A 56481-nucleotide genomic window follows, 5' to 3' on the forward strand; every position below is an offset into this window, starting at 1 on the left:
ACCAACATATTATTTATTTACACTCCCCTCGGATAGATAATCTCTGACGCATCTTTTTGACTAAAACAAAGAGCGTCTGGAGTGAGTAATATGAACACGAAAATTTCAACGGGAGAATTCACTGAGGTTACACCTGCACATGCATTTAAGCCCGTTGATGATATCAATAAAATTATTGAACAAATCGCTCCCTTTGCCACGCGTTTTAATGCGAATAAAGGCGAAGTCCTGCGCTATCATTCCGGTAAAAAAAGAACCTGTTACATACTTCATCAAGGTGGTGTCACGCTGAACCGACGAGGGGATGGTATGGTGCTTAACTCTGAACAAGCAACTTTCATTATGGGTATCAGTAATCAGTTCTCACAGACCGAAAACCTGTACGTTAGAGTGAATGAAAATGCTGTGATGAGCCGCCTTTCTCTGGAACGTTTCAATCTGCTGATCGAGAGTTTTGGACTGTGGGAGAGTTTGTGCAAGTTAGTGATTTACACCGCTTCTCGCGTTTATGAGCACTGCACATTGATATCACAGATGTCCTCATATGAGATAATCCGGTTCCAGTTGCTTGAACTGATGAACGAATCGGAGCGTATTCGCAGCAATATTACCGCAGCAAATTACATCCAAAGCAGAACGTATCTTTCTCGTAGCGGCATAATGCGGATCCTTGCAGAACTTCGGGATACCGGATGCGTTGAACTTAAACGTGGTATCTTGATTTCTATCAATCATTTACCTTTGAAATACTGAACAAAACGGGCGCTTAGGGAGACTCGGCAGGATCCACGCTATACTGAATCCCATGACTACTTGAAGGTTTGACGGACAGGCGCGCGTATGCTCGATGAGTTCTCCACAAAATGGGTATGTGATCCTTCATCAGCGACAACATTGCTGATCGATTATCTTCAACACGGTTCAGATTTGAAAAAAGTGCTTCCACGCCGTCGATTAAATTTTGTGGTTGGCAATGATCGTCTCTGTTATGTATTGCTCAAAGGATGTGTCATGATACACCGTAGCAACCACGATTTAGCGATGGCTACGGTTCACGGGCCCGCGGTGATCGGCCTCAGCAATTTGCATCAGGCCCAGATGCGCGGCTATATCAAGACATTTAATAACTGTGACATCGTCATCCTTAAAATGGATTTTGTTAATGAGACGGTTAAGCGTCATAACCTTTGGGAGCCTTTGGCATATCATCTGATGAGCCTGGCAGGTAAGCTCTTTCACAGTTATGAAGATTTAACGGGCCCTTCCGCTTATGATATTGTCATCGCCCAACTTTATGCGCTCTCAAAGGAAGAACCCTCGTTCAGGCTCAGTGTTACTGCTGAAAGTTATATCAGAGATAAAACCCACCTGTCCCGGAGTGGCGTGATGCGTATACTCTCGGCATTAAAAGAAGGGGGCTATATCGACATGCAAAGAGGTGTGTTACTTAATATTAATAAGTTGCCTGAAAAATTTTGATTGAGCATTGCCAGGTTATACATAATCGTTTTCCAGGAAGTCGCGAAGCTGGTTGGGTTGGCTCTTTTTCTCCATCAACCTTCTCAGCAATACGATCAGCTCGTAATCGCTGCGCAGATTAAATTTTTGCATCATCATATATTTATGGGTAAAGACCGTTTTCTCGCTCATCTCCAGCGCGTGCGCGATCTGCACAACCGACAGCCCTCTGTAAAAATTCACCATAATGCGAATTTGTTGCCGGGATAAACCTTTATGCTGGCAGTCGAAACAGCTCCTTTTAGTCCACTTGTAACCCGGTAGTTGTGTCCTGAACCACGCGAGAAACAGTTCACCACTGATACGATCAAGCGATGCACGGCGAGAGAGAAAAATAATGTCCTGAAAGCAGGAGGGCGACGCTGAAAATCGCAACTCATCGTCGACGAAGCCTATCACAATCCCTTTTTTCCGGGCCAGTAACTCGGGAAAACAGGTCAGTGTTTCACCCTGACACAATGACAGAACAATAATATCGGCCTGACTGACGTTTTCATGGGTCAGGTCAAGATTAAAGGTGATGGCGCGATTAAAGTTTTGCTTAAAAAAATTCTCTAAAAAGTTCTGTAGCCCAGCCTGAAAAAACAGATCCGTTTCCTGAATCAGGATATTTAACATAGTTCCTACCAACGTCTTTAATAGATACGTATCACTGTCATTTAGTTGTACTGCATGGTCATCACAACAACGGCACTGATGCTTCCGGGCGTAACACCGCCTGAAGCGGATTTGACCCAGGCCTGCATGGGCATCGTGGCAGTGCTGTCTGCCGCAATAGCCTTTGTGATACTGGAGCCCGTTCCTTTGAGCGAGCCGGTCGCGGCGTCACTCATCGCGACGGCAACGCCAGTGGCCGTTCCGCTGTTCATGTAGTAGTCCGCGCCTGCTGCGGGATCCGGGTTACCTGCGAACGTCACCGTGACGCTGCGGGTTCCCAGCGGACAGCTTGTAAAGAGCAGATTGAACGCAACCGGATCGGACGTGGATCCTGGCGTCGCCATATTGGAAGCCTGAATATTGCCGAGGTTAATATCCAGATTCGTATTCCCGCCATTAAATATGCAGGGCGATGCCACGATATTCCCCGTTACGCCGATATTGACCGCATCGGCGGAAAACACCTTCCAGCTCAACAGGGCAAGCAGGAGCGTTTCTTTGTGCGCTATTTTCATCTTCTCACCTGCTACTGGTAGGTTATATTAAGCGTGGCCGAGGCGTTGGCCGTTCCCGACTGAACGGTCCCCAGCGTTTGATAATAACGGGCCGTTAACGGGAGCGTTTCGACTCCACCCGCGGACTGTTTTAATAGCAGGCGACTGTTCATGGCCAGCGGCGTACCGTTATAGATGAGTTGAACGCCCACCCCTTTTGCCGTTCCTGGATTACCCTGCCCCGTCAGGGCCATCACGCTCGTATTGCCGCTATCCGGATTTTGAATGCCGCTCAACGTGACGTTTATATTGGTCCCGGCGCTGCAGTTTAATCCGAGGTTCTGCGTATTTTGCGCGCCTGCCGGCGACGTTCCCACACCGCCAGTAAAGGAAGAGGCGGGTATATTTCCAATGGCGAAGGTTAATTGTGGCGTATTAATCGTACACGCCAGGGCATTGATCGTGCCGCTGGTCAACTGCGTTGTCAGGCCATCGCGATAAATAGCGTCGCTGCCCTGAAGGGTTACCACGCCGATGACGCCGGGCGTGAGCGCCCCGGATGAAACCGGCCCGGTCACCACCAGTTCAATTTTTCCGCCATACCAGTCGACGTAGGAGGTTTGCGCGTTGTATGAGAAGGTATTGCTCGGGTTATCAAAATAGTTGTTCGATGAAAATCGAATCCCAATCCCGCTGACGTTGGTATTGTAAACATGATTCCCAAAGGTGCTGAGCGTGGCGCCGTTATACCGCATGCTAAAACCCAGCATTAATGGATTGCTGCAGCCGGTCAGATAGGACCCCGTATTTGACGCCGCACCGGAGAATATCACCGTTCCCACAGGCGCATCGCGCTGCACGTTGAGGGTGCCCACCGACAGCGAAGACGTTTGCGGCACGATCGTCGTGCACGTCCCGGCCCAGGCACCATTCCAGCCCGCCAATAAACAGAGCAACAGCAAAAATTTCATCGTTTTCATCTTAATGTTCCCGACGACAAAGGGCGTTAACGAGGGTGACGCCACCATAGGTGGCCTGTTTCGGCAGCGTGAAATCCGCGCGACACTGCTGGCCGGACTGATTTCCCCACGCCACGATCAGCGTCCCCTGCTCGCTCATGCCGGTTAAATAGACTTGTCCGCGATCGCCGACGATAAAACTACTGTGACCGTCTCCGGCGAGCGTCACCATCGCCCCAAATGGAACGAATCTACCGTCGTCCATCAGGGTCATCAGCACCTTGCGCCCCAGTTTAGAGAGATAATCTGCCCTGACCACCGCGCCTCGCGTTGGCGTGACCGTGCGCGTATTGATCTCCAGTTCCACGTCGTCAGGCATATTTTCTGGATCGAGCGTGAGGTCGTTTTTGCGGTACACGGAGAGGTTGCTCACCACCGTATAGCCCCGGTAGTCCGTTCGCATACCCGACTGGTTTCGAATATCCACCCCGTGGGCGCCAGGTGCCTTAATCAGGGCATTGGTTTCCCCCAGTGGCTGGGAAAAGGTGATGCCGTCCGCGTGGACCAGGATGCCCCCCTGCAGGCCGTAGTTCAGACGCTCGCTGTTCCTGTCGTAGCCATAGCCCGCCGTCACTTCGCCGTAGGTCCCTTTGTAATCCCCGTTCATGTTGCCGGTATATCCCACGCCGTCCGTGCCGTAGCCCTGCTGCACGTTCCAGTTAAGGGCGTTGTTTTCCAGGGCCACGCCGTTCATGCCCAGGCTGTGCGTAGTGCCGTTATTCTTGCTGGCGTTCATGCCATAGTTCGCCCACGTCTGCGGGAGGAATTTCTCCAGCGGCACGCTGACGTTAAATGCCAGAAGCTGGTCGTGGTCGTACGTTTTACTGCTCCCGGTGCCATACGAGGCTGCGCTGGCGTTTTTGCTGTATGTCCAGGTCACGCCATAGCTGATGTTATGCCAGTAGTTGTTATACCCGACGCTCCAGGACGCCATTGATTTGCCCGAATTCCAGTAGTCTTCCCGCGCGGCGCTGAGGGTCAGGGCCCCCAAATCCCCGCCCAGCGTCTGGCTCATGGTCAATTCGGCGCGGTTACGCCGCCTGTCCTGCAGCGCGGTACTGTCTCCCCAGGAGTCCAGCACTTCCTGCATTCCGTAGTAGCCGCTGGTCGAATAGCGATACCCCGCAATCGAAAAGTTTGTTCCGGTATCAATAAAGTTCTTGCTGTACCGCGCGCGCCAGGACTGGCCGCTGGTTTTGGCCGTGTTATCCGGCGTAGACCAGGCCTGGGTTACGTCGGTGGAGATCGCACCAAAATCCCCCATGTTTTTACCCACCCCAACGGCGAGCGACCGGTACTTGCCCGATCCCTGCACGCCGCCGTACAGCGTCAGGCCCTGCGGGAGACCATAAATACCGGTCAGTTGCCCGAAAGGCGTCTTTTCCACGCTGCTGTTATAGGCGCGATACTGGCCACCCGTGATGGCATACTTCAGACGCCCTTCGCGCTGCAGTACCGGCAGAGAGGCGTAAGGCAAGGTGAAATGCTGTTCGCTTCCATCCGCTTCTTTGATTGTCACATCCAGATCCCCGGCCCCGCCCGTCGGGTACATGTCGGTTATCTCGAACGCCCCCGGGGCGACGTAGCTCTGGTAGATCTGATAGCCATTCTGGCGCACCACAACTTGCGCATTCGTGCGCGCAATACCGCGAACCACGGGCGCGTAGCCTTTCAGGGAATCCGGCAGCATGTCATCGTCGGACGCCAGCTGGCCGCCGCGAAAAGGGATACTGTCAAACACGTCAGCCGGGGAGGAGCTGTCGCCGAGCGTCAGCTGCGATTTCAGGGGAATAACGGCCCGCTGCGCATAGGTGTAAACGGTGTCCCATTTATCCTGACCCGACGCATCCCGGGACCAGGTGGTGTAGTTGCGCAGGCGCCAGGGCCCAATATTGATCCCCGGACGCAGGTTGGCATACTGGCTGTCCGTTCTGTTAGCCCCTCCGGTCTTCGCCCAGGAGTTGGCCCCGCTCAGGCTGTAATTGAGCATGGCGGCATTGATGCCCTCGTCCCACATTTCTGGTGGCACATAGCCACGCGCCGGTATATCAATAGCCGCCTGCGGAATACTGATAACCAGACGCTGCGCGTTGAACAGGAAATCCGTCGAGGCCAGTGGAATGGCCTTAAGATCGGCACAGTCGCTTTTCGCTGAGACCAGCAGTGGAAAGAGCGCTGTCTTAACGCCCCACTGTTTTAATTGTTCAATGCTCAGGCATGGCTGTAATACGTCATTTCCATCAGGCGTTTTTGCTGCGGCAAAGGTAATATCCCGGGTCTCCATGAGCTGATCGTCAAGAATAATATCAACATGGTACGTCCCCGGTGCCTGAGAGCCTGATTCAAATGCGGATAAATCGGCTTTCCCCATCCCTGGGTTGTCCAGCTCGACCAGTTCGGTATTAAACGTTTCGCTGGCATAAAGCGTGGGAGAAGACCCCGTCATTGCCAGGGCGATAAGTGTCGCCAGGCGTCGAGGACGTACTTTATATTGCTGTATTTTCATTGCTGATAACCTGAGTAATGCGGGTATTACCGTTTGTCAAAATCACAAACTGGCTTGATGCAACGCGCCGGGGCTTCCATAATCGTTGATAACTTTAAACGTCAACGTATTTCCGCTGGTTCCATGAGATAACGGGAATCGGGCCGACGCGCCAGGTAATACATACGAAACATCATCCAGTCTTTTTCCGCCCACAGATATTTCATTAAAATTGATGATATAAGGTGTCGGATTCGTAACCTGAATTTCATTCCCGTTGCGTTGCCACGTTAATTTTCCGGCCTGTTCTTCAGGCGTTGACGCGTGAAGATTAGCCGGGCGATAAATCAACTTGATACGCGTTTTCACCGCAATTTGCAGTGCGTTAGCCTGTTTCGTTGCAGAAGGAATGGCTTTTATATTGAGCCAGAATAAACTTTCTTGTTCCTGAGAGAGTGAACCTGTCATAACAATGCGTTCGATATTTTTCTGGCCGCCATCCAGTCGATAAAGCGGAGGCGTAATGATAAAAGGCGCTTTATCTGTTTTTCCCTCCGGCGCATCAATCCACGACTGAATTAAAAAGGGCGCACTATCGGCATTGTCCACGCTAATGGTTGCTTCTTTTTTTGCACCGTCGAAAATAACGCGGGTGCCGCCAATAATGACCCCGGCATTGGCGATCGAAAATGTCAGCGGTAACGCTGCTGCGGCCAGACCGATTGTTGTGATAAAACGCATTGAATACCTCATAAAACAAAGGGGCCGGGTGGCCCCATACTGATTACTGCAAAAGACTTAGTTATAAATCACAGAGAAGTTAGCAACCGAGTTAGCCGGGCCCGCGGTCACTGATGCCGCAGTCGAAATATACTGGGCATAGAAGTTGAGCGTATTATCAGCGGTGCTGCTCAGCGCATAGGTATAGCTGTTGCTACCATGCAGCGGCAGATCGGCCTTATCCGCCGTCATCAGGTTGATGGCCACGCCCGTTGCTGCTCCCACAACGGAGGAATCAATCGCCAGCAGGCTTGCGTTGGTTAAATCTGGCGTGCCGTCAAAACGCACCTTCGCGGAGGTAACGGTCACCGGGCAGTTTTTCAGTACGATATTGAACTGCGTCGCTGCGGTTCGGGAACCCGTTGTCGGGAATTCCGTTTTGTAATAATCGCCGAGGACGACAACCTGATTCTGGGATGCCACATCCACATCGCAGGCATTATCCAAAATATTACCGTTAAAATTAACCGTACCTGCCGCCGCGAAAGCCTGAGTCATTGTCAATGCAGAGCCTGCCGCAAACATGGCAACAATAATTTTCTTTTTCATAAAGCCATTTCCTGTATTACTTTATTTATTACTGATATTCAGGCAAAACAGACGTTCCTCATTCTGCCATTCTTTTTTTAGAGGCCATCAGAAACAAAATATCACTCTCATCGTGTCGAGCGTTTCAGATGGGTGTTTCTGTCGACGAGTCAAAATTTATACAACTCTTTTGTGCGAGACAATCTATTTTCAGGTCTAGCTGTAGACTGGAGCTTAACAAAAAATAAACATTTGGATCGTTCATTTTATCGCCAGTCTACTTTTAGACTTTCGCCCTTTAACGATAAAATTCATAACGTTAAGATACTCAACCCTTCCGGTCTATTATTAGACTTCCGAGTATTATTCCCTGCTTCGCTGCTTTTTAAGATAATTCTCCACGCTGATTGAAAAACGATCGCATCTGTTGAAGTGAGGTATATTATGAACACGCGAATTGCAGCCATATTAGACAATGAGAAATCGTCAGTGCTGGGATTAAAACCCTTAAGGCACATAGAGCGTATAATTGATAATATCCTTCCTGGTGCAGAGAAAATCATTCTTTCGAAAAGTGAAGTCGTACAATATTACCGAAATGACGAACGCCAATGTTTTATGCTGTTACACGGCAGCGTGGCGCTGCACCGCCGCGGCGACGGCATTGTGTTAAATTCAGAATCAGCGCCTTTTATACTGGGTGTCAGCAGTCAGTTTTCATCGGAACATCTTTACGTTAGGGCGCTGGAGACATCCGAATTAGCATGCGTACCGCTGGAAACGTTTAACAACGTGGTTGCACAGCACGATCTCTGGGAACACTTTTCTAAATTGCTGATCTACACGGCATCGCGGGTGTACGAGCACTGCGCGCAAATATCACAGATGTCCGCCTACGATATCATCCGCTTTCAGCTGGTTGAATTAATGCAGGAGCCTGAGGCAATTCGACAAAACATCACCGCAGCGGCTTACATTAAAAGCCGTACCTACCTTTCCCGCAGCGGAATTATGCGGATTCTGGCAGAACTGCGTACGGGGAAATACATCACCATGGACCGTGGCGTGCTGATAGAAGTTAACCATTTACCCCGGAAGTACTGAAAGCACAATAATATCTGGAGATAGCGCGAGAGAAGAGCGAAACTATAAGCATAAGATTATCTTCCAGGTTTACGGCTATGTCCTCTACAGATAAATCGTCTCGCGGCTCCCCTTACGCCCAGGAACTGATCGCGCATCTGGAGCCTTATTGCACCGTGCGTCGAACGGGCCGCGGTGAACGACTTAACCTTGAGGTTAACGGTCAGGGGCTCTGTTATTTAATCCTGGAGGGGACGATTGCCATCTACCGCAGCAGCGATAGCATGATGCTTTCTACCGCCCGCAGCCCTGCCCTGTTTGGTCTTGCTAACCTGACGGACATCTATTTCAATGATTACCTCGTCACGGTAAGCCCTTGCCTGATTGGCAGTATCCCTACTGAACAGGTGGCTGACATTATCAAAGAAAAAGGGCTATGGGGGCTGCTCTCGAAACAACTGATGTTTGTCTATAGCCGGCTTTATAACAACGTGATGCCGCAGGGCGCACCGACGGCGTATGAGATGATTCGCCAGCAGCTCATAAAGCTGATGGAGGAAGATGAAAGTTATCGCAGCAGCGTAACGGCGGAAAGGTATATTCGGGAGAAAACCCAGCTCTCCCGCAGCGGCGTAATGCGCATTCTGGCGGATTTAAAAACCGGCGGATTTATCGAAATGGAAGAAGGCAGGCTTATTAAAATCAACAAGCTCCCCGCTAAATACTGAATGTCAGACACAAAAAAGGCCGCACTCGCGGCCTGTTCAACAACACTCACTCAATGGACGTGAACGCCCAACCGCCAGGCAAAGTAGATCTCTTCTTTCAGTTCATTCGAAGAGAGCGCCAGCAGATCCGTGAACTCCAGCTCAAGCTGTTTCAGCTTTTTCAGGTACTGCGCCGGAGACAGGTTGCTCTTATCGCGACGTAAATATTCAATTGCCAGCTGTGTTGGGGTTATTTCAGTATCCATGATGTCCTCGCTTATGTACAAATCCTGACCAGTATATCACAACATGCTGGCTAGTTTTTGACCAAAGGCAATTCATCTGAAAACTTTACACGACCGCCGTCGTCAGACGCGACGAGCAGCACAGGCGATCCTGCTCGTCGAGAATATCAATCTGCCACACCTGGTGGCGGCTACCAGCGTGCAGCGCGCGGCAGATACCGCGCACGCGCCCACTGCGCACCGAGCGAATGTGGTTGGCATTCACCTCAAGCCCGACCACCTTCTGTTCGCCTTCGGTGCAGAGATATCCCGCGACGGAGCCCAGGGTTTCCGCCAGCACGACGGAAGCACCGCCGTGCAACAGGCCAAACGGCTGATGGGTGCGACTATCGACAGGCATCGTCGCCTCCAGATCGTCTTCCCCAATGCGGGTGAACTGGATATCCAGCAGCCCCACCATATTCCCCTCGCCCATGGCGTTTAGCGCCTGCAGCGTGACGGCACGTTTCCAGATCATCCAATTATCTCCAGTAAAGCCTGTAATGGGTGGCGTACGCCGTTACCCTCAACCCGTTTCACCTGGCTGCGGCAGGAGTAGCCCGTCGCCAGGCAGCGGTTTCTTGGCAATCGCTGCATCGCCTGATGCCACGACAGCTCATAGATGCCGAGCGAGTTGGCGTGGTTTTTCACCTCGTGGCCGTAGGTGCCCGCCATGCCGCAGCAGCCCACGCTAACGTTCTCCAGCTTCGCGCCGAAACGCGCAAAAATAGACGCCCATTGCGCCGGGGCGCCGGGCAGCGCCGTCACTTCCGTACAGTGTCCGAACAGATACCACGGTTCACCGCCCGCCTCCTGAATGGCCTTCTCTTCCAGGGCTGCCGGCAGCCACTCGTGCACCAGCATGACGTGGAAATCGCCGCGCTTATCACCCAGCGTCTGCTTGTATTCATCGCGATAGCAAAGCACCAGCGCCGGATCGACGCCGACCATCGGCATCCCAAGTTCGGCGATCCGGTTGAGAAAATCAGCGGTTTTTTGCGCCGTTTTCGCAAAGCGGTTCAGGAAGCCTTTAATGTGCTGCGCCTTGCCGTTTGGCGAGAACGGCAGCACTACCGGCTGATAGCCCAGTTTTTCAACCAGGCGGATGAAGTCAGCGACCACCTGCGCGTCGTAGTAGCTGGTGAACGGATCCTGGACCACCAGCACCACCTTCGCTTTTTGCTCAGGAGTAAGCGCTTCAAGCTGTTCCAGGGTCATGTTCGCCGAGCGGTGGCCGACGAGCTGGCGCTGCAGCGACGGCACCGACAACAACGGCAGATCGACCATGCCGATATGCTTTTCGGAAAGCTTGCGCACCAGCGGCTGATTGATAAAGAAGTTAAAGGTCTTCGGCGCGCGCGCCATCAGCGGCGCGTAGCTTTCCACCGTCGCCACCAGATGATCGCGCACCGGGCGCAGATAGCGGGTGTGGTAGAGCTGCAGGAAGCGCGAGCGGAATTCCGGCACGTCGATTTTAATCGGGCACTGGGTAGAGCAGGCTTTACAGGCCAGACAGCCGGACATCGCCTCTTTCACCTCATGGGAGAAATCATACTCGCCCTTATTGGCATGCCAGCTGTTGCGGGTGCGCTCAATCAGCGAGCGCAGGCTGGCCCGTTTTTCCGGCAGCTCCTGCTCCAGCTTCAGGGGATCGACGCCGCGGTCCGCCAGCAGACGCAGCCACTCGCGCACCAGCGTCGCACGCCCTTTCGGCGAGTGAATGCGGTTGCTGGTGATTTTCATTGACGGGCACATCGGGCTTTTCACGTCAAAGTTAAAGCACAGGCCGTTGCCGTTACACTCCATCGCGCCGCGCCAGGACGAGCGCACCGCAATCGGGATCTGTCTGTCATACGTACCGCGCTTAACGGCATCCACCCGGAGCATCGGCGCGTCCACCCCTTCAGGCGGGCAGATTTTCCCCGGATTGAGGCGGTTATCCGGGTCGAACGCCGCTTTGACCTTGCGCAGCTCCGCGTAAAGCTGCTCCCCGAAGAACGCCGGGCTGTATTCCGCGCGGAATCCTTTCCCGTGCTCCCCCCACAGCAGACCGCCGTATTTGGCGGTCAAGGCCACGACGTCGTCGGAGATCTGCTTCATCAGGATCTCCTGCTGCGGGTCGCACATGTCCAGCGCCGGACGCACGTGAAGCACCCCGGCATCCACGTGGCCGAACATGCCGTAGCTCAGGCCGTGGCCGTCCAGCAGGGCGCGAAACTCGACGATATAATCCGCCAGATGCTCGGGCGGCACGCAGGTGTCTTCGGCAAACGGAATCGGCTTCGCCGCCCCTTTCGCATTGCCAAGCAGGCCCACGGCTTTTTTACGCATGGCGTAAATACGCTCGATACCGGCCAGATCGTGACAAAGCTGCCAGCCAATCACGCCGCCTTCGCCATGAGCAATCAGCTCATCCAGGCGCTGGCAGAGCGTCGTCACCTGGCTTTCAATCAGCTCCGCGTCATCACCGGCAAATTCCACAATGTTGAGGCCAAGCATCTCTTTGTCCGGCACGTCGGTAATCAGCTCGCGCACGGAGTGCCAGACGATATCTTCCCGCGCCAGATTCAGCACCTTAGAGTCGACGGTTTCCACCGACAGCGCCTGCGCTTCCACCATAAACGGCGCATTGCGCAGCGCGGAGTCGAAGGAGTCATATTTGACGTTCACGAGGCGACGCACCTTCGGCAGGCGGGTGATATCCAGCCGCGCCTCGGTAATAAACGCCAGCGTTCCTTCGGAGCCGGTCAGCACGCGGGTTAAATCAAACTGCGTCAGGTCGTCGTTAAACACGTGGCGCAGGTCGTAGCCCGTTAAGAAGCGGTTCAGTTTGGGGAATTTGTCGAGAATAAGCTGGCGGTTGTCGCGGCAGCGCTCCAGCACGGTGCGGTAGATGCGCCCGCTGGCGGTGTTATCTTTACCCAGCGTTTCCGCCAGTTCGACCGGCATCGGCTGGGTATCAAGGATATCGCCGCCTAACAATATTGCCCGCACGCCCAGCACGTGATCGGAGGTTTTACCGTAGACCAGCGACCCCTGCCCGGAGGCATCGGTGTTGATCATCCCCCCAATGGTTGCTCGGTTGCTGGTGGAGAGTTCAGGGGCAAAAAAGTAGCCGTAAGGCTTGAGGTACTGATTAAGCTGATCTTTGATAACGCCCGCCTCAACCCGCACCCATCCCTCTTCGGGGTTGATCTCAATGATGCGGTTCATATAGCGCGACATATCAATAATGATGCCCTGGTTCAGCGCCTGACCGTTGGTTCCGGTGCCACCGCCGCGCGGCGTGAAGACCAGAGAGGCAAACCGCTCCTGCGTTGCCAGCCGGGCGATAAGCGCCACGTCGGCCGTGGAACGAGGGAAAACGACCGCATCGGGAAGAAGCTGGTAGATACTGTTATCGGTTGCCATCGTCAGCCTGTCGGCATAGTTCGTGGCGGTATCACCTGTAAAACCCTGTTGCTCCAGTGCCTGCAAAAAATTAAGCACCAGCTGAACGACGCCAGGTGCCTGAGAAATCTGTGGGATCATTACTGTCGACCCTAATTAGAGTTGTGGGAATCGTTTGCGTGTATCTTAAAAGTTTTATCACATTTTTTTCTTATAATCTCTGCTGAATTACAGGCAGAATTCGCCTGTCAAAAACCGCTGCGATCGCTAATGATAAGAGAGACGCGGTTTTCCATTCCCGCCAGTGGTACTGGCGTTCTTTTAAGGAAAGTTTCATTTATGGTCAATCTTCGCCAGCCCAGGGATGTTGCGCAAATTCTGCTGTCGGTGCTGTTCCTGGCCCTCATGATTATTGCGTGTCTGTGGATTGTTCAACCCTTTATTCTCGGCTTCGCCTGGGCTGCGACCGTTGTCGTCGCCACGTGGCCTTTGCTGCTGCGCTTGCAGAAACTGCTGTTTGGCCGCCGCGGGCTGGCCGTGCTGGTGATGACGCTGCTGCTGTTCCTGCTGTTTATTATTCCAGTTGCGCTGCTGGTAAACAGCCTTGTCGACTCCAGCGGCCCGGTGATCCGCGCCGTGACAAGCGGCGACCTGACTCTGCCGGACCTCGGCTGGCTGAACAGCATTCCGGTCGTGGGCGCTAAGCTTTACAGCGGCTGGCATAGCCTGCTGGAGATGGGCGGCAGCGCGCTGATGGCGAAAGTGCGTCCGTATATTGGCACCACCACCACCTGGTTTGTCGGTCAGGCCGCACATATCGGCCGCTTTATGATGCACTGTACCCTCATGCTGGTTTTCAGCGCCCTGCTTTACTGGCGCGGTGAGCAGGTGGCTTTAGGCGTTCGTCACTTTGCCACCCGCCTGGCGGGAAAACGCGGTGACGCCGCGGTGCTGCTGGCCGCGCAGGCCGTGCGCGCGGTCGCCCTGGGCGTCGTGGTGACGGCGCTGGTGCAGGCGGTGCTGGGCGGTATCGGCCTGGCGATTTCCGGCGTACCGTACGCCACCGTCTTTACCGTAGTCATGCTGATGACCTGCCTTGCGCAACTGGGGCCGCTGCTGGTGCTGGTTCCGAGCATTATCTGGCTTTACTGGACGGGTGATACCACGTGGGGAACGGTGCTACTGGTCTGGAGCTGCGTGGTTGGCACCATGGATAACGTGATTCGCCCCATCCTCATCCGCATGGGCGCAGACCTGCCGCTGATCCTGATCCTCTCCGGGGTTATCGGCGGGTTGATTGCTTTCGGGATGATCGGTCTGTTCATTGGCCCGGTGCTGCTCGCCGTTACCTGGCGTCTGTTCTCCGCCTGGGTTCATGAAGTGCCGCCGCCTGGAACCGACCCGGACGTGATTCTGAGCGAGCTGGAAGAGCTGGAAGAAAAGAATACCCATTAAGCCTTGTTGCCGGGTGGCGCTTGCGCTTACCCGGCCTACATTATCCCGCACAATACTTTAACACTGCTAAAGTATTTATTCGTTGCACACTGGTCAGACCCGCCATTTCAGCATTAAGTCCGCTATTATTCTCAAGAAATCTTTACGTCTCTTTAACTATTGAGACGAATCCGATCGACGCTGAAAGATGACATGCCTACTATTAGCTCAAGGTTATAAATCAACACCTTGATTTATAAGCATGGAAATCCCCTGAGTGAAACAACGAATTGCTGTGTGTAGTCTTTGCCCATCTCCCACGATGGGCTTTTTTTTATCCTGACTACGCGCGCTTAACCTCACAGGCACTGAGCATCCGCCACTCTGCTGGCAGCACCCGCGTTTCCCCCGTCACATTGACCGTCACCGCCTGGTGGATATCCGCCGACGATGCGCCAATCTGCAGTTCAAACTCGCCCGGCTCAACGACGCGCTTGCCGTCACGGCGGGTGAAGTTGAACATCTCAACCGGCAGCGTGAAGGTTAGCGTGGCGGTTTCGCCCGGCGAGAGCGTGACGCGCTGGAAGGCCTTAAGCTCCTGAAGCGGGCGCACCTGGGTGGCGACCTTGTCCCGCACGTAGACCTGCACCACCTCGCTGCCGCTGCGCTCGCCGGTATTGGTGATATCCACGCTCAGCGTCACCTCCCCGTCGACCGGCACGCTGCTTTCAGCGACGCGGGCAGTGCCCCAGCTAAACTGCGTCCAGCCGAGGCCGAAACCAAACGGGTAACGCGCACCGAAATGGAACGCGAACGGCGTGCCGCCGCTTTTCAGCTTGTGGTTATAGTAGAACGGCATCGCCCCGGCGCTTTTCGGCACGCTGACCACCAGCCGGCCCTGCGGCTCCGCGCGACCAGTTAACACATCGGCAATCGCCCAGCCCCCTTCCTGTCCCGGCGCCCAGGCCATCATCAGCGCGGCAATCTTCTCCTCCAGCCCCTGAAGGTTGTACGGACGCCCGCCGGTCATCACGACGATCACCGGTTTGCCCGTCGCCACCAGCGCCTCCAGCAGCTGTTGCTGCACGCCCGGCAAATTCAGGGAGTCAGTATCGGAGCCTTCCCCTACCGTGCCGCTCTGGAACAGCCCGGCGAGATCGCCCACGCAGGCCACCACCACGTCACTCTCCTGTGCGGCGCTGACCGCCTCGGGGATAAGTGCGGTACTTTGCGACACCGGAGACTGCTGCATTGGCTTGCCGCCGCTGTCGCCCGGGAAGACCGGCGCACCCGCCATCCGTTTTTCGATAATGTGGCACCCTTTCGCGTAGCGCACGTTCGATGCACCCAGGTACTGCTCCAGCGCCGCGCGCGGGGTCGTCACCTGCGAGGTCTCCTCAACCATATCGCTGATGATCAGATGCACCGGGAAACTATACCCGCTGAGTAACGCCAGCGGATCGTCTGCCGTCGGCCCCACCACCGCCACGCGGGGTTTACCGTTCAGCGGCAGAATGCCGTTGTTTTCCAGCAGCGTGACCGATTTTGTCGCCACCTCCCGCGCCACCTGGCGGGTCATCTCATTTTGCAGATCGATGCCGTTTTCATCGGCATACGGGTTCTCAAACAGGCCGAGACGGAATTTTTCGGTCAGCGTACGCGCCACGATCTCATCGACTTTCGCCATAGAGATCAGCCCGCGCTCTACCGCTTCCGCCAGATGGCGTGCGCAGTCATCTTTCGGCAGCTCAACGTCCAGCCCGGCGTTAAACGCCAGCGCGGCGGACTCCGCTGCGTCGTGGGAAATCCCGTGGTGCTGGTGCAGCAGGCTGACGCCGCCGTAGTCCGCCACAATAATGCCGTCGAAGCCCCACTGTTCGCGCAGAACGGTGGTCAACAGGAAGCTGTCGCTGTGCCCCGGCTGGTTATCGATGTCGTGGTAGGCGGGCATGACCGAACCGGCATTTGCCAGCTTGACCGCCATTTCAAACGGCAGCAGGAAGGTGTCGTTCAGCTCGCTAAAGCCAAGATGCACCGGGGCGTGGTTGCGCGCCCCTTCGCTGAACGAGTGGCCCACGTAATGCTTGAGCGTCGCCAGCAGATCGCGCTTGTCGCCCTGTAACCCTTTCACCCAGGCGGTTGCCATCACGCCTACCAGCCAGGGATCTTCCCCGAAGGTCTCTTCGGTTCGCCCCCAGCGGACGTCGCGGGAAACGTCCAGCACCGGGGCCAGCCCCTGCTGGCAACCGACGGAACGCGCCTCTTTACCGATCTGCTCTGCCGCGCGCTGCACCAGCTCCGGGTCCCAGGTCGAGCCGTAGTTGAGCGAGGACGGGAACAGGGTGGCGTCTTTGCACAGCAGCCCCACCAGGCACTCCTCGTGGAACAACGCCGGAATGCCAAGCCGCGTCTCTTCCATCATCATGCGCTGCAGGCGGTTAGCCGCGCGCACCCCGGTTTTCGCGTCAACGATGTGGGTGCCAAGCGGACGGGTGATCTGCCCGACGCCCAGTTTTAGCCGTTCGCTCAGCGCCGCCTGCTCGCTGACGCCAGCAAATTCGTCGCTCAAATCGCTGCGCTCCCGGTGGTTGCCGTTTTCATCAAGGATCAGCCAGTAGGCGTGCATCTGGGCGAACTTCTCCTCGGGGCTCATGCGCGCCAGTAAATCAGCGACACGCTCGTGCACGGGACATCCCGCGTCCTTATAGATAGCAGTCATATTTTACTCCTGTAGTGCGGAAGGGGTTGCCGGGCTGAGCTGCCCCGCGTCGGGTCTTACCTCACGCTTGCTGGCCAGCTCCCGGGCGATGGAATCCACCAGCCGGCTGTTGAGCTTGTAGATGGAAAGCAGCGCCACCATGCAGAGGAACAGCGCGCACGGAATAAGGGTGAACAGGGCGTTGATGGTGGAGAGCACGTGCGGCGCCTGGGCTGCCTGGCCCGGGGCGTAATCCACCATGCCGAGCACCCAGCCGACCACTGCCCCACCCAGCGCAAGGCCAAACTTGATGGCGAACAGTGCGGTAGAGAAGACCAGCCCGTCCAGACGGCGGCCGCTGCGATGCTCTTCGTAGTCGACTACATCAGAGAACATGGTCCACTGGAGCGGCGTGGTGAGGTTTTGAATAAAGCTAAAGACGATGTTAAGGCCAAAGATTAGCCACACCTGCGAAGGCGGCAGGAAGAAAATCAGCGCGCCGAAAATGACGAAGGACATTATCGTCCACTGATAGGCGCGTACGCGGTCAAATTTCCCCAGCAGGCGTTCAGATAATAACGCGCCGCTTAGCGAGGCCACCATGCCAGAAACAATAAAGGCAAAAACCAGCTCCGGGCGCAACAGTACATAGTTGACGTAATACATGGTGGCAGAGCCGCGCGTCACCACCGCCGTTAACAGCAAAATATTAAACACAAACACAATGCGCCACTGGCTGTTACCGGCCAGCAGTTTTAAATCGGTGAGCATGGAGCCGGAGGTATCATTGCGCGGGGAATAACGCTCGCGGGTCATCAGGAAACAGCAAAAGAACAGCACAATTCCCAGCAGCCCCATCAGGCTCATGGCATAGAAATAGCCTTTCTGCAGGTTGCCCTGGCCCAACAATGAGACCAGCGGCAGAGCGATAACCGTTACGATCAACCCGCCAATAAATGACAGGCCAAAACGCCAGGACTGCAGGGAGTGACGCTCGCGCGGATCCAGCGTCAGCGCGCCCGGCATGGCGCAGTAAGGCACGTTAATGGCGGAGTAAATCAGACTTAAAATCGCGTAGGTCACGCAGGCATAAATAATTTTTGCCGTCGGCCCGACGTCCGGTACGTAGAAGGTAATAAGGCAGCTTACGCCAAAGGGAATAGCAAACCACAGCAGCCAGGGACGGAAACGGCCGTGACGCGTCTGCGTGCGGTCAACCAGCGCGCCAATACACGGGTCGACAAACGCATCGACCACGCGTACCACTAAAAACATCGTGCCCATGATCGCGGCAGGCAAACCAAAAACGTCGGTATAGAAATAAGCAAGAAATAATGTGGCCGTTTGCCAGACCAGCGCGCTGGCCATATCACCTAAGCCATAACCTATTTTATCTTTGGTACGCAATACAGAGGAAAGTGTCATTGTTATTTGCCTTTTTATCAGGTTAAAACGTATTTCAACCAGTTGCGCATCATCTGAAGGGAAATGCGCAGTAAGGCTCAAGTATTAGCAACGCGTTGCGCACTAACAATTGTCTTAATTAACAGACAAATTATGATATTTGGTTTTTTAGATTATTTGTGATGGGGAGCAAATTAGAGGTGAAATAAAAAAGGCGAGGAATAAAATCCTCGCCTTTTTGCGATCGTGTTGCCGTTACTTGTTCAGTTCCGCCAGGCTCAGCCAGGTTTGCACTACCGTGTCCGGGTTCAGGGAGAGGCTGTCAATCCCCTCTTCCATCAGCCAGGCGGCAAAGTCTTCATGGTCGGATGGTCCCTGACCGCAAATCCCGACGTATTTACCCTGCTTCTTCGCCGCGCGGATGGACATGGAAAGCAGCGCTTTCACCGCCTCGTTACGCTCGTCGAACAGCTCGGAAACCACGCCGGAGTCGCGGTCCAGGCCCAGCGTCAGCTGAGTCATGTCGTTCGAGCCGATAGAGAAGCCGTCGAAGTGCTCCAGGAATTGCTCGGCCAGCAGGGCGTTGGACGGGATCTCACACATCATGATGATCTTCAGCCCGTTTTCGCCGCGCTTCAGGCCCTGACGCGCCAGCTCGTCCACCACCGCTTTCGCCTGATCCACGGTACGCACGAACGGGATCATGATTTCGACGTTGGTCAGCCCCATGTCGTTGCGCACGCGTTTCACCGCCTCGCACTCCAGCGCGAAGCAGTCGCGGAAGCTGTCGGACACGTAGCGTCCGGCCCCGCGGAAGCCCAGCATCGGGTTCTCTTCTTCCGGCTCGTAGCGTTCGCCGCCCACAAGGTTAGCGTATTCGTTAGACTTAAAGTCAGACAGACGCACGATCACGCGTTTCGGGTAGAACGCTGCACCCAGCGTGGCGATCCCTTCGGTCAGACGGCCGACGTAAAACTCTTTCGGCGAGTCGTAACCTTTCATCATCTCGCGGATTTCGTTCTGCAGCTTCGCGTCCTGGTCGTCAAACTCCAGCAGCGCGCGCGGGTGAACGCCGATCATGCGGTTAATGATGAATTCCAGACGCGCCAGACCAACGCCTTCGTTCGGCAGACAGGCGAAGTCAAACGCGCGGTCCGGGTTACCCACGTTCATCATGATCTTCAGCGGCAGATCCGGCATGGTATCCACGCTGGAGCTCTTCACGCTGAAGTCAAGGATATCGGCGTAGACGTAGCCGGTGTCGCCTTCGGCACAGGAGACGGTCACGTTCTGCCCGTCCTTCATGCGCTCGGTGGCGTCACCGCAGCCGACAACCGCCGGGATCCCCAGCTCGCGGGCAATGATCGCCGCGTGGCAGGTACGGCCGCCGCGGTTGGTGACGATGGCCGACGCTTTCTTCATGATCGGTTCCCAGTCCGGGTCGGTCATGTCGGTCACCAGCACATCGCCTGGCTCAATACGGTTCATCTCGCTGATGTCGTGGATCACTTTGACCGGACCGGCACCGATGCGGTGACCGATGGCGCGGCCTTCCGCCACGATTTTACCCTGCGCGTGCAGCGTATAACGCTCCATCACCTGGCCGCGAGAGCGAACGGTTTCCGGGCGCGCCTGAACGATAAACAGCTTGCCGGTGTTCCCGTCTTTCGCCCATTCGATATCCATCGGACGGCCATAGTGTTTCTCAATCTGCACCGCCTGCTTCGCCAGCTCCTGCACTTCGGCGTCGGTCAGGGAGAAGCGGTCGCGCTGCTCCTGCGGCACATCTTCAATCTTAACCTGCTTGCCATGCTCCTGGGTTGGGGCATAAATCATGCGGATTTTTTTCGAGCCCATGGTGCGGCGCACCACCGCCGGACGGCCCGCGGCAAGCGTAGGCTTGTGTACGTAGAATTCGTCAGGGTTCACCGCGCCCTGCACGACCATCTCACCCAGGCCCCACGCGGAGGTGATGAACACCACCTGGTCGAAGCCGGATTCGGTATCAATGGAGAACATCACGCCGGAGGAACCCACGTCCGAGCGCACCATGCGCTGCACGCCCGCGGAGAGCGCCACGCCGCGATGGTCATAGCCCTGGTGCACGCGATAGGAGATGGCGCGGTCGTTGAACAGGGAAGCAAATACGTGCTTCACCGCCACCAGCACCGCATCGTAGCCCTGAACGTTCAGGAAGGTTTCCTGCTGTCCGGCAAACGACGCGTCCGGCATGTCTTCTGCGGTCGCGGAAGAACGTACGGCAAAGGAGGCCTGCGCGTCGTCAGCGGAGAGCTGGTTGTACGCGTCATGGATAGCTTTTTCCAGTTCCGGCTGGAAAGGTGTGTCGATGATCCACTGGCGGATCTGCGCCCCGGCTTTAGCAAGCTCGGTGACGTCATCAATATCCGTTTTATCCAGCAGGTCGTAAATGCGCTGGTTTACACCGCTCTGGTCTAAAAACAGGTTAAACGCGTCGGCGGTCGTGGCAAACCCGTTTGGTACGGAGACACCCATACCGGACAGATTTGTAATCATTTCACCCAGGGAGGCATTTTTGCCCCCAACTCTGTCTACATCATTCATGCCGAGTTGGTTATACCAAAGCACCAGCGGTGACGAGCCATTGTTGGACATCGAAACAATCCTTTTGTGATATTTGATCGGAGTAAGTAACACCTGACTACGTATTTATACTGGCATAATTATTTGCGCTAAAAAAACGGTGAATCGTGTAAGCAATTTAAATTTTCAACTTTTCGGATAGTTTCCCACCAGCCAATAAGCTGATGATTCCTCTATATTCAGCCAGAAACCACAAAAATAAAGTCGCTATTTGAAAAATGAAATCCGCTTTTCAGGAAAATCAAAAACATCATTTCATTTTAAATTCAGATAACTTCTTTGCTGTGCAATTAACTTTTTTAATTTATGCTTTCAGACAATTAGGTCCGATATTCAGGGTGGGTAAAATGGATAATGCTGTCGATCGTCACGTTTTTTATATTTCTGATGGTACGGCGATCACCGCCGAGGTGCTGGGCCACGCGGTGATGTCGCAATTCCCCGTTTCGATTAACAGCATCACGCTGCCGTTTGTGGAAAATGAGAGCCGTGCCAAAGCGGTGAAGGACCAGATTGACGCCATCTTCCAGCAGACCGGCGTGCGCCCGCTGGTGTTCTACTCCATCGTTATTCCTGAGATTCGCCACATCATTTTGCAAAGTGAAGGCTTTTGCCAGGATATCGTGCAGGCGCTGGTGGCCCCGCTCCAGAGCGAACTAAAGCTTGACCCGACGCCTATCGCGCACCGCACCCACGGGCTGAACCCCGGCAACCTGACCAAATATGACGCGCGTATTGCCGCCATCGACTACACCCTGGCGCACGACGATGGGATCTCGCTGCGCAACCTCGACCAGGCGCAGGTGATTTTGCTCGGCGTGTCGCGCTGCGGCAAAACGCCGACCAGCCTCTATCTGGCGATGCAGTTCGGCATCCGCGCCGCAAACTACCCCTTTATTGCCGACGATATGGATAACCTGGTGCTGCCCGCTGCGCTCAAGCCGCTGCAGCACAAGCTGTTTGGCCTGACGATTAACCCGGAACGTCTCGCGGCGATCCGCGAAGAGCGCCGCGAGAACAGCCGCTACGCCTCGATGCGCCAGTGCCGCATGGAGGTTTCCGAAGTGGAAGCGCTGTACCGCAAAAACCAGATCCCGTGGCTGAACAGCACGAACTATTCGGTGGAAGAAATTGCCACCAAAATTCTCGACATCATGGGGCTTAACCGCCGTATGTACTAACAAGCTAGTACATTAGCTCAGATTCATGTATCATCCTTTTCAACAGCGGGGCGGTGTCGCCCCGAACTTGAAATCAGCAGGGATTGGTTTAATGTGATGCCCATCACTTCCCGGTAGTCTGCCGATGAAGCAAAAATTTTCTGAGACAAGTCATGAATAAAACCGATGAACTCCGCACGGCGCGCATAGACAGTCTGGTCACCCCGGCTGAACTGGCCGAGCGGCACCCCGTTTCCGCCGCGGTCGCGGAACATGTGACGGCCTCCCGCCGCCGCATTGAAAAAATCCTCAATGGTGAAGACAAGCGTCTTCTGGTGGTGATTGGGCCCTGCTCCATCCACGATCTGGATGCAGCGATGGATTATGCAAAACGGCTTCAGGGGCTGCGGGAAAAATACCAGCATCGCCTTGAGATTGTGATGCGCACCTACTTTGAAAAACCGCGTACCGTGGTGGGCTGGAAAGGGCTGATTTCCGACCCTGACCTTAACGGCAGCTATCGCGTAAACCACGGCATCGAGCTGGCGCGCAAGCTGCTGTTGCAGGTCAACGAGCTGGGCGTGCCGACGGCCACCGAGTTTCTCGACATGGTGACCGGGCAGTTTATCGCCGATCTGATCAGCTGGGGCGCGATTGGCGCGCGCACTACCGAAAGCCAAATCCACCGCGAGATGGCCTCAGCCCTCTCCTGTCCGGTCGGCTTCAAAAACGGGACCGACGGCAACACCCGGATTGCGGTCGATGCGATCCGCGCCTCGCGTGCCAGCCATATGTTCCTGTCGCCGGACAAGAACGGCCATATGACCATCTACCAGACCAGCGGTAACCCGTATGGGCATATCATTATGCGCGGCGGGAAGAAGCCTAATTACCATGCACAAGACATCGCTGCCGCCTGTGAAACGCTGGCCGAATTCGACCTGCCGGAACATCTGGTGGTGGATTTCAGCCACGGCAACTGCCAGAAGCAGCATCGCCGCCAGCTGGACGTCTGCGATGAGGTCTGTCAGCAGATCCGCAGCGGCTCGACCGCCGTTGCCGGGATCATGGCCGAAAGCTTTATCAAAGAAGGCACGCAGAAAATCGTTGCCGGCCAGCAGATGGTATACGGCCAGTCGATCACCGACCCATGCCTGAGCTGGGAAGACAGCGAGCTGCTGCTGGAGAAGCTGGCAGCTGCGGTTGATTCTCGCTTCTGATGTTATTGTCGGGTGGCGCTGCGCTTACCCGACCTACGATCCGTGCCGTTGTAGGCCCGGTAAGGCGAAGCCGCTACCGGGCGTTTCATTGCACAAATTTGATCCCGTCACACAATTTTCACAAAAACGCTTGCCGTGAATTTGCAGTTTATTGATAATGATTATCATTGTTACATTGATTGTTATTTATAAACATGATGTCACCTACGGATAACAGCGCGGCAACGCCAGCGAACAAGCACACAGCACCGTCCCCTGCCCCTACCGATCGTCGCATCGACAGCAAAACGCTGCTGGGTGATGAGGGGCGGGTGATTATCGAGCATGACGGCCAGCAGTATCTGCTGCGCCAGACGAATGCCGGAAAACTGATCCTCACAAAATAAACCAATACTTTCGCCAGCCACCCAGGTGATCCCCAGGCAGCCAGCGCTTTCGATACTTTATGGAGAGTTGCTATGCTACACCTGCATACCGCACGTTTACGCCCGTCCCTTCTGGCGCTGGCGATTGTTAGCACCCTGCCGGGCGCCGCGTTTGCTGCCGCAGATGAAATAACCGTCACCGCCACAGGCAATGCCCGTAGCGCCTTCGAAGCCCCGATGATGGTGAGCGTGGTTGACGCCACCGCCCCGGAAAAACAGACCGCCAGCTCTGCCGCCGACCTGCTGCGCAACGTGCCCGGTCTGACGCTGGACGGCACCGGCCGCACCAACGGTCAGGACGTTAACCTGCGCGGCTACGACCGCCGCGGCGTTCTGGTGCTGGTCGACGGCGTACGCCAGGGTACCGACACCGGGCACCTCAACAGCACGTTCCTCGATCCGGCGCTGATTAAACGTATTGAAGTGGTGCGCGGTCCGTCTGCGCTGCTCTACGGCAGCGGCGCGCTGGGTGGCGTCATCTCCTATGACACCGTCGACGCCAAAGATCTGCTGGAACCGGGCAAAAACAGCGGTTATCGCGTGTTTGGTACCGGCGCAACGGGGGACCACAGCCTCGGCCTGGGGGCCAGCGCCTATGGTCGTACCGATACCCTGGACGGCCTGGTATCGTGGTCCAGCCGCGACCGCGGCGATATCCGCCAGAGCGACGGTGCGACGGCGCCGAACGACGAATCCATCAATAACATGCTGGCGAAAGGCAGCTGGAAAATCGACCAGGCCCAGACGCTGAGCGGCGCCCTGCGCTACTACAACAACGCCGCGCAGGAGCCGAAAAACCCGCAAACCTCTGATGCCAATAGCAGCAACCCGATGACCGACCGCTCCACCATCCAGCGCGATGCGCAGGTTGGCTACCACATTGCGCCGGAAGGATACGACTGGCTGAACGCCGATGCGAAGGTTTACTGGTCCGAAGCGCGCATTAATGCCCAGAACATCGACAACACCGGCGAGTTCCGCAAGCAAACCACCAAAGGCGGCAAGGTGGAAAACCGTACCCGCCTGTTCAGCGACTCTTTTGCCTCTCACCTGCTGACCTACGGCGGAGAATTTTATCGTCAGGAGCAGCGTCCGGGCGGTGCCACGACCGGCTTCCCGGAGGCGAAAATCGACTTCAGCTCCGGCTGGCTTCAGGATGAAATCACCCTGCGCGATCTGCCGATCACCTTGCTGGGCGGCACGCGGTATGACAACTACCGCGGCAGCAGCAATGGCTACGATGACGTCAACGCCGATAAATGGTCCTCCCGCGCCGGGTTAACCGTCAGCCCGACCGACTGGCTGATGCTGTTCGGATCTTACGCGCAAGCGTTCCGCGCGCCGACCATGGGCGAAATGTACAACGACGCCAAACACTTCTCCATTGGCCGCTTCTACACCAACTACTGGGTGCCGAACCCGAACCTGCGCCCGGAAACCAACGAAACGCAGGAGTTTGGTTTTGGCCTGCGCTTTGACGATCTGATGCTTGCCAACGATGCGCTGGAGTTTAAAGCCAGCTATTTCGATACCAAAGCCAAAGACTATATCTCCACCACCGTCGATTTTGCCGCCGCGACCACCATGTCGTACAACGTACCCGACGCCAAAATCTGGGGCTGGGACATGATGGCAAAATACTCGGCCGATCTGTTTAGCCTCGACGTGGCCTATAACCGCACGCGCGGGAAAGACACCGATACGGGCGAGTACATCTCCAGCATTAACCCGGACACCGTCACCAGCAAGCTGGACGTTCCGGTGGCGCAAAGCGGTTTCTCCGTGGGCTGGATCGGCACCTTTGCCGATCGCTCAACCCACGTCAGCAGCAGCTACAGCAAGCAGCCGGGCTATGCGGTTAACGATTTCTACGTCAGCTATAAGGGCCAGGAGCAGCTCAAGGGCGTCACCACCACGCTGGTGCTCGGCAACGCCTTCGATAAGGAGTACTGGTCTCCGCAGGGTATTCCGCAGGACGGTCGTAACGGCAAGATTTTCGTAAGCTATCAGTGGTAATTCCCTTCGGGGCCACTCTTCAGAAGGATAAGACAATGCATCACTACGCACGCTGGCTTGAGCTAAAAGAAGAAAATCCGGGTAAGTATGCGCGAGACATCGCAGGGTTAATGAACATCAGCGAAGCGGAGCTGACCTTTTCCCGCGTGGGCCATGACGCCTGGCGACTGCGCGGCGAAATCCGCGATATTCTGGGCGCGCTGGAAGCCGTGGGTGAAACCAAGTGCATCTGCCGCAACGAGTATGCCGTTCACGAGCAAGTGGGCAGCTTCACCAACCAGCACCTGAACGGCCACGCCGGGCTGGTGCTGAACCCGCGCGCGCTGGATCTGCGCCTGTTCCTCAACCAGTGGGCGAGCGCGTTTCACCTCAGCGAAACCACCGCCCGCGGCGAGCGACAGAGCATTCAGTTCTTCGATCGTCAGGGCGATGCGGTGCTGAAGGTCTACACCACGGACAACACCGACCTCGCCGCCTGGGGCGACGTGCTGACCCGCTTTATCTTTGCCGATAACCCGCCGCTTGAGCTGAGCGCTGGGGATGTCCCGGCTCACGCCGAAAACGCGGATACCGCTCTCGTGGACAAGGAGTGGCGCGCCATGACCGACGTGCATCAGTTCTTCAGCCTGCTCAAGCGCCACAATCTCAGCCGTCAGCAGGCGTTTCGCCTGGTGGGCGACGACCTGGCCTGTAAGGTGGAGAACAGCGCGCTGGCACAGCTGCTGGAAGCGGCACGCCGGGACGGCAACGAAATCATGGTCTTCGTCGGCAACCGCGGCTGCGTGCAGATCTTCACCGGCGCGGTGGAAAAAGTCGTGCCGATGAAAGGCTGGCTAAACGTCTTTAACCCTGCCTTTACCCTGCATCTGCTGGAGGAGACGATCGCAGAGAGCTGGGTGACGCGCAAACCCACGTCTGACGGCCACGTCACGAGCCTGGAGCTGTTTGCCGCCGACGGCACGCAAATCGCCCAGCTTTACGGCCAGCGTACCGAAGGTGAGCCGGAGCAGAGCCAGTGGCGCAGCCAGATTGACGCCCTGACGCCAAAAGGGCTGGCCGCATGAAAACGTGGTTAGCCCTGCTGAGCGCCCTGCCTCTGGTGGCGTTTGCCGCCGCGCAGGAGAAAATTGTCGCCCTTGGCGGCGACGTGACGGAGATTGTCTACGCGCTTGGCGCGCAGTCTTCGCTGGTCGCGCGCGACAGCACCAGCCAGTGGCCGCAGGCGGCAAACGATCTGCCTGACGTGGGATATTTACGCCAGCTTAACGCCGAAGGCATTTTGTCCATGCGCCCCACGCTGGTGCTGGCCAGCGACCAGGCGCAGCCGTCTCTGGCGTTGAAGCAGGTCGAACAAAGTCACGTCAGGGTAGTAACCGTTCCCGGCCGCAACGACCTGAGCGTCATTGACGAAAAGGTTCGGGTGATTGCCAACGCTACGCACCGTGAAGCCGAGGGGGAAGCCCTGCGCCACACGCTGCGTCAGGCGCTGGCGGCCCTGCCCTCCGCGCCCCTCAACAAGCGGGTGCTGTTTATCCTCAACCACGGGGGAATGACCGCAATGGCCGCCGGGCAGCAGACCGGCGCAGACGCTGCCATCCGTGCAGCCGGGCTGCAGAACGCGATGCAGGGATTCACCCGCTATCAGCCGCTGTCTCAGGAAGGGGTCATTGCCAGCCAGCCCGATCTGGTGGTGATTTCGCAGGACGGCGTGAACGCGCTGGGCGGCGAAGAAAACCTGTGGAAGCTGCCCGGTCTGGCGCAAACCCCGGCGGGACGGAACAGGCAGGTGCTGGCGATTGATGATATGGCGCTGCTGGGCTTCAGCGTGCGAACGCCGGATGCCATCCAGCAGCTGCGCGCCAAAGCGGAGCAACTGCCCTGATGTCCCGGCGGATCGCCTTGTCGTTGTGGATGCTGGCCGCGATCCTGAGCATCATGACGCTCACCGCGACCGGGTTTGGGGCACTGCACCTGCCGGTCAGCCTGCTGTGGAGCGGCAGCGATGAGGCCATGCGTCAGATCTGGCTTACCATTCGCCTGCCCCGCGTACTGCTGGCGCTGGTGATTGGCGGAGCGCTGGCGCTGGCCGGCTGTGTGATGCAGGGGCTTTTCCGCAACCCGCTGGCAGACCCGGGTCTGCTGGGGATCAGCAGCGGCGCGGCGCTGGCGGTGGCGCTGTGGGTGGTCATTCCCGCCGCGTTACCTGCCCTGCTGATGCTGTATGCCCCGATGCTCGCGGCGTTCCTCGGCGCGCTGGCCGCAACCGTCATTATCTTCCTGCTCAGCCAGCAGCGTCACGGCTCCCTGTCCCGCCTGCTGCTGGTGGGGATCGCCATCAACGCCCTGTGCGGCGCGGCCGTCGGGGTGCTCTCATGGCTCAGCAACGATGCCCAACTTCGCCAGCTTTCCCTCTGGGGAATGGGCAGCCTCGGGCAGGCGCAGTGGTCCACCCTGCTGGCGGTAACGTCGCTGATGGTGCCCGCAGTGCTGATTATCTGGCGGCTGGCCGCCCCGCTCAACCTGTTGCAGTTGGGCGATGAAGAGGCGCACTATCTCGGGGTGGATGTCGCGATAGTACAGCGGATCCTGCTGCTGTGCAGCGCCCTGCTGGTTGCCGCGGCGGTAGCCGTCAGCGGCGTGATCGGCTTTATTGGCCTTGTGGTGCCGCATCTGATGCGCATGTGGCTGGGGGCCGACCACCGGGCCGTCGTACCCGGCTCGGTGCTGGCCGGTGCGCTGCTGCTGCTGGTTGCCGACACGCTGGCGCGCACCCTGGTCTCTCCGGCGGAGATGCCCGTCGGGTTATTGACCAGCCTTCTCGGCGCGCCGTGGTTCCTGTGGCTTATCTTTCGTCGCGGAGGTACGCATGGCTGAACGCTATTGTGCAGAGAAGATTTTCTTTCACGCCGGGCAGCGGACGCTGATCGACGATGTGTCGCTTACCCTCTCTCAGGGTGAGCTGGTCGCCCTGATTGGCCCCAACGGTGCCGGGAAATCGACGTTATTGCGGCTGCTTACCGGCTATCTCAAGCCCGCAAGCGGACGCTGCACTCTGGCCGGAACGCCGCTTGCGGACTGGCCGCCGGATACCCTCGCGCGCTACCGGGCGGTGATGCGCCAGAATACTCAGCCCGGATTCGACTGGCCGGTGGACGCGGTGGTCGGTATGGGACGCGCGCCCTGGACTCGCTCCCCTGAAGCGTCGGTAGTTGAGGAAGTGATGGCGATAACGGGCTGTCTACCGCTGGCGGGCAGACGCTATTCGACGCTCTCCGGCGGCGAGCAGCAGCGGATCCAACTCGCCCGCGCGCTGGCCCAGCTCTGGTGCGACGGAGCCCCGCGCGGCTGGCTGTTTCTTGATGAGCCCACCTCCGCGCTGGATCTCTACCACCAGCAGCATCTGCTGCGCCTGATGAGATCCCTGACCCGTCGGGGTCATCTCCACGTGTGCGTGGTGCTGCACGATCTCAATCTGGCGGCGCTGTGGGCGGATCGCATTCTGCTGTTGCACAACGGCAGGCTGGTCTCCAGTGGCACACCGGAGGACGTGCTGCAGGCCGGGACGCTGGCGCGCTGGTACGGCGCGCAGGTGCGCGTCGGCAGCCATCCGGATCACCCCGTACCGCAGGTATTTCTCGCCCCGTGAGCGGGCTGGTAAAAATCCTTCAGCGTTTCCAGCAGGGCATGCGCCGCTTTAGAGAGCTGCGTGTGCCCCGGATGGATTGCTCCGATGCACTTTTCAATGGGCGGGTTATCGAGCGGTATACAGACCGCGCCCAGCGCCGTCATCTGCGCTTCGCAGAGCGCCGGTACGGCACTGCCGCCCAGCCCGCTGGCGACCATGCGACCTACCGTCACCAGCTGATGACTCTCCAGCGCCACGTCCAGCTTTCTGCCGCTTCGGGCCAGCTCCTCCTCCATCATCAGACGTACCGCCGACGGGCGCTGCAGGGTAATAAAATCCAGCGTCAGTAGCTCTTCCCAGGCCAGCCGCTTTTTGTCCGCCAGCGCGGAGTCCTTCGGCACAATGGCGACAAACCTGTCGAGCCCCAGCGGCGTAAACAGCAGGTTGTGCGTGGGGGCCGGCTCAAAGGCGATCCCCATCTCAACCCGCCCTTCCCGCACCATCTCAATCACCTGCTCGTTAATGACGTCATGCACGGTGACGTTGATCCCGGCGTGGCGATCGCGAAACGCTTTGAGCACCTCCGGTAAAACGTTGGCGGCAAATGACGGCATCGCCGCGACCGAGATTTTGCCGCGCTGCAGGGTAAAGCACTGGTGCATCGCCTCCTCCACATTATCCCAGTCGGCAAGGAGTTGCCGCGCCATCGGCAGAAACGTCTCCCCTTCCTGCGTGAGGGCAACCTTGCGCGTGCTCCGCTGCAGCAGCGGGCCGCCGAGCGCGTCTTCCAGACTTTTAATCGTCAGGCTCAGGGCCGGCTGGGAGAGATTTAAGCGTTCGCTGGCGTGCGCGAAATTGAGAGTGTGAGCTACCGCTAAAAACGCGCGTAACTGTTTGACACTCATTCTCATTTTTCATCCTGTTAACTAATTGAAAAGAATTAGTTAACAGGAAATTAATAAGAAAACCAAATGAGTGGGTCACAAATTCAAAATTAACAAATGAGTCGCCACCCCTAATGATACCGGCACGGTTAACGGGAGGGATGACTATGGCAGGACTGGATAAGCGCGTCGGCAGCTATGCGCAGGCGCTGGACGGGCTGACGGACGGAATGACCTTGCTGGCGGGCGGCTTCGGCCTGTGCGGCATTCCGGAGAACCTGATTGCGGAGGTCCGGCGCCGTCAGGTGAGAGATTTGACCGTGGTGTCAAACAACTGCGGCGTGGATGGATTCGGCCTGGGGATACTGCTCGAAACGCGGCAGGTTCGCAAAGTGGTGGCCTCTTACGTCGGCGAGAACGCGCTGTTTGAGCAGCAGGTGCTGAGCGGCGAGCTGGAAATTGAGCTTACGCCGCAGGGCACGCTGGCGGAAAAGGTGCGCGCGGGCGGGGCCGGTATTCCGGCGTTTTATACGGCCACCGGCTACGGCACGCCCGTGGCGACCGGCAAGGACGTGCGCCAGTTCGCAGGGAAGCACTACATCCTCGAGGAGGCGATCGTCGGCGATTTCGCGCTGATCAAGGGGTGGAAAGCGGACTGGTACGGCAACGTTATCTATCGCCATACCGCGCAAAACTTTAATCCGCTGATGGCAACGGCGGGCCGGATCACGGTGGTGGAGGTGGAAGAGATTGTTCTGCCGGGTGAACTGTCCCCGTCGGCCATTCACACCCCGGGAATTTACGTCGACAGGCTGATTGTCGGCCAGTTTGAAAAACGCATTGAGCAGCGCACCCTGCGCGCGCAAGGAGTGTGACGATGTTAACCCGTGAACAGATGGCCATGCGCGTCGCCCGCGAGCTGCGTGACGGTTATTACGTCAACCTGGGGATCGGCATCCCTACCCTGGTGGCGAACTACATTCCGGACGGGATGGACGTGATGCTGCAGTCGGAAAACGGCCTGCTGGGGATGGGGGCTTTTCCCGACGAGCAGACCCTTGATCCTGACATGATCAACGCCGGTAAACAGACCGTGACCGCGCGGACCGGCGCGGCCATTTTCGACTCGGCCCAGTCGTTTGCCATGATCCGCGGCGGCCACGTGGACCTGACCGTGCTGGGCGCATTTGAAGTGGACGTGGAGGGCAACATCGCCTCGTGGATGATCCCCGGAAAGATGGTGAAGGGCATGGGCGGCGCGATGGATCTCGTTGCCGGGGCGCAGAACATCATCGTGGTGATGACCCACGCCTCAAAGAGCGGTGAGTCGAAGCTGCTGCCGCGCTGCACGCTGCCGCTCACGGGCGCGGGCTGTATCCGTCGGGTCCTGACCGATCTCGCGCTGCTGGAAATTCAGGACGGCGCGTTCATCCTGCGGGAATACGCCCCGGGCGTCAGTATTGACGAGATCGTGCGTAAAACGGCAGGGAAAATCATTGTGGCGGACGACGTGCGCGAGATGCGCTTCACCTGAGGGGTCAGCATGAAAAAGGTCATGATTGTCGGGGCAACGCGAACCCCCATTGGCAGTTTTCGCGGATCGCTCTCGTCCCTTTCTGCGGTTGAGCTTGGGGCCGTCACGGTACGGCACCTGCTGGAGAACCGTGGTCTCAGCGCCGAACAGGTAGACGAACTGATTTTCGGCCAGGTTCTGACGGCCGGATGCGGGCAAAACCCCGCCCGCCAGACGGCCATCGGCGCCGGGTTGCCCGTCAGCACGCCGGCGACCACCGTCAACCTGGTGTGCGGTGCGGGCTTAAAAGCGGTCCAGCTCGCCGCCCAGGCGATCCGCTGCGGCGACGCGGAGGTGGTTATCGCCGGCGGTCAGGAGAGCATGAGCAACGCCCCGTATCTGCTGGACGGCGCGCGTGCCGGGCTACGTTTCGGGCATGCGGGCCTCACGGACAGCATGATTACCGACGGCCTGTGGGATGCATTCAACGATTACCACATGGGGATCACCGCTGAAAACGTCGCCCGCGAGTATGACATTTCCCGCGAGCAGCAGGACGCCTTCGCCGCCCGCTCGCAGCAAAAAGCGGCGTCCGCCATTGAGTCCGGCCGGCTTGACGCCGAGATAGCGCCGGTGACGGTGAAACAGGGTAAAAAGCCGCCGCTGGTTATTGATCGTGACGAACAGCCCCGACCAGGCACTACTGCAGAGCAGCTTGCGCAGTTGCGTCCCGCCTTTTTGCACGAGGAAGGCACCGTCACGGCGGGGAATGCCTCCACGCTCAACGACGGTGCCGCCGCGGTGCTGCTGATGAGCGAGGAAAAGGCGCGGGAGAGCGGATTACCTGTCCTTGGCCGCATCGTGAGTTACGCCGTGACGGGCGTTGACCCGTCAGTAATGGGCATGGGCCCGGTCAGCGCCTGCCGGACGGCGCTGGCGCGGGCGGGCTGGACGCTCGACGAGGTGGACCTCATTGAAGCCAATGAAGCCTTTGCCGCCCAGGCGCTGGCGGTGGGCCAGCAGCTCGGCTGGGATGAGCGCAAGGTCAACGTTAACGGCGGTGCCATCGCCCTGGGCCATCCGATTGGTGCTTCCGGCTGCCGAATCCTCGTGACCCTGCTGTACGAAATGCAGCGCCGTGACGTTAAAAAAGGGCTCGTCACCCTGTGCGTAGGCGGCGGACAAGGCATTGCCCTGACCGTCGAGCGTTAAACCTCTCGTTGGTACCCGAATAATAAGTAAAGTGAGGAGTCATAATGAGTGTGTTAATAGCCCTGGCGGCGCTGGCACTGCTGATGCTGGCGGCCTACCGCGGATACAGCGTTATTTTGTTTGCGCCGATCGCGGCGCTCGGTGCCGTGCTGTTGACCGATCCGGGTGCCGTCGGCCCGACGTTTACCGGCCTGTTTATGGAAAAGATGGTGGGCTTCGTCAAGCTCTACTTCCCGGTGTTCCTGCTGGGTGCGGTGTTTGGCAAGCTGATTGAGCTTTCCGGTTTTTCACGCTCCATCGTCGCTGCTGCAATCCAGATCCTCGGGCGTCGACACGCCATCCCGGTGATTGTCCTGGTATGCGCGCTGTTAACCTACGGCGGCGTTTCGCTGTTCGTGGTGGCGTTTGCGGTGTACCCGTTTGCCGCCGAGCTGTTTCGCCAGAGCGGTATCCCTAAACGGCTGATCCCGGTCACCGTGGCGCTGGGGGCATTCTCGTTTACCATGGACGCCCTGCCCGGCACGCCGCAGATCCAGAATATCATCCCCACAAGCTTCTTCGGCACAAACGCCTGGGCGGCCCCGTGGCTGGGGCTTATCGGCTCTCTGTTTATTATCGTCTTTGGCCTGCTCTGGCTGGAGCGCCAGCGTCGGAAGGCGCTCAATAATAATGAAGGTTACGGCACGGATCTGAAAAATGAACCCGAGACGCCGGATAACATTAATCTCCCGCATCCGCTGATTGCTATCTCCCCGCTGCTGGTGGTGGGCATACTGAACCTGCTGTTTACCCGCTGGATCCCCGGCTGGTACGGCGTGAGTCACGAGCTTACCCTGCCCGGCCTGGCGAAACCGATTGTGACCGAGGTGGGCAAGATCACCGCCATCTGGGCCGTGGAGGCGGCGCTGATCGCCGGTATCGTGCTGGTGCTGATTTTTGGCTTTCGCAATATCCGGGGGCGTCTGGCTGAAGGCAGCCGAACGGCGGTGAGCGGAGCCATTCTGGCGGCGATGAATACCGCCTCGGAATACGGTTTCGGCGCGGTTATCGCGGCGCTGCCTGGGTTCCTGGTGTTATCCAAAGCGCTGGCGGCCATTCCGAATCCGCTGCTAAATGAGGCCATCAGCGTGACCGTGCTCGCGGGGATCACCGGTTCGGCGTCCGGCGGGATGAGTATTGCCCTTGCCGCCATGTCCGACTCGTTTGTCGCCGCCGCCCATGCGGCCAATATTCCGCTTGAGGTGCTGCACCGCGTGGCCTCGATGGCGAGCGGCGGGATGGATACCCTTCCCCATAACGGCGCGGTGATTACCCTGCTGGCAATCACCGGCCTGAGCCATCGCCAGGCCTACGGCGGCATTTTCGCTATCACCATCATTAAAAGTCTGGCAGTACTTTTTGTCATTGCCGTGTTCTATCTGACCGGCATTGTGTAAGGAGAGAAAAATGAATCTGAACGGTAAAACCGCCCTGGTCACCGGCTCAACCAGCGGCATTGGTCTGGGGATCGCCCGCGTGCTGGCGAAGGCAGGCGCGCAGCTGATCCTCAACGGCTTCGGCGACAGCGCATCGGCACGGGAAGAGATTGCGCAACTGGGCAAAAAGCCGGGCTATCACGATGCGGATCTGCGGGACGTATTGCAGATTGAGGCCATGATGCGCTACGCCGAATCGCAGTTTGGCGGCGTGGACATTCTTGTGAACAACGCCGGGATCCAGCACGTGGCCCCGGTTGACGCCTTCCCGGTGGAGAAATGGAACGACATTATCGCCATTAATCTTTCCGCGGTGTTTCACACCAGCCGGCTGGCGCTGCCGGCCATGCGGGATAAAAACTGGGGGCGCGTCATCAATATCGCCTCCGTTCACGGGCTGGTCGCCTCGAAAGAGAAATCGGCCTACGTTGCGGCCAAGCACGGCGTGGTGGGCTTTACCAAATCCCTGGCGCTGGAAACCGCCCGCACGGGTATTACCGCCAATACTATCTGCCCCGGCTGGGTACTGACCCCGCTGGTGCAGCAGCAAATCGACAAACGTATCGCGGACGGCGTACCGCCGGAGCAGGCTCGCGAACAGCTTCTGGCGGAGAAACAGCCTTCAGGGGAGTTTGTTACCCCGGAACAGCTGGGCGAGCTGGCGCTATTTTTGTGCAGCGACGGCGCCGTGAACGTTCGCGGCGCTGCGTGGAATATGGATGGCGGCTGGGTTGCTCAGTGATGAACAGGCCGGGTAAGGCAACGTCGCCGCCCGGCTAAAATCGCTAGCTTGAGCAGCTGACCTCCAGCCGCTTGCCCCAGTCGGGCGGGCGGCTGACGTAGTCATCATCCCGGTCGGCAAACGGCGTGCGCAACGCCAGGTGCAGACGGTGTAGCTCGTCGTACTCCCCCTGCTCTGCCTGCTCAATCGCCCGCTGCGCCAGCCAGTTGCGTAATACCATCGCGGGATTCGCTGCGTTCATCTGCGCCTGACGGGTAGCGTCGTCTACCTGCTCCTGCTGCAGCCGCGTGCGGTACTGTGCAAACCAGTCGTCAAACGCCTGACGGTCAATAAACTCGTCGCGCAGCGGCGAGGCGGCGCTGTGCTGCTCCGTCTGGCCCAGCATTCGGAAGGTGCGGGTGTAATCGCTCCCTTCACGCGCCATCAGGGCAAACAGGCCGTTGAGGATGTCGTTGTCGCCCTTCTCCTGGGTCATCAGCCCCAGCTTGTTACGCATCAGCGTGCCGTATTCCCGCAGTAAAAGGTCCTGATAGCTGTCGAGCGCATCGTTCAGGGCATCAACGTCAATAAACGGCGATAAGGTTTGTGCGAGCCGCTGGAGGTTCCACAGCCCAACCGCCGGCTGATTGTCAAAGCTGTAACGCCCCTGATAGTCAGAATGGTTGCAGATATACCCCGGCTGATAATCGTCCAGGAAACCAAACGGACCGTAATCAAAGGTCAGGCCGAGAATCGACATATTGTCCGTATTCATGACCCCGTGAGCAAAGCCTACCGTTTGCCAGCGCGCAATCATCGTGGCGGTACGGGCAACCACGTCCCGGAACCAGAGAACGTATTTATCCGCCTCATCCTGCAGATGCGCCCAGTGGTGGCGAATGGCGAAGTCCGCGAGCTGGCGAACCTTGTCCGGCTCGCGGCGATAGTAAAAGTGCTCAAAATGACCAAAGCGGAGATGGCTTTGCGCTATGCGCATCAGCATCGCCCCCTTTTCCACCGTTTCGCGCGTCACCGGCGTGTCGCTGGTGACGATCGACAGCGCGCGGGTGGTGGGAATACCCAGCGCATGCATCGCTTCGGATGCCAGACTTTCGCGTATCGTTGACCGCAATACCGCGCGCCCGTCACCCATTCGTGAGTAAGGGGTAAGACCTGCGCCTTTCAGATGCCAGTCAACCGTCCCCCCATTGGGAAGCCGTTGTTCGCCGAGCAGGATCCCTCTGCCGTCACCCAGCTGTCCCGCCCAGACGCCAAACTGGTGTCCGCTATAGACCTGAGCCAGAGGCTGCATACCGGGGAGAAGCGTCTCGCCTCCCCAGACGCCAGCACTGTCTGAACGCTGAAACAGATCGGGCGGAATGGCCAGCTCATCGGCCAGCCGATCGTTATGCCAGATAAGACGTGAATTATGTAACGGTGTTGGTTTGAGTGCGGTGTAAAAGCCAGGCAACTCGTCATGCCAGTGAGCAGTAAAAGACAGGGTCATAAGTCCTCCTGCCTTTAGTGTAGAGGGTTTACCCGGACTTAAACACGGGCGAAAGGCAGGGTTATCGCTGCTGAACGAGCGTCGTGACGTGCTCCGCCGAGACGGCTGGCCAGAGCGCACCCTGCATGGCACCAAAATTGAAGGACAGAACGCGCTGCAGCAAACCGTGGTCGTCAATGCCGGAGACGATCACCGACTGGCAGTGCGGCGTTATTTGCCATAGGATCGCGCGCATAAAAGGCTCGAAAGAAAGCTCAGAAGCACGCTGCTGGATGAATCCTTTATCAAGAATAACCCGTTTAAATAATCCATCATAGACGGCCTTGAGCGATGCAGCACCGGCTCCAAAGTTTGCCAGCACCAGCGGAAAATGGATCGCCATTCTTGCCAGCTGCAGATCGTCCTTTCCGTTATTTAAACCTGGATAGTTCTCATTAACAGTAAACTCAAGAAACGGATAACGCTCAAGAATTGAAACAGCATTCCCATTACTTAATAAAAACTCAACAATTGCTGGTGTAATATTGATCCATGCAATTAACTGATGCTGAATAAAAAACAGTTTACAGGTATCAAGCAATTGCAGTTTTTCGTTAAACAGCGCTAACTCCTCTGCCGCTGAAAGCCGAGGGATAACGAGCTCAGTGGGGATCCTCACATCGGTGCCGACGCCAGTAAAGTTAACCAGTATTTCTAAACCTTTTAGCTCGCCTGCGCTATTACGGGCAGGCAGAAGCATCAGTTCAGACTGGTAAGCATTATCTAGCGTAATAATCATTGCACTCGCCCCGCATTAAAGATGAGAGAGGACATCCTGGAGCAATTGCTGACACAATTCCACTGTCTTGATTTTAATAAGTTTAATTTCATTAGTTCCGTATTAATTTTCAGATTTATCCCTGAATCTAAAATAATCTTATCCTGGTTACTGAATAATAGCCAGTTTTAGATAAAACAGACACATAGGGATGTTGCTAATTTAGGTAAATTTAACTTTAATCAGCTTATTTGAGAAAAACGGCATGGTTTAATAGTTACCATGCCGACATAAGAAACGTGTTCGGGCAGTCTAAATACGTCGCGCCTGCCAGAAATTTTTACGCCAGTACACGTTATCGAGAGAAGAGCGCATCACGCCGCGGCTGGTAGAGGCATGAATAAACTGATTGTCTGTATCATATATCCCAACATGCAGGCCGCTTTCTCCCGATCCGGTTTTGAAAAAGACCAGATCACCGGGAAGGAGATCGTCTTTATCAATTTCAGTGCCTATTTCCGCCTGCTTGCGCGTGTCTCGCGGAAGCTGTAAATCAAACTTGTCACGAAACGTCATCAGGACAAAGCCTGAGCAGTCCACCCCACCGCGGCTCATGCCGCCGTAGCGATAAGGCGTGCCGCGCCAGTTGCTCAACTGATCGTTAAGGCTGGCAATAACGGTGATAGAATCCGATAGCCGCGGATTAGGCGGCGGTGCACGATGGCTGCTGCATCCCACAAGAAAGAGTGCCGCCACGAAGAGAAACCAGAATCGCATTTTCAGACGAATCCTCTGCTTTTATTGTTCTTTTGGTAATTTAGCGTGCAATTGTGTTCACAGGCAAGAAACGGTTACTCCTGCCCGGTAGAAATCAGCATCTTATGTCCCTCTATATCCAGCCTGCGGAACGACATGTTGTAGGCGCGGGCAAGATTTGGCGGCGTAAGGACCCGATCCCGCGTACCGCTGGCGATCATCCTGCCGCGCGACAGGAGCCACACGCGATGGGCGTGACGTAACGTATGGTTAAGATCGTGGCTGCTCATCACTACGGCGATACCTTTCCTGCTCAGAGCGCTTAGCAGGCTATCCAGCGCCGCCTGCTGGGCAACATCCAGACCGCTCATCGGTTCATCCAGCAGCAGCATCCTCCCGTGAGGATTGCCCGCGGGATGGATCTGCAGAATGACCGCCGCCAGACGCACCCGCTGCCACTCCCCCCCGGAAAGCTGGCTGGCATGCCGGGACAGTTTATCTTCCAGCCCTAACGCCGCAGCCACTTCCTCCAGCAGTGCCGTATGCTGTTTGTCGTGCAGATGCAGCATCAGATAATGCCAGACCGGCATCGCAAAAGGCGGTACCTGCTGCTGCACCAGGTAGCTGCGCCGGTGGGCCAGCGAGGCGGGTGACCAGTCGACCAAAGCATGTTCCAGCAGCGTAATCTGCCCTGGCCCGGTGGTCAGCCCCGCCATCCGCGCCAGCAGCGTGCTTTTACCCGCGCCGTTTGGCCCGACGAGATGCAGGATTTCACCCGAATTGATGTCGCAGGTTACCGGCTCCAGACGCCCCTTCTCGGCGACGTCCGTGAGCTGCATCAGCAGCGACATTATTTCGCCAGCGCCAGCTTAATAGATTCCATGACGATCGGGTCCTCAGGCGTCATATCCGGCGAAAAACGCTGAATGACCTGGCCGTCACGACCAATCAGGAATTTTTCGAAGTTCCACAGAATATCGTCCGGATAGAGCGGCGCGCGGCCTTTGCTGGCCATGCGCTCGTAAAAACCGCTCTCTTCCGGCGCAACGGCCTTCGGCGCGGCGGCAATCAGCTTCGCATACAGCGGATGGCGGTCTTCACCGTTGACGTCAATTTTGCTGAACATCGGGAACGTCACGCCATAAGTGGTGCTGCAGAAGGTTTTGATCTCTTCTTCGCTGCCCGGCTCCTGGCCCAGGAACTGGTTGCACGGGAAGCCCAGCACGGTAAAACCGTCTTTCTCCCAGGCCTTCTGAATATTCTCCAGCTGCTCGTACTGCGGCGTCAGGCCGCATTTCGATGCCACGTTGACGATGAGCAACACCTTGCCTTTGTAGCTTTCCAGCGTGGTGTTATCCCCATCAATGGTGGTCACTTCGGTATTCAGGATATCTGACTGCATAGCATTTCCTCAGGTTGTCGATTTAACGTCCAGCTTTTAATAGTAGCCAGATAAAGACTGGCGCGCCCAGCGTTGCGGTCACCACGCCAACAGGCAATTCTGCGGCCGTCAGGGCGAGACGGGCGATGATGTCGGCCACCAGCAGCGTGGCTGCCCCGGCAACCGCCGAGGCCGGAAGCAAGGTTCGATGATCCGTGAAGCCGCAAAGACGCAGCATGTGCGGAATAACCAGCCCGATAAAGCCAATCGCCCCCGCCAGGGCCACGCTCACGCCTACCAGCCAGCCAATGGCAATGACCAGTACGTTACGCCAGAAACCAATCGGCATGCCCAGCTGGCGGGCAGAGATTTCCCCCAGCGCGAGCCGATTCAGCGGCTGGGCCTGCAGCGCAGCCCACGCGATGACCGGCACCAGCAGCGCCATTAGCCAGCCCTGGTGCCAGTCGACGCCGCCAAAGCCGCCCATCATCCAGTACATGAGCTGACGCAGGTCAAAGGAGGTCGAGAAGTAGACCGCCCAGGTCATCAGCGCGCTACAGATGATCCCCAGCGCGACGCCGGCAAGCAGCAGCCGGCTGGTCGACAGGTGACGTCTGGCGAAGCGAAGAAGAATGACTGTGATCAGCAGTGCGCCAAGAATGGCGCTCAGGCTAATGCTCCAGCCGGAGAGTCCTCCCCCGCCCAGCATCACCGCCGCAATCAGCCCGACGCCTGCCCCGTTCGACACCCCCAGCAGGCCGGGCTCCGCCAGCGGGTTTTCGAACAGCGCCTGCATAATAGTGCCAGACAGCGCCAGCGCGGCGCCGACCAGGATCACCGCGACGGTGCGCGGCAGGCGAATTTGCCAGACGAAGAGCTGACCGTCAGGCCCCAGCCAGCTTTCAGGCCCGATCCAGCTGTCGCCTGCGCAGAGGCTAATACCCGCGGCAAGAATAAGCAGCAGCACCAGCAGAAGCAGGCGACGCCGATCGGAACGGTGCTGGCGATGAGCATAATCAAGCATGTGTACGGTTTGTTAGCGAGTGATGTAATTGATTTTACGGCGTGTTTGCCGGAGAGCGCAAAGAAAAAAGGCCGCGTGGGCGGCCTTTTTGGTTAGTTCATATTACTCTGCTTTAGGCGTTGCGTTTTCGACGCGGCTCTTTAACTTCTGGCCGGGTCTGAAGGTCACCACGCGGCGGGCTGTAATGGGAATATCTTCCCCCGTCTTCGGGTTACGGCCCGGACGTTGGTTTTTGTCTCGCAAATCAAAATTGCCAAAACCGGAGAGTTTTACCTGCTCACCATTTTCCAGAGCACGACGGATCTCTTCGAAAAACAGCTCTACCAGCTCTTTGGCATCCCGTTTGCTAAGCCCAAGCTTATCAAACAGATATTCTGACATTTCAGCTTTTGTAAGCGCCATAGGTTCAATCCCTCAATGATGCCTGGAATCGCTCTTTTAATGCCTCTACACATTTGGCGACGGTAGCGGCAATCTCCTCTTCTTCGAGTGTACGGCTGGTATCCTGAAGGATAAGGCTGATAGCGAGGCTCTTGAAACCTTCTGCTACGCCCTTGCCGCGGTACACGTCAAATAAGTTTACGCCAACTACCTGATTTACGCCAACTTTCTTACATTCGGCCAAAATATCTGCTGCGGGCACGTTTTCAGCGACCACAACCGCGATATCACGGCGGTTCGCCGGGAAGCGGGAGACATCCTGCGCCTGAGGAATGACGCGGTCTGCAACCGGGCTCCACTCCAGCTCGAACACGATGGTACGGCCGTTCAGGTCCAGCTTACGCTCCAGTTCTGGGTGGACAACGCCAATGAAACCAACGCGTTTGCCGTCTAAATAAATCGCCGCGCTCTGGCCCGGATGGAGCGCAGGAATCGCTTCCGCGCGGAATTCAATTTCAGATAATTTACCGGTCAGATCCAGAATCGCTTCCAGATCGCCCTTCATATCGTAGAAATCAACCGTGCCTTTTGCCAGGTCCCAGTGCTCTTCGTAGCGGTTACCGCTGATGGCACCAGCCAGCATGAGATCCTGACGGATGCCTAAATTTGCCTGATTATCCGGCACAAAGCGCAAACCGCTTTCGAAAATGCGCACGCGGTTTTGCTGGCGGTTCTGGTTGTAAACGATAGTCCCCAGCAGGCCCGTCCACAGGGACAGACGCATCGCGGACATTTCGCTGGAGATTGGGCTTGGCAGGATCAGCGCTTCCTGACCCGGGTGGATCAGCTGCTGCAGCTTAGGATCAACGAAGCTGTAGGTGATCACTTCCTGGTAGCCTTTGTCGTTCAGCATGGTTTTCACACGCTTCAGGGACAGGTCGGCTTCACGGTGGGTGCCCATCACCAGACCCGCCTGCACAGGCTCGTCAGGGATGTTGTTGTAGCCGTAAACACGGGCCACTTCTTCCACCAGATCTTCTTCAATTTCCATGTCGAAACGCCAGGATGGCGCAACGGCCTTCCACTCGTCCTGACCTTCGGTCACTTCGCAGCCCAGGCGCGTCAGGATGTCGGTCACCTGCGCGTCGGCAACGTGGTGACCAATCAGGCGATCCAGCTTGCTGCGGCGCAGGGTAATGGTCGCACGCTTCGGCAGGGTCGCTTCGTTGGTGACGTCAATAACCGGGCCCGCTTCGCCGCCGCAGATGTCGATCAGCAGGCGGGTTGCACGCTCCATCGCTTTGTACTGCAGCGCCGGGTCAACGCCGCGCTCGTAGCGGTGAGACGCGTCGGTGTGCAGGCCGTGACGGCGCGCGCGGCCGGTGATGGAGAGCGGGCTGAAGAACGCACATTCCAGCAGGACGTTTTGCGTTTCGTCGTTGACGCCAGAGTGTTCGCCACCAAAGATACCGCCCATCGCCAGCGCTTTGCTGTGGTCAGCAATCACCAGGGTGTCGGCGTTCAGTTTGGCTTCTGTGCCGTCCAGCAGCACCAGGGTTTCCCCCTCTTTCGCCATGCGCACAACGATGCCGCCGTCGATACGATCTTTATCGAACGCGTGCATCGGCTGGCCCAGCTCCAGCAGAACGTAGTTAGTGACGTCAACCACGGCGTCGATTGAGCGGATACCGCAGCGGCGCAGCTTCTCTTTCATCCAAAGCGGGGTTGGCGCTTTAACGTTAATGCCTTTTACCACGCGACCGAGGTAGCGCGGGCAGGCATCAGCAGCGTCAACCTGAATCGGCAGCACGTCACTGATGGTCGCTTCAACCGGCACAATCTCCGGCGCGTTGAGTTCGGTCTGGTTCAGTACGGCCACGTCGCGCGCCACGCCGATGATACCTAAGCAGTCGGCACGGTTTGGCGTGACGCTGATTTCGATAGTATTGTCATCAAGCTTCAGGTATTCACGGATATCGGTGCCCACTGGCGCATCCAGCGGCAGCTCGATGATGCCGTTGTGGTCGTCGGAAATACCCAGCTCGGAGAAGGAGCACAGCATGCCTTCAGACGGCTCACCGCGGAGCTTGGCCGCTTTGATTTTGAAATCACCCGGCAGTACGGCACCGACGGTCGCCACGGCCACCTTCAGGCCCTGACGGCAGTTTGGCGCACCGCAGACGATGTCCAGCAGACGGTCGCCGCCTACGTTCACTTTTGTCACGCGCAGTTTGTCCGCGTTAGGGTGCTGGCCGCACTCGACTACTTCACCCACCACGACGCCGTTGAAGGCACCGGAAACCGGCTCAACGCCGTCAACTTCCAGGCCCGCCATGGTGATCTGGTTGGAAAGCGCTTCGCTGTCCAGCGTGGTGTTAACCCACTCGCGTAACCACAGTTCACTGAATTTCATTGTTCTGTCCTGCCCTTATTTAAACTGTTTGAGGAAACGCAGATCGTTTTCGAAGAATGCACGTAAGTCGGTCACGCCGTAGCGCAGCATGGTCAGACGCTCCATGCCCATGCCGAAGGCAAAGCCGGAGTATACTTCCGGATCGATACCCACGTTGCGCAGCACGTTTGGATGCACCATGCCGCAGCCCAGCACTTCCAGCCATTTGCCGTTTTTACCCATCACGTCAACTTCCGCAGACGGTTCGGTGAACGGGAAGTAGGACGGACGGAAACGAACCTGCAAATCTTCCTCAAAGAAGTTGTTCAGGAAATCGTGCAGCGTGCCCTTCAGGTTGGTGAAGCTGATGTTTTTATCAACAATCAGACCTTCCATCTGGTGGAACATTGGGGTGTGGGTCTGATCGTAGTCGTTACGATACACGCGGCCCGGCGCGATGATGCGGATTGGCGGTTCCTGTTCCTTCATGGTACGGATCTGAACGCCAGAGGTCTGGGTACGCAGCAGACGCGTCGCGTCAAACCAGAAAGTGTCGTGGTCAGCGCGTGCCGGATGATGGCCAGGAATGTTCAGGGCGTCGAAGTTGTGGTAATCATCTTCGATTTCCGGGCCAGTCGCCACGGTAAAGCCGAGCTCACCGAAGAAACTTTCAATTCGATCGATAGTACGGGTAACCGGATGCAGACCACCGTTTTCAATACGGCGACCCGGCAGAGAAACGTCGATGGTTTCTGCCGCAAGACGCGCGTTTAGTACCGCGCTCTCCAGCTCGGCCTTACGCGCGTTCAGCGCCTGCTGAACCTGCTCTTTGGCTTCGTTAATCACCGCACCCGCTGCCGGGCGTTCTTCTGGCGGCAGTTCACGCAGGGTTGTCATTTGAAGGGTCAGGTGCCCTTTCTTCCCAAGATATTCGACGCGGACATTGTCTAACGCGGCAACATCTGAGGCCTGATTAATGGCGGCTGTTGCACTGGCAACCAGCTCTGCGAGATGTGACATGATTTTCCTCATTATGTCGGTGCAGACACCGATTTGGTGGAGTTATTCTCTCAAATTCAGGCACAAAAAAAGCCTCCATCGGGAGGCTTATCTGGCGCTGTTTTTCGTTTCATCTTTCACGCGCTAGCCTCCTGGAGTCAGGTGCTAAAGTAAAAGAAGAAGCGGAAAATAGCAGCATTCATGCTTGCGTTACCTTGTTGGGTAAAAACCGGTAAAACCTTATTGAAAAGCCTGCACGGATAAATGTCAATCTTCTGATGGTGTTAAATGAAAAGAGGGAGCCAGGCCCCCTCTCTCAACTGGCTTATGCCAGTGCTGCTTTCGCTTTTTCGACCAGAGCAGTGAACGCTACTTTGTCGAATACTGCGATGTCAGCCAGGATCTTACGGTCGATTTCAACAGAGGCTTTTTTCAGGCCGTTGATGAATTTGCTGTAAGAAATACCGTTCTGACGTGCTGCTGCGTTGATACGCGCAATCCACAGTTGACGGAACTGACGCTTACGCTGACGACGGTCACGGTAAGCGTACTGACCTGCTTTGATAACAGCCTGGAAGGCAACGCGGTATACGCGTGAACGCGCACCGTAGTAGCCTTTAGCTTGTTTCAAAATTTTCTTGTGACGTGCACGTGCAATTACACCACGTTTTACGCGAGCCATATGTGCTCTCCTGTATCTATATTCTTAGTAAAAAATTAAACGTTAACGGCTTATGCGTACGGCAGGCACGCGATAACCAGACCCAGATCGCCTTTAGAAACAAGGCCTTTTGGACGCAGGTGACGTTTACGCTTAGTAGATTTTTTGGTCAGAATATGACGCAGGTTTGCGTGCTTACGCTTAAATCCACCACCACCGGTTTTTTTGAAGCGCTTAGCAGCACCGCGTACGGTCTTAATTTTTGGCATCTTAATAACTTCCACTTCGCATTGTTAAATAAACGAAACATAGGCGAACAAAACCTATGAAACCCGAAGGCTCCACAGATTTTGCTGCTTGAAGGCCTTACTGTTTCTTCTTAGGAGCGAGCACCATGATCATCTGGCGGCCTTCGATCTTCGTAGGGAAGGATTCGACTACTGCCAGTTCACTCAGATCGTCACGGACGCGGTTAAGCACTTCCATACCAATCTGTTGGTGGGCCATCTCACGACCGCGGAAACGCAGCGTGATCTTGGCCTTATCGCCATCTTCCAGAAAGCGAATCAGGCTGCGGAGTTTTACCTGATAATCGCCATCGTCGGTACCAGGACGGAATTTGATTTCCTTAACCTGGATAACTTTTTGCTTCTTCTTCTGTTCCTTAGAAGACTTACTCTTTTCATAAAGGAACTTGCCGTAGTCCATGATACGACAAACTGGCGGTTCGGCGTTAGGGCTGATTTCAACTAAATCTACTCCAGCTTCTTCAGCCTTTTCGATCGCTTCTCTCAGACTCACAATCCCCAGCTGCTCGCCTTCCAGACCTGTTAAGCGAACTTCCTGGGCGCGAATCTCGCCATTGATACGATTCGGACGTGCCGTTTGAACTCGTTTTCCGCCTTTAATACCTTATTCCTCCAGTTGTTGAAGACTGCGGCTGCGAATCTCTTGTTGCAGCTTCTCAATCACTTCACTTACGTCCAGGCTGCCCAGGTCTTTACCACGGCGGGTGCGAACGGCAACTTTGCCTGCTTCCACCTCTTTATCACCACAGACCAACATATACGGGACACGACGTAAAGTGTGCTCGCGGATTTTAAAGCCAATCTTCTCATTTCTCAAGTCTGCTTTTACGCGAATGCCCGCATTTTGTAGTTTCTGCGTCAATTCTTTAACGTAATCTGCCTGAGAATCGGTAATGTTCATCACCACGACCTGCACTGGCGCAAGCCAGGTTGGGAAGAAGCCCGCGAACTCTTCGGTCAGGATGCCGATGAAGCGCTCCAGAGAACCGAGAATAGCACGGTGAATCATGACCGGTACCTGACGCTCGTTGTCTTCGCCAACATAAGAGGCGCTTAAACGCTGCGGCAGGGAGAAGTCCAGCTGTACAGTACCGCACTGCCATGCGCGATCGAGGCAGTCATACAGGGTAAATTCAATTTTCGGACCGTAGAATGCGCCCTCGCCCAGCTGGTATTCGAACGGAATACCGTTCTCTTCCAGCGCTACGGCGAGATCCGCTTCTGCGCGATCCCAGGTCTCATCGCTACCGATACGTTTTTCCGGACGCGTTGAGAGTTTGACCACGATCTTCTCGAAGCCAAAGGTGCTGTACATATCGTAGACCATACGAATACAGGCGTTAACTTCATCACGAACCTGATCTTCAGTACAGAAGATATGCGCATCATCCTGCGTAAAGCCACGCACGCGCATCAGACCGTGCAGCGCACCTGATGGCTCGTTACGGTGGCAGCTACCGAACTCCGCCATACGCAGCGGCAGGTCGCGGTAGGATTTCAGACCCTGGTTGAAGATCTGAACGTGGCCCGGGCAGTTCATTGGCTTGATGCAGTATTCACGGTTCTCGGACGAGGTGGTGAACATCGCATCTTTGTAGTTGTCCCAGTGGCCGGTTTTTTCCCACAGCACACGGTCCATCATGAACGGGCCTTTCACTTCCTGATACTGGTACTCTTTCAGCTTGGAACGTACGAACGTTTCCAGTTCACGGAAGATAGTCCAGCCATCGTTATGCCAGAACACCATACCCGGCGCTTCTTCCTGCATGTGGTACAGGTCAAGCTGCTTACCGATTTTACGGTGGTCACGCTTCGCGGCCTCTTCCAGGCGCTGCAGGTACGCGTTCAGGGCTTTCTTATCCGCCCACGCGGTACCATAGATACGCTGCAACATCTTGTTGTTGCTGTCACCACGCCAGTAGGCGCCGGCGATCTTCATCAGTTTGAAATGATGACAGAAGCGCATGTTCGGCACGTGCGGTCCACGGCACATGTCGACGTATTCTTCGTGATGGTACAAGCCAGGCTTGTCATCATGAGCAATGTTTTCATCGAGAATAGAGACTTTATAGCTCTCGCCACGCTTGACGAAGGTTTCACGCGCTTCGTGCCAGCTGACTTTCTTCTTGATGACGTCATAGTTGGTCTCGGCGAGCTCGTGCATACGTTTTTCGAGCGCGTCGATATCTTCCTGGGTCAGGGTGTGGTCAAGATCAACGTCGTAGTAGAAACCGTTGTCGATAACCGGACCGATCGCCATTTTGGTGTTTGGCCACAGCTGCTTGATAGCATGACCCAACAGGTGTGCGCAGGAGTGACGAATGATCTCCAGACCTTCTTCGTCTTTCGCGGTGATGATTGCAAGCGTCGCATCGTTTTCAATCAGATCGGACGCATCAACCAGCTCACCGTTAACACGGCCGGCGATGGTCGCTTTCGCGAGGCCAGGACCGATGTCCAGGGCGACATCCATAGGGCTAACAGCGTGGTCGAAATGGCGTTGGCTGCCATCAGGAAGAGTAATTACAGGCATTTTATATCCTTATTTGCAGTGATGCCCCACACATAAGAGCATATACAAAGAAAATAATCGTGATTTGACAATAGATTACGACACCATCTGACCAACAATCGTCAAATTGGTTCGTCATCATGCACCTGCCGAATTCAGATTAATGCGGATTTACGGCAAGCGACGTAATGTTAACACTATCAGCAAGGAGATTGCACCCTCTGCAGCCAGAATGATGGGCTGGCACATAGCGTAAATTTGCAGATTGCATCTCTCCGGCGCTCGCATTTCAGACATGCTGGGCTACTCTTGAACATGCCTTTTATATCAACAGGTGCATACCATGAATGTATCCAGTAGAACGGTTGTGATTTTGAACATCCTTTCCGCAACAGGTTTAGTGTTGATCCTCGCCGAACGATTCCACTGGTTCTGAGCCGACCCCTTGTTGGCATAACTCGATCGCTCCCGGGAAGGCGCATCTTTTGGCCCCGTTTGATAGACTATGCGTATCAACGAACAAGGATTAGGTTATGCCAACAAAACGATTTGCCGTAAAACACTGGAAAATGGTGCTGGTGCTGGTTGCCATCTGCGGTGCAATGCTGTTATTTCGGTGGGCGGCAATGATTTGGGGCTAAGTACAAATAAAAATAAATGCCGTTGCGCGTGATGAGAATTTATTGGCGCGGGTTAACCATAATAATGAAAACGGGCCGACACTTTCATCGGCCCGCTATGATTACATTTTATAGCCCAGCGAAATCGTGGTTCTGCGATCGGTATGATCCGGTGCCGTTTCTGGCGGTGAAGAGTTCCAGGTTACGTTGTAGGCTAATTTTAAACCGAAGTGTTCATTGATAGCCACATTCAAAGCGCTTTCGGAATTCAGCGTCGTATCCTCGGCACCAAACACAGAAACACCCTGCGTAAATTTGGTGTTGTCGGTCATCTGCCAGGCATACGTGCCGGAAGCATAGCCCAGCGGCTGGGTTTCATTTTCGCCATTGGTGTACTCGTCATAGCGGACACCAGGACCGAATTCGAAACGGAGGCTGTGTACCGGACCATTCAGGAACTGACGACCATAACCGGCGGTGAACACATCGCGCTGGCGATAGCCGTTGAAGCGGTCGGTTAACCAACTTGCCTGACCAAAGATGTAGTCATAGTCGGTCATGTTGTAACGGCTACGTCCACCGACCGCGTATTTCTCGGATGAGCGTTCATCGTTAGCGGACGTGTTGCTGGCATTCCCCCACAGCGACCATGCAGTGGTATTGCCGTACCAGGTCAGGGTGCTGTCCGCCGTCAGAGAAGAGCTTTTCGTATTACCCGATTGCGCGAGATACCCGGCGTTCAGGTTACCTTCAAACGGTTTTTTGGCAGTGGAGGGATCGTCCATGACAGTAAAAACGGTGTCATCGGCGGCTGCATTCAGTGATGCAAAAACGCCACCCGCCAGCATCAGTGCTGCGGGTACTGTCTTCAAAAGCTTCATTTTATTTAAGGAGTCCGTACAACAAAAAAAGAGACCACCACGGTCTCGGAAACTTTCTTGAGGATCAATGACAAGGCGTCCAGAGAAAGGTAACAAATTATAAAAAGGCGCAAATAACATAGCAATATTTTCTTATTTCATTTTTTGAATAAGAACGATCTCAAAACGCGTTTTATTTTATATATCCCTCATCGCATTTATGTCAGCATTCATTTTTAAAATCATACTGTTATTTACATTGCCTTCCTGTCGATCGGTGCCAGGCTTAAAAGAACCCATGCTAAAAGGAGGTTATGATGGCTTCTATTTATACGCTGACGCTCTCCCCTTCCCTCGACTCCGCGACCATAACGCCGCAGATTTACCCGGAAGGTAAACTACGCTGTAGCGCACCCGTATTTGAGCCGGGCGGTGGCGGGATTAACGTTGCGCGCGCGATTACCCACCTCGGTGGTAAAGCGACTGCCATCTTTCCGGCCGGTGGTGCAACGGGGGAGCATCTTGTTGCCTTGCTGGCCGATGAACAGGTTGCCGTGGATACCGTTGACGCCAAAGACTGGACCCGGCAGAACCTGCATGTCCACGTTGAGTCCAGCGGGGAACAGTATCGTTTCGTTATGCCAGGCGCCAGGCTGAGCGATGATGAGTTTCGTCAGCTGGAAGAGAAGGTGCTAACCATTGAAAGCGGCTCGCTGCTGGTCATCAGCGGTAGCCTGCCGCCAGGTGTCAAAACAGAAAAGCTGACAGCACTGGTTGATGCCGTACTTCAGCGCGGCATTCGCTGCATTGTCGACAGTTCAGGCGAAGCCCTGCAGGCGGCATTAGAACCCGGACAGCTTGAGCTGGTTAAGCCTAACCAGAAAGAGCTGAGTGCGCTTGTTAATCGCGAACTTAGCCAGCCGGATGACGTGCGTACTGCCGCTGAAGAACTGGTTCGCAGCGGCAAAGCGCACCGCGTTGTCGTCTCTCTCGGTCCTCAGGGTGCGCTGGCCGTCGACAAGACGGGCTTTGTGCAGGTTGTTCCGCCCCCAATGAAGAGCCAGAGCACCGTTGGCGCAGGCGACAGTATGGTCGGCGCGATGGCGCTGAAGCTGGCGCAGGGCGCATCACTTCTGGAGATGACGCGCTATGGCGTCGCGGCGGGGAGTGCCGCCACCATCAATCAGGGAACGCGCCTGTGTTCGCTTGCCGATACGCAGAAAATCGTCGATTACCTGTCACGAAGCTAACCGATATATCCCCCTCCTGGCGGAGGGGGATATCTGTGGAAGTCGCCAAATATGGCGTATCGACTATGCTAAAAAAACTTTCAGGATAACAACGAGGTGAATTATGAGCAGTGGTGATATCACCCGCTACGTCGTGACCATCAGCCTTCATGAAGCATCGCTGACCGAGCTTAACGAGCTCAACAATGCCTTTACACGGGCGAATTTCCTGCTCACGCTAACGGATGACGAAGGTCATATTCATGATTTAGGCACCCTGGCGTTTGGCCTGATCGCAGCCCTGAGTGAAGAAGAGGTGCATGCGCTGGCCGCCAGCCTGGTGGAAAGCGTGACCGACAAGCCTGCCGACATCACCGTGGAGACGTGGGAACGCTGGCAGAAAAAAGAACAATAAGTGCCCTGCATGAAATTAATCCGCTCAGGTGTGCGTTAGTTCGTATTTTTTTACCGCAGTTATGCGCTAACTTTATGATCTGGCAGACAACATGGGAGAGTCAACATGTGGCAGGCTATCAGTCATCTTTTACATGAGCAATTGGGTGAAGGTGAAATTGAACTGCGTAACGAGCTGCCGGGCGGGGAAATTCACGCCGCGTGGCATTTACGCTACGCAGGACGCGATCTGTTCGTTAAATGCGACGAGCGAGAGCTGCTCCCGATTTTTACCGCTGAAGCCGATCAGCTTGAACTGTTGTCCCGCAGTAAAACGGTGACGGTACCTGAGGTGCTGGCCGTGGGCAGTGACCGGGACTACAGCTTTCTGGTGATGGACTATCTCCCTGCCCGTCCGTTGGACGCCCATAACGCCTTCATTCTCGGGCAACAGTTAGCGCGCCTGCACCAGTGGAGCGACCAGCCCCAGTTTGGTCTCGACTTCGACAACGACCTTTCCACCACGCCGCAGCCCAATGCCTGGCAGCGCCGCTGGTCGACGTTCTTTGCCGAGCAGCGCATCGGATGGCAGCTTGAACTGGCCGCAGAGAAAGGGCTGGAATTTGGCAACATTGATGCCATCGTCGAGCATGTGCAACAGCGCCTGGCCTCCCACCAGCCTCAGGCGTCTTTGCTGCACGGTGATTTATGGTCCGATAACTGCGCGCTGGGCCCCAACGGCCCGTATATCTTCGACCCGGCCTGCTACTGGGGCGACAGAGAGTGCGATTTGGCCATGTTGCCCCTGCATCCCGAACAACCGCCGCAAATATACGATGGCTATCAGTCTGTCTCCCCCCTGCCGCCGGACTTCCTTGAGCGCCAGCCCGTGTATCAGCTCTATACGCTGATGAACCGAGCCATTCTTTTTGGCGGGCAACATCTGGTCAACGCCCAGCGCGCGCTTGAACGCGTGCTTGCGGCTTAAAGACAAAACGGGTGGCCTTGCCGCCACCCTAATTCGTTACAGAAAGCCGAGCAGAGAGAAGAAGAAATATCCCGCCACGATGATGATAACCGGCAAGATATAGAGCGGGAAAATTTGCAGGAAAATGGTGTGACGAGGCACCACAATGCGGGATTCAATCTGCTCCCGGCTCATTCCTTCAGGACCTTTCGCCTTCTCAAGGATAAGCTGATCTTCCACCCCTTCGCGTAAAAAGCGGGTCTGGCGACTCATTCGTGCGCCCGATGCCTGCAGCGCCATCGCAATAAAAATCAGCGCATAGATAATCCAGAACCCAACATTCAGCTGCTGGTGAAAGTCCGGCGTTGGCGAGTTGAACCAGAAGACGTTCAGGAACGGGGTGTTAAACCGCACCATCTCAATCATGACATGCGCAAAATCAAGCATTACCGCATTAATGCCCGGCTGTTTTTCGCTGTGATCGTACATAAACTTCAGCACGGATATCAGCGTAGAAATGACGGCAGGAATAAAAATCACCCAGCCTGCAATACGTTTTAAGACAGCAATGCGTCCAGCTTGTTGATACGTCATCAGTTCCTCTTCATAAAGACGCGTGATTTGAGCCTAAGTCTACCTGCTGGACATCAATTTCGCCCGCTCTTTAAAAGCAATATGCTAAATTGCAGACTGTGCTTAGCACTTATCGTCTGTCGAACACCTGGATAAGGAGACGTTGTGATGTCGACACCGCGCCAGATACTTGCCGCTATTTTTGACATGGATGGATTACTGATTGATTCCGAGCCGTTGTGGGATCGCGCCGAGCTGGACGTGATGGCCAGCCTGGGCGTTGATATCAGTCGCCGTAATGAACTTCCCGACACGCTGGGCCTGCGTATTGATATGGTCGTTGACCTGTGGTACGCCCAACAGCCGTGGGTTGGGCCCGATCGCGACGAAGTCACCTCGCGTATTATCAGCCGCGCCATCGCGCTGGTGGAGGAGAACAAGCCGCTTTTGCCGGGCGTACATGAGGCTGTCGCGCTGTGCAAATCTCAGGGGCTGAAGGTTGGCCTGGCTTCCGCTTCACCGCTGCATATGCTGGAAAAAGTGCTGATCATGTTTGAGCTGCGCGACAGTTTTGACGCCCTGGCGTCTGCGGAAAAACTGCCCTACAGCAAGCCGCATCCGCAGGTCTATATGGACTGCGCCGCGAAGCTGGGTCTTGATCCGCTTACCTGCGTCGCGCTGGAAGATTCAGTAAACGGCATGGTGGCCTCCAAAGCCGCGCGTATGCGCTCCATTGTGGTTCCCGATGAAGAAAACCGCCACGATCCGCGGTATGCTCTTGCCGACGTTAAGCTGAATTCGCTGGCTGAACTGACGGTACAACACCTGCGCGGCGAATAGCGCCCCTCCTACAGGCAGCGTCATGCTGCCTGATAAAAACAAAACACAGTTTCATTTTTTTTGCTTTTCTCATCCCTGCCTCCTATCTTTAACGTCAACACGACGATAACCAGCTTGTGAGGCGCGTATGATACTGGACACCTTTACTCTTTCAGGCAAAGTAGCCCTCATCACCGGGTGCGATACCGGGCTGGGGCAAGGCATGGCTATTGCGCTGGCGCAGGCAGGTTGCGATATCGTTGGGGTAAATCGCAAAGCTCCAGAGAAAACGGCCAGCGCCGTCACCGCCCTGGGAAGACGTTTTGTGGCTATTCGGGCCGATCTGAGACAGCAGGAAAATCTTCAGTACGTCGTGGACACCGCCGTGGCGGAGATGGGACGAATTGATATTCTGGTGAACAATGCCGGGACGATTCGCCGGGAGGAGGCTCTGACGTTCAGCGAAAAAGACTGGGATGATGTTATGAACCTGAATCTCAAGTCGCTCTTTTTCCTCTCTCAGGCGGTCGCTAAGCGATTTATCGCCCAGGGCCAGGGCGGCAAAATTATCAATATCGCCTCTATGCTCTCCTTTCAGGGCGGCATTCGCGTGCCGTCGTATACCGCCTCGAAAAGCGGCGTGCTGGGGATCACGCGCCTGCTGGCAAATGAGTGGGCGCTACATGGCATCAACGTGAATGCCATCGCGCCGGGCTACATGGCGACGAACAACACGCAGCAGCTGCGCGATAACGAACAGCGTAACGCGGAGATCCTTGACCGCATCCCGGCGGGTCGATGGGGAGTACCGGATGACCTTCAGGGGCCGGTCGTCTTTTTAGCCTCCCCCGCATCAGATTACGTGAATGGTCACACCTTAGCCGTCGACGGCGGCTGGCTGGCGCGCTGAGGCGCGTTTGTGACAAACAGTTACACCGTCACCTCTTTCGCCCACTGTATAAAAACCCTATACTGTATAAATTGACAGTTTCGTGGGTTTTATCATGACGGCGGAAGGCCACCTGCTTTTTTCAATTGCGTGCGCAGTATTTGCCAAAAACGCAGAACTTACTCCCGTGCTTGCACAGGGAGACTGGTGGCATATTGTCCCTTCCGCCGTTTTAACCTGTCTGCTGCCCGATATTGACCACCCCAAATCCTTCCTCGGACAGCGCCTGAAGTGGGTGTCGAAGCCCATTGCCCGCGCGTTCGGCCACCGCGGGTTTACCCACAGCCTGCTGGCCGTTTTTGGCCTGCTCACGCTTTTCTATTTAAAAGTCCCCGAAAGCTGGATAGTGCCGGGCGATGCCATTCAGGGCATGGTGCTGGGTTATTTAAGCCATATCCTCGCCGATATGCTGACACCCGCGGGCGTGCCGTTACTGTGGCCCTGCCGCTGGCGTTTCCGTTTTCCGATCCTTGCGCCACAGAAAGGGAATCAGCTTGAACGCGTGCTGTGCATGGCGCTGTTCGCCTACGCCGTCTGGATGCCGCAAACCTTGCCCGAAAACAGTGCAGTGCGCTGGTCTTCCCAGATGATCAATTCGCTGCAATTTCAGTTCAATCGTTTTATTCATCACCAGATTGAACAGTAAACCAACAAAATCATTCCATTTGTCATAAACCATTCCATTTGGATATAAGCGCCACATCACACTTCTGCTAACCTTCCGCCAACAGGATCGGGAAAAACCGATCCCACATAATAAATCAGGAGAACGGGGATGAATTTTCCACTCATCGCGAACATAGTCGTGTTCGTCGTATTACTATTGCTTCTCGCGCAGGCGCGCCACAAACAGTGGAGCCTGGCGAAAAAAGTACTGGTCGGTCTGGTCATGGGTGTGGCGTTTGGTCTGGCCTTACACGCCGTCTACGGCTCCGATAGTCCGGTACTGAAAGAGTCCATTCAGTGGTTCAACATTGTCGGTAACGGCTACGTCCAGCTGCTGCAGATGATCGTTATGCCGCTGGTGTTCGCCTCTATTCTGAGCGCCGTAGCCCGTCTGCACAACGCAACTCAGCTGGGTAAAATCAGCTTTCTGACCATTGGTACGCTGCTCTTTACCACGCTGATTGCCGCGCTGGTGGGGGTGCTGGTTACCAACCTGTTTGGCCTGACGGCCGAAGGTCTGGTTCAGGGTACCGCTGAAACGGCGCGTCTGACCGCAATTCAAACCAACTACGTGGGTAAAGTGGCTGATCTGTCGGTTCCGCAGATGGTCCTCTCCTTCATTCCGAAGAACCCGTTTGCTGACCTGACCGGTGCAAGCCCAACCTCTATCATCAGCGTGGTGATCTTCGCGGCATTCCTGGGCGTGGCTGCGCTTAAGCTGCTGAAAGACGACGCGCCGAAAGGCGAACGCGTACTGACGGCGATTGATACCCTGCAAAGCTGGGTGATGAAGCTGGTCCGTCTGGTCATGCAGCTGACGCCATACGGCGTTCTGGCGCTGATGACCAAAGTGGTAGCCGGTTCTAACCTGCAGGACATCATTAAGCTGGGCAGCTTCGTTGTCGCCTCTTATCTGGGCCTGGGCATTATGTTCGTGGTGCACGGTATCCTGCTGGGCGTGAACGGCGTCAGCCCGCTGAAATACTTCCGCAAAGTATGGCCGGTACTGACCTTTGCCTTCACCAGCCGTTCCAGCGCAGCGTCTATTCCGCTGAACGTTGAAGCACAGACCCGTCGTCTGGGCGTGCCGGAATCTATCGCCAGCTTCTCTGCCTCCTTTGGTGCTACCATCGGTCAGAACGGCTGTGCGGGGCTCTACCCGGCGATGCTGGCGGTGATGGTTGCCCCAACCGTGGGTATCAACCCGCTGGATCCGGTCTGGATCGCCACGCTAGTCGGGATTGTTACCATCAGCTCCGCCGGCGTTGCAGGTGTCGGCGGCGGTGCAACCTTCGCCGCGCTGATTGTGCTGCCCGCGCTGGGCCTGCCCGTCACGCTGGTCGCCCTGCTGATCTCCGTTGAACCGCTGATCG

Annotated in this window: 56 protein-coding genes, 1 other RNA gene and 1 other annotated feature (1 of these 58 only partly in view); of the genes, 28 read left to right on the forward strand and 29 right to left on the reverse strand. The window is 56.3% G+C overall.

Features of this window, described 5'->3' with window-relative positions; genetic code table 11:
* Positions 1–90 precede the first annotated feature (90 nt).
* On the forward strand, positions 91–753 hold the full coding sequence (locus IM273_RS06045; RefSeq protein ID WP_193050180.1) for a winged helix-turn-helix transcriptional regulator: 663 nt from the start codon (positions 91–93) through the stop codon (positions 751–753).
* Between the two features lie 87 nt (positions 754–840).
* Positions 841–1479, forward strand: coding sequence for a winged helix-turn-helix transcriptional regulator (locus IM273_RS06050; protein ID WP_193050182.1), 639 nt, complete (start codon positions 841–843; stop codon positions 1477–1479).
* A 15-nt stretch (positions 1480–1494) separates the two neighbouring features.
* Here the strand turns inward: IM273_RS06050 and IM273_RS06055 are convergent, their stop codons facing one another.
* Genes IM273_RS06055 through IM273_RS06080 form a run of 6 tightly spaced genes read right to left on the reverse strand, consistent with a single transcriptional unit; the run spans position 1495 to position 7502 of the window.
* A complete protein-coding gene (locus tag IM273_RS06055) occupies positions 1495–2136 on the reverse strand; it encodes a LuxR C-terminal-related transcriptional regulator (RefSeq protein ID WP_193050184.1) in 642 nt (213 codons plus the stop codon).
* A 41-nt stretch (positions 2137–2177) separates the two neighbouring features.
* The gene (locus IM273_RS06060; protein ID WP_193050186.1) at positions 2178–2690 is read right to left on the reverse strand and encodes a fimbrial protein; all 513 of its coding nucleotides are present in this window, start codon (positions 2688–2690) and stop codon (positions 2178–2180) included.
* A gap of 11 nt (positions 2691–2701) precedes the next feature.
* Entirely contained in the window at positions 2702–3649 is a 948-nt protein-coding gene (locus tag IM273_RS06065) for a fimbrial protein (protein ID WP_193050188.1), read from the reverse strand.
* Between the two features lies 1 nt (position 3650).
* Positions 3651–6194 (reverse strand): fimbria/pilus outer membrane usher protein, encoded by a 2544-nt coding sequence (locus IM273_RS06070; protein WP_193050190.1) that lies wholly within the window; start codon positions 6192–6194, stop codon positions 3651–3653.
* 42 nt (positions 6195–6236) lie between these two features.
* Positions 6237–6914 carry a molecular chaperone gene (locus IM273_RS06075; RefSeq protein WP_063153868.1) on the reverse strand — a complete coding sequence of 226 codons (678 nt, stop codon included), beginning with the start codon at positions 6912–6914 and terminating at the stop codon, positions 6237–6239.
* 57 nt (positions 6915–6971) lie between these two features.
* Positions 6972–7502, reverse strand: coding sequence for a fimbrial protein (locus IM273_RS06080; RefSeq protein WP_028012844.1), 531 nt, complete (start codon positions 7500–7502; stop codon positions 6972–6974).
* Positions 7503–7925: 423 nt separating this feature from the next.
* Here IM273_RS06080 and IM273_RS06085 point away from each other — a divergent pair, with 423 nt between their 5' ends.
* Both IM273_RS06085 and IM273_RS06090 read left to right on the forward strand, forming a co-directional pair.
* Positions 7926–8585: a winged helix-turn-helix transcriptional regulator gene (locus IM273_RS06085; protein WP_045261564.1), complete on the forward strand. Its 660-nt coding sequence runs from the start codon at positions 7926–7928 to the stop codon at positions 8583–8585.
* Positions 8586–8662: 77 nt separating this feature from the next.
* The gene (locus tag IM273_RS06090; RefSeq protein ID WP_150143549.1) at positions 8663–9292 is read left to right on the forward strand and encodes a helix-turn-helix domain-containing protein; all 630 of its coding nucleotides are present in this window, start codon (positions 8663–8665) and stop codon (positions 9290–9292) included.
* 50 nt (positions 9293–9342) lie between these two features.
* On the opposite strand, the gene IM273_RS06095 is transcribed toward IM273_RS06090, so the two are convergent.
* The 3 genes from IM273_RS06095 to IM273_RS06105 form a co-directional block, all read right to left on the reverse strand.
* Entirely contained in the window at positions 9343–9537 is a 195-nt protein-coding gene (locus IM273_RS06095) for a YdiH family protein (protein WP_003857766.1), read from the reverse strand.
* Positions 9538–9622: 85 nt separating this feature from the next.
* The gene (gene menI, locus IM273_RS06100; protein ID WP_028012841.1) at positions 9623–10033 is read right to left on the reverse strand and encodes a 1,4-dihydroxy-2-naphthoyl-CoA hydrolase; all 411 of its coding nucleotides are present in this window, start codon (positions 10031–10033) and stop codon (positions 9623–9625) included.
* A complete protein-coding gene (locus tag IM273_RS06105; RefSeq protein ID WP_193050192.1) occupies positions 10030–13086 on the reverse strand; it encodes an FAD-binding and (Fe-S)-binding domain-containing protein in 3057 nt (1018 codons plus the stop codon). Before IM273_RS06105 ends, menI begins: the two co-directional genes overlap by 4 nt.
* A 198-nt stretch (positions 13087–13284) precedes the next feature.
* Here IM273_RS06105 and ydiK point away from each other — a divergent pair, with 198 nt between their 5' ends.
* A complete protein-coding gene (gene ydiK / locus IM273_RS06110) occupies positions 13285–14400 on the forward strand; it encodes an AI-2E family transporter YdiK (RefSeq protein WP_028012839.1) in 1116 nt (371 codons plus the stop codon).
* 209 nt (positions 14401–14609) lie between these two features.
* An RNA gene (gene rprA / locus IM273_RS06115) (antisense sRNA RprA) lies at positions 14610–14717 on the forward strand.
* A gap of 5 nt (positions 14718–14722) precedes the next feature.
* On the opposite strand, the gene IM273_RS06120 is transcribed toward rprA, so the two are convergent.
* The 3 genes from IM273_RS06120 to ppsA form a co-directional block, all read right to left on the reverse strand.
* Positions 14723–17098 carry a glycoside hydrolase family 3 N-terminal domain-containing protein gene (locus IM273_RS06120; RefSeq protein ID WP_193050194.1) on the reverse strand — a complete coding sequence of 792 codons (2376 nt, stop codon included), beginning with the start codon at positions 17096–17098 and terminating at the stop codon, positions 14723–14725.
* A 3-nt stretch (positions 17099–17101) separates the two neighbouring features.
* The gene (locus tag IM273_RS06125; protein ID WP_193050196.1) at positions 17102–18502 is read right to left on the reverse strand and encodes an MFS transporter; all 1401 of its coding nucleotides are present in this window, start codon (positions 18500–18502) and stop codon (positions 17102–17104) included.
* A gap of 234 nt (positions 18503–18736) precedes the next feature.
* Positions 18737–21115: a phosphoenolpyruvate synthase gene (gene ppsA / locus IM273_RS06130; RefSeq protein WP_028012836.1), complete on the reverse strand. Its 2379-nt coding sequence runs from the start codon at positions 21113–21115 to the stop codon at positions 18737–18739.
* Positions 21116–21450: 335 nt separating this feature from the next.
* Between ppsA and IM273_RS06135 the strand changes: the two genes are divergently transcribed.
* From IM273_RS06135 to IM273_RS06170, 8 genes are all read left to right on the forward strand, one after another.
* The gene (locus tag IM273_RS06135) at positions 21451–22284 is read left to right on the forward strand and encodes a pyruvate, water dikinase regulatory protein (protein WP_028012835.1); all 834 of its coding nucleotides are present in this window, start codon (positions 21451–21453) and stop codon (positions 22282–22284) included.
* A 152-nt stretch (positions 22285–22436) separates the two neighbouring features.
* The gene (aroH, locus tag IM273_RS06140) at positions 22437–23483 is read left to right on the forward strand and encodes a 3-deoxy-7-phosphoheptulonate synthase AroH (protein ID WP_028012834.1); all 1047 of its coding nucleotides are present in this window, start codon (positions 22437–22439) and stop codon (positions 23481–23483) included.
* A gap of 197 nt (positions 23484–23680) precedes the next feature.
* On the forward strand, positions 23681–23869 hold the full coding sequence (gene hemP / locus IM273_RS06145; RefSeq protein ID WP_045261817.1) for a hemin uptake protein HemP: 189 nt from the start codon (positions 23681–23683) through the stop codon (positions 23867–23869).
* A 72-nt stretch (positions 23870–23941) separates the two neighbouring features.
* Complete coding sequence (locus tag IM273_RS06150; protein ID WP_193050198.1) at positions 23942–25924, forward strand: TonB-dependent hemoglobin/transferrin/lactoferrin family receptor; 1983 nt, start codon at positions 23942–23944, stop codon at positions 25922–25924.
* A 35-nt stretch (positions 25925–25959) separates the two neighbouring features.
* A complete protein-coding gene (gene chuS / locus IM273_RS06155) occupies positions 25960–26988 on the forward strand; it encodes a hematinate-forming heme oxygenase ChuS (RefSeq protein ID WP_192970942.1) in 1029 nt (342 codons plus the stop codon).
* Complete coding sequence (locus IM273_RS06160) at positions 26985–27806, forward strand: hemin ABC transporter substrate-binding protein (protein WP_028012830.1); 822 nt, start codon at positions 26985–26987, stop codon at positions 27804–27806. The genes chuS and IM273_RS06160 overlap by 4 nt, the downstream gene beginning before the upstream one ends.
* Positions 27806–28798, forward strand: coding sequence for an iron ABC transporter permease (locus IM273_RS06165; protein ID WP_155026178.1), 993 nt, complete (start codon positions 27806–27808; stop codon positions 28796–28798). The genes IM273_RS06160 and IM273_RS06165 overlap by 1 nt, the downstream gene beginning before the upstream one ends.
* Positions 28791–29570 (forward strand): heme ABC transporter ATP-binding protein, encoded by a 780-nt coding sequence (locus IM273_RS06170; RefSeq protein ID WP_041910427.1) that lies wholly within the window; start codon positions 28791–28793, stop codon positions 29568–29570. The genes IM273_RS06165 and IM273_RS06170 overlap by 8 nt, the downstream gene beginning before the upstream one ends.
* On the opposite strand, the gene IM273_RS06175 is transcribed toward IM273_RS06170, so the two are convergent.
* A complete protein-coding gene (locus IM273_RS06175) occupies positions 29537–30460 on the reverse strand; it encodes a LysR family transcriptional regulator (RefSeq protein WP_059356921.1) in 924 nt (307 codons plus the stop codon). The genes IM273_RS06170 and IM273_RS06175 overlap by 34 nt on opposite strands.
* A gap of 140 nt (positions 30461–30600) precedes the next feature.
* Here IM273_RS06175 and IM273_RS06180 point away from each other — a divergent pair, with 140 nt between their 5' ends.
* From IM273_RS06180 to IM273_RS06200, 5 genes are read left to right on the forward strand one after another with little or no spacing between them, the layout of a single operon-like run.
* Positions 30601–31308 carry a CoA transferase subunit A gene (locus tag IM273_RS06180; RefSeq protein ID WP_193050200.1) on the forward strand — a complete coding sequence of 236 codons (708 nt, stop codon included), beginning with the start codon at positions 30601–30603 and terminating at the stop codon, positions 31306–31308.
* Positions 31309–31310: 2 nt separating this feature from the next.
* Positions 31311–31967 carry a CoA transferase subunit B gene (locus tag IM273_RS06185; protein ID WP_041910432.1) on the forward strand — a complete coding sequence of 219 codons (657 nt, stop codon included), beginning with the start codon at positions 31311–31313 and terminating at the stop codon, positions 31965–31967.
* Positions 31968–31976: 9 nt separating this feature from the next.
* Positions 31977–33158, forward strand: a complete 1182-nt coding sequence (locus tag IM273_RS06190) for an acetyl-CoA C-acetyltransferase (RefSeq protein ID WP_193050202.1) — start codon at positions 31977–31979, stop codon at positions 33156–33158.
* 41 nt (positions 33159–33199) lie between these two features.
* On the forward strand, positions 33200–34594 hold the full coding sequence (locus tag IM273_RS06195; RefSeq protein WP_275155287.1) for a GntP family permease: 1395 nt from the start codon (positions 33200–33202) through the stop codon (positions 34592–34594).
* Positions 34595–34604: 10 nt separating this feature from the next.
* Complete coding sequence (locus IM273_RS06200; protein WP_028012823.1) at positions 34605–35375, forward strand: 3-hydroxybutyrate dehydrogenase; 771 nt, start codon at positions 34605–34607, stop codon at positions 35373–35375.
* A 43-nt stretch (positions 35376–35418) separates the two neighbouring features.
* Here the strand turns inward: IM273_RS06200 and selO are convergent, their stop codons facing one another.
* The 14 genes from selO to thrS form a co-directional block, all read right to left on the reverse strand.
* A complete protein-coding gene (gene selO, locus IM273_RS06205) occupies positions 35419–36861 on the reverse strand; it encodes a protein adenylyltransferase SelO (protein ID WP_193050206.1) in 1443 nt (480 codons plus the stop codon).
* Between the two features lie 61 nt (positions 36862–36922).
* A complete protein-coding gene (locus tag IM273_RS06210) occupies positions 36923–37639 on the reverse strand; it encodes an EAL domain-containing protein (RefSeq protein ID WP_028012821.1) in 717 nt (238 codons plus the stop codon).
* Positions 37640–37930: 291 nt separating this feature from the next.
* A complete protein-coding gene (locus IM273_RS06215; RefSeq protein ID WP_193050208.1) occupies positions 37931–38395 on the reverse strand; it encodes a C40 family peptidase in 465 nt (154 codons plus the stop codon).
* A gap of 74 nt (positions 38396–38469) precedes the next feature.
* Positions 38470–39225 carry a vitamin B12 ABC transporter ATP-binding protein BtuD gene (gene btuD / locus IM273_RS06220; RefSeq protein WP_047368358.1) on the reverse strand — a complete coding sequence of 252 codons (756 nt, stop codon included), beginning with the start codon at positions 39223–39225 and terminating at the stop codon, positions 38470–38472.
* A complete protein-coding gene (locus IM273_RS06225) occupies positions 39225–39776 on the reverse strand; it encodes a glutathione peroxidase (protein ID WP_126300195.1) in 552 nt (183 codons plus the stop codon). Before IM273_RS06225 ends, btuD begins: the two co-directional genes overlap by 1 nt.
* A 22-nt stretch (positions 39777–39798) precedes the next feature.
* Positions 39799–40779: a vitamin B12 ABC transporter permease BtuC gene (gene btuC, locus IM273_RS06230; RefSeq protein WP_088205301.1), complete on the reverse strand. Its 981-nt coding sequence runs from the start codon at positions 40777–40779 to the stop codon at positions 39799–39801.
* A 102-nt stretch (positions 40780–40881) separates the two neighbouring features.
* Positions 40882–41181 (reverse strand): integration host factor subunit alpha, encoded by a 300-nt coding sequence (gene ihfA, locus IM273_RS06235; protein WP_003857805.1) that lies wholly within the window; start codon positions 41179–41181, stop codon positions 40882–40884.
* A gap of 4 nt (positions 41182–41185) precedes the next feature.
* On the reverse strand, positions 41186–43573 hold the full coding sequence (gene pheT, locus IM273_RS06240; RefSeq protein ID WP_045630140.1) for a phenylalanine--tRNA ligase subunit beta: 2388 nt from the start codon (positions 43571–43573) through the stop codon (positions 41186–41188).
* A gap of 15 nt (positions 43574–43588) precedes the next feature.
* Complete coding sequence (gene pheS / locus IM273_RS06245) at positions 43589–44572, reverse strand: phenylalanine--tRNA ligase subunit alpha (protein ID WP_020884406.1); 984 nt, start codon at positions 44570–44572, stop codon at positions 43589–43591.
* A 62-nt stretch (positions 44573–44634) separates the two neighbouring features.
* Positions 44635–44759 (reverse strand) — a sequence feature (Phe leader region).
* A complete protein-coding gene (gene pheM, locus IM273_RS06250) occupies positions 44710–44754 on the reverse strand; it encodes a pheST operon leader peptide PheM (RefSeq protein ID WP_001386830.1) in 45 nt (14 codons plus the stop codon). Its footprint overlaps the feature before it by 45 nt.
* 117 nt (positions 44760–44876) lie before the next feature.
* Complete coding sequence (rplT, locus tag IM273_RS06255; protein ID WP_000124850.1) at positions 44877–45233, reverse strand: 50S ribosomal protein L20; 357 nt, start codon at positions 45231–45233, stop codon at positions 44877–44879.
* Between the two features lie 50 nt (positions 45234–45283).
* Positions 45284–45481, reverse strand: coding sequence for a 50S ribosomal protein L35 (rpmI, locus tag IM273_RS06260; protein ID WP_003030583.1), 198 nt, complete (start codon positions 45479–45481; stop codon positions 45284–45286).
* Between the two features lie 97 nt (positions 45482–45578).
* Positions 45579–46121, reverse strand: coding sequence for a translation initiation factor IF-3 (gene infC, locus IM273_RS06265; RefSeq protein WP_023616141.1), 543 nt, complete (start codon positions 46119–46121; stop codon positions 45579–45581).
* 3 nt (positions 46122–46124) lie between these two features.
* Positions 46125–48053, reverse strand: coding sequence for a threonine--tRNA ligase (thrS, locus tag IM273_RS06270; RefSeq protein ID WP_028012814.1), 1929 nt, complete (start codon positions 48051–48053; stop codon positions 46125–46127).
* Positions 48054–48375: 322 nt separating this feature from the next.
* On the opposite strand from thrS, the gene yncL reads away from it, so the two are divergent.
* Together yncL and yniD are read left to right on the forward strand one after the other, a co-directional pair.
* A complete protein-coding gene (yncL, locus tag IM273_RS06275) occupies positions 48376–48468 on the forward strand; it encodes a stress response membrane protein YncL (RefSeq protein WP_071787459.1) in 93 nt (30 codons plus the stop codon).
* Positions 48469–48565: 97 nt separating this feature from the next.
* Positions 48566–48673 carry a small membrane protein YniD gene (gene yniD / locus IM273_RS06280; protein WP_088205299.1) on the forward strand — a complete coding sequence of 36 codons (108 nt, stop codon included), beginning with the start codon at positions 48566–48568 and terminating at the stop codon, positions 48671–48673.
* Positions 48674–48774: 101 nt separating this feature from the next.
* On the opposite strand, the gene IM273_RS06285 is transcribed toward yniD, so the two are convergent.
* Positions 48775–49533, reverse strand: a complete 759-nt coding sequence (locus IM273_RS06285; protein ID WP_028012813.1) for a YdiY family protein — start codon at positions 49531–49533, stop codon at positions 48775–48777.
* A 296-nt stretch (positions 49534–49829) separates the two neighbouring features.
* Here IM273_RS06285 and pfkB point away from each other — a divergent pair, with 296 nt between their 5' ends.
* From pfkB to IM273_RS06300, 3 genes are all read left to right on the forward strand, one after another.
* Positions 49830–50762 (forward strand): 6-phosphofructokinase II, encoded by a 933-nt coding sequence (pfkB, locus tag IM273_RS06290; RefSeq protein WP_041910452.1) that lies wholly within the window; start codon positions 49830–49832, stop codon positions 50760–50762.
* Positions 50763–50865: 103 nt separating this feature from the next.
* Entirely contained in the window at positions 50866–51156 is a 291-nt protein-coding gene (gene ghoS / locus IM273_RS06295) for a type V toxin-antitoxin system endoribonuclease antitoxin GhoS (protein WP_028012811.1), read from the forward strand.
* A 105-nt stretch (positions 51157–51261) separates the two neighbouring features.
* A complete protein-coding gene (locus IM273_RS06300) occupies positions 51262–52122 on the forward strand; it encodes a fructosamine kinase family protein (RefSeq protein ID WP_041910453.1) in 861 nt (286 codons plus the stop codon).
* 36 nt (positions 52123–52158) lie between these two features.
* Here IM273_RS06300 and IM273_RS06305 read toward each other — a convergent pair whose 3' ends face one another.
* A complete protein-coding gene (locus tag IM273_RS06305) occupies positions 52159–52695 on the reverse strand; it encodes a YniB family protein (RefSeq protein WP_045261585.1) in 537 nt (178 codons plus the stop codon).
* A gap of 147 nt (positions 52696–52842) precedes the next feature.
* On the opposite strand from IM273_RS06305, the gene hxpB reads away from it, so the two are divergent.
* The 4 genes from hxpB to tcyP form a co-directional block, all read left to right on the forward strand.
* Entirely contained in the window at positions 52843–53514 is a 672-nt protein-coding gene (gene hxpB, locus IM273_RS06310; RefSeq protein ID WP_028012808.1) for a hexitol phosphatase HxpB, read from the forward strand.
* 127 nt (positions 53515–53641) lie between these two features.
* Complete coding sequence (gene kduD / locus IM273_RS06315; protein ID WP_193050210.1) at positions 53642–54403, forward strand: 2-dehydro-3-deoxy-D-gluconate 5-dehydrogenase KduD; 762 nt, start codon at positions 53642–53644, stop codon at positions 54401–54403.
* A 94-nt stretch (positions 54404–54497) separates the two neighbouring features.
* Entirely contained in the window at positions 54498–55088 is a 591-nt protein-coding gene (locus IM273_RS06320) for a metal-dependent hydrolase (protein WP_032644865.1), read from the forward strand.
* A gap of 129 nt (positions 55089–55217) precedes the next feature.
* A protein-coding gene (gene tcyP / locus IM273_RS06325; RefSeq protein WP_193050212.1) for a cystine/sulfocysteine:cation symporter crosses the window boundary here: on the forward strand, positions 55218–56481 show its 5' portion. It continues 128 nt past the right edge of the window; the window shows 1264 of its 1392 coding nt (coding positions 1–1264); its start codon is at positions 55218–55220; its stop codon lies off the right edge, out of view.

The organism is Enterobacter cloacae complex sp. P13B, assembly GCF_014895915.1.
GTDB classification, from domain to species: domain Bacteria; phylum Pseudomonadota; class Gammaproteobacteria; order Enterobacterales; family Enterobacteriaceae; genus Enterobacter; species Enterobacter bugandensis.

Excerpts from the sequence above, each read along its gene's own strand:
- IM273_RS06050 (WP_193050182.1), top strand. The coding sequence starts at position 841 with ATGCTCGATGAGTTCTCCACAAAATGGGTATGTGATCCTTCATCAGCG.
- yncL (WP_071787459.1), top strand. The coding sequence starts at position 48,376 with ATGAATGTATCCAGTAGAACGGTTGTGATTTTGAACATCCTTTCCGCA.
- IM273_RS06060 (WP_193050186.1), bottom strand. The coding sequence starts at position 2,690 with ATGAAAATAGCGCACAAAGAAACGCTCCTGCTTGCCCTGTTGAGCTGG.
- IM273_RS06320 (WP_032644865.1), top strand. The coding sequence starts at position 54,498 with ATGACGGCGGAAGGCCACCTGCTTTTTTCAATTGCGTGCGCAGTATTT.
- IM273_RS06065 (WP_193050188.1), bottom strand. The coding sequence starts at position 3,649 with ATGAAAACGATGAAATTTTTGCTGTTGCTCTGTTTATTGGCGGGCTGG.
- IM273_RS06125 (WP_193050196.1), bottom strand. The coding sequence starts at position 18,502 with ATGACACTTTCCTCTGTATTGCGTACCAAAGATAAAATAGGTTATGGC.
- rplT (WP_000124850.1), bottom strand. The coding sequence starts at position 45,233 with ATGGCTCGCGTAAAACGTGGTGTAATTGCACGTGCACGTCACAAGAAA.
- menI (WP_028012841.1), bottom strand. The coding sequence starts at position 10,033 with ATGATCTGGAAACGTGCCGTCACGCTGCAGGCGCTAAACGCCATGGGC.
- IM273_RS06080 (WP_028012844.1), bottom strand. The coding sequence starts at position 7,502 with ATGAAAAAGAAAATTATTGTTGCCATGTTTGCGGCAGGCTCTGCATTG.
- IM273_RS06160 (WP_028012830.1), top strand. The coding sequence starts at position 26,985 with ATGAAAACGTGGTTAGCCCTGCTGAGCGCCCTGCCTCTGGTGGCGTTT.
- pfkB (WP_041910452.1), top strand. The coding sequence starts at position 49,830 with ATGGCTTCTATTTATACGCTGACGCTCTCCCCTTCCCTCGACTCCGCG.
- ydiK (WP_028012839.1), top strand. The coding sequence starts at position 13,285 with ATGGTCAATCTTCGCCAGCCCAGGGATGTTGCGCAAATTCTGCTGTCG.
- IM273_RS06215 (WP_193050208.1), bottom strand. The coding sequence starts at position 38,395 with ATGCGATTCTGGTTTCTCTTCGTGGCGGCACTCTTTCTTGTGGGATGC.
- IM273_RS06285 (WP_028012813.1), bottom strand. The coding sequence starts at position 49,533 with ATGAAGCTTTTGAAGACAGTACCCGCAGCACTGATGCTGGCGGGTGGC.
- IM273_RS06210 (WP_028012821.1), bottom strand. The coding sequence starts at position 37,639 with ATGATTATTACGCTAGATAATGCTTACCAGTCTGAACTGATGCTTCTG.
- IM273_RS06105 (WP_193050192.1), bottom strand. The coding sequence starts at position 13,086 with ATGATCCCACAGATTTCTCAGGCACCTGGCGTCGTTCAGCTGGTGCTT.
- btuD (WP_047368358.1), bottom strand. The coding sequence starts at position 39,225 with ATGTCGCTGCTGATGCAGCTCACGGACGTCGCCGAGAAGGGGCGTCTG.
- aroH (WP_028012834.1), top strand. The coding sequence starts at position 22,437 with ATGAATAAAACCGATGAACTCCGCACGGCGCGCATAGACAGTCTGGTC.
- hxpB (WP_028012808.1), top strand. The coding sequence starts at position 52,843 with ATGTCGACACCGCGCCAGATACTTGCCGCTATTTTTGACATGGATGGA.
- IM273_RS06305 (WP_045261585.1), bottom strand. The coding sequence starts at position 52,695 with ATGACGTATCAACAAGCTGGACGCATTGCTGTCTTAAAACGTATTGCA.
- IM273_RS06170 (WP_041910427.1), top strand. The coding sequence starts at position 28,791 with ATGGCTGAACGCTATTGTGCAGAGAAGATTTTCTTTCACGCCGGGCAG.
- ihfA (WP_003857805.1), bottom strand. The coding sequence starts at position 41,181 with ATGGCGCTTACAAAAGCTGAAATGTCAGAATATCTGTTTGATAAGCTT.
- IM273_RS06120 (WP_193050194.1), bottom strand. The coding sequence starts at position 17,098 with ATGACTGCTATCTATAAGGACGCGGGATGTCCCGTGCACGAGCGTGTC.
- rpmI (WP_003030583.1), bottom strand. The coding sequence starts at position 45,481 with ATGCCAAAAATTAAGACCGTACGCGGTGCTGCTAAGCGCTTCAAAAAA.
- IM273_RS06165 (WP_155026178.1), top strand. The coding sequence starts at position 27,806 with ATGTCCCGGCGGATCGCCTTGTCGTTGTGGATGCTGGCCGCGATCCTG.
- selO (WP_193050206.1), bottom strand. The coding sequence starts at position 36,861 with ATGACCCTGTCTTTTACTGCTCACTGGCATGACGAGTTGCCTGGCTTT.
- IM273_RS06225 (WP_126300195.1), bottom strand. The coding sequence starts at position 39,776 with ATGCAGTCAGATATCCTGAATACCGAAGTGACCACCATTGATGGGGAT.
- IM273_RS06180 (WP_193050200.1), top strand. The coding sequence starts at position 30,601 with ATGGCAGGACTGGATAAGCGCGTCGGCAGCTATGCGCAGGCGCTGGAC.
- IM273_RS06075 (WP_063153868.1), bottom strand. The coding sequence starts at position 6,914 with ATGCGTTTTATCACAACAATCGGTCTGGCCGCAGCAGCGTTACCGCTG.
- pheS (WP_020884406.1), bottom strand. The coding sequence starts at position 44,572 with ATGTCACATCTCGCAGAGCTGGTTGCCAGTGCAACAGCCGCCATTAAT.
- IM273_RS06055 (WP_193050184.1), bottom strand. The coding sequence starts at position 2,136 with ATGTTAAATATCCTGATTCAGGAAACGGATCTGTTTTTTCAGGCTGGG.
- IM273_RS06150 (WP_193050198.1), top strand. The coding sequence starts at position 23,942 with ATGCTACACCTGCATACCGCACGTTTACGCCCGTCCCTTCTGGCGCTG.
- yniD (WP_088205299.1), top strand. The coding sequence starts at position 48,566 with ATGCCAACAAAACGATTTGCCGTAAAACACTGGAAAATGGTGCTGGTG.
- ppsA (WP_028012836.1), bottom strand. The coding sequence starts at position 21,115 with ATGTCCAACAATGGCTCGTCACCGCTGGTGCTTTGGTATAACCAACTC.
- IM273_RS06045 (WP_193050180.1), top strand. The coding sequence starts at position 91 with ATGAACACGAAAATTTCAACGGGAGAATTCACTGAGGTTACACCTGCA.
- hemP (WP_045261817.1), top strand. The coding sequence starts at position 23,681 with ATGTCACCTACGGATAACAGCGCGGCAACGCCAGCGAACAAGCACACA.
- thrS (WP_028012814.1), bottom strand. The coding sequence starts at position 48,053 with ATGCCTGTAATTACTCTTCCTGATGGCAGCCAACGCCATTTCGACCAC.
- chuS (WP_192970942.1), top strand. The coding sequence starts at position 25,960 with ATGCATCACTACGCACGCTGGCTTGAGCTAAAAGAAGAAAATCCGGGT.
- IM273_RS06300 (WP_041910453.1), top strand. The coding sequence starts at position 51,262 with ATGTGGCAGGCTATCAGTCATCTTTTACATGAGCAATTGGGTGAAGGT.
- pheT (WP_045630140.1), bottom strand. The coding sequence starts at position 43,573 with ATGAAATTCAGTGAACTGTGGTTACGCGAGTGGGTTAACACCACGCTG.
- IM273_RS06135 (WP_028012835.1), top strand. The coding sequence starts at position 21,451 with ATGGATAATGCTGTCGATCGTCACGTTTTTTATATTTCTGATGGTACG.
- IM273_RS06085 (WP_045261564.1), top strand. The coding sequence starts at position 7,926 with ATGAACACGCGAATTGCAGCCATATTAGACAATGAGAAATCGTCAGTG.
- IM273_RS06190 (WP_193050202.1), top strand. The coding sequence starts at position 31,977 with ATGAAAAAGGTCATGATTGTCGGGGCAACGCGAACCCCCATTGGCAGT.
- btuC (WP_088205301.1), bottom strand. The coding sequence starts at position 40,779 with ATGCTTGATTATGCTCATCGCCAGCACCGTTCCGATCGGCGTCGCCTG.
- ghoS (WP_028012811.1), top strand. The coding sequence starts at position 50,866 with ATGAGCAGTGGTGATATCACCCGCTACGTCGTGACCATCAGCCTTCAT.
- IM273_RS06070 (WP_193050190.1), bottom strand. The coding sequence starts at position 6,194 with ATGAAAATACAGCAATATAAAGTACGTCCTCGACGCCTGGCGACACTT.
- kduD (WP_193050210.1), top strand. The coding sequence starts at position 53,642 with ATGATACTGGACACCTTTACTCTTTCAGGCAAAGTAGCCCTCATCACC.
- IM273_RS06175 (WP_059356921.1), bottom strand. The coding sequence starts at position 30,460 with ATGAGAATGAGTGTCAAACAGTTACGCGCGTTTTTAGCGGTAGCTCAC.
- IM273_RS06200 (WP_028012823.1), top strand. The coding sequence starts at position 34,605 with ATGAATCTGAACGGTAAAACCGCCCTGGTCACCGGCTCAACCAGCGGC.
- IM273_RS06090 (WP_150143549.1), top strand. The coding sequence starts at position 8,663 with ATGTCCTCTACAGATAAATCGTCTCGCGGCTCCCCTTACGCCCAGGAA.
- IM273_RS06185 (WP_041910432.1), top strand. The coding sequence starts at position 31,311 with ATGTTAACCCGTGAACAGATGGCCATGCGCGTCGCCCGCGAGCTGCGT.
- IM273_RS06095 (WP_003857766.1), bottom strand. The coding sequence starts at position 9,537 with ATGGATACTGAAATAACCCCAACACAGCTGGCAATTGAATATTTACGT.